The following is a 57,671-nucleotide window of genomic DNA, read 5'->3' on the forward strand; positions in this document are numbered from 1 at the left end:
CGTTCGTAAACGGGGCGGACGCAAGCGGGCAGTCGGGACGCGAACGCCTATGGCAATCCCACAGGGGCCGAACCAGCGATGGTCGCTCGACTTCATGTCGGACGCATTGGAGGACGGTCGCCGGTTCATGCAGCTTTTGGCGCGCTGCGCAGTGCCGCTCTTTAATCTGGGATTTTTTTAGAACCATGGATGACATCTTGGTAGACAGCGCGGTTTCGGCGTCTTTGATATAGCGCTGCAGATGATGGCTCATCCGCGCGCCGATCAGAGACTTGGTATCTTCGACGCTGGGCAGTGATGTCGGATCGCCCAGTTTGGCCTTGACGTCTTTTGCTTTCTGTCCTGACCATCTTGAGACCGGATAGACTTCGCCCTTGTAATCAAGCGCAACAAAACCCCGCCGCCCCTTGGCAAGGTAAAAGCCTTTCTCTTCCAATGCCTTCTGAAACGATATGCGGTTGTCTGAGGACGCCCAGCATTCCTGAAACATTGCCTTCAAGAGCTTGGGTTCTTGTTTTGCCCGCTTGGCTTGCTGCCATTCCGCGCGGCTGAAGGTCGTTTGATCAAGCAAAAACTTATCCTTGAATCCATCCGGCAATTGCCAGCCATGTTCAAGAAACAGATCTTTTGAGATAGCTTTCAGCTTCAGTTTGTAATGCGGAAGATTGATCGCCTTCATGTCCTCGACATCGATGCGCGACCACACAACATGCGCATGGCGGCGGCCTTCTTTCTCATGAAACACAATTGCGCGAGCTTGATCAGACAATCCCAGCTTCTCTTCGACCTTGTCGATGGCTGTTTCGAAATCTGCGATGGAAACAGCTTCGCCAATCGGCGGGCTAACACTGAGTGAGAATAAAATCTGCTGGTAGCGTGTTCCTTTTGAGATCGCCGCGACTTCCTGCAGCGCATTGCTCAGGGAGGTGTCCGAGACGAAGCCGCGCAGTTCGTAGACTTCCACATGTTCATTCTCTTCGGCGTTCAGCAAGTGCCCTGCCAATTGCATTGCGCCGCCGCGTTGAGAGCCTTTTAAGATCATGATGGCCCCTCAGATTGTCGAAACCCAAGTGCACGCATGAGATCGGCGCGCATGTTGCGCACCGACGTGCAGGCCTCGCTCAACTCCTGTTCAAGTTCCGGCGTCACGGGCAGCGCACCCATATGAGCAGCTTTTGCGATCTGGTTGAGATTACTCGACAGGCGCGAGGCCCCAAGTGCGCCGAGGACCTTTCCCAAAGCGGCATGATCCTTGACCGGTGCATTGCCTCTTGTGCGGCGCGGCGTCAGTTCCCCGTCAAACAGCTTTTGACGGATGTATGCTCCCAGCGGCATTTCAGCCGCCGCCCTGTCCAGCGCGGCTCGCTCTTCAAACGTAGAACGGATTGAGAATGGTGGCGGAGTTGTCTTCTGTTACGGAGCATCTTCTTGCGCCGCAACACGCAGATCGTGTCTCAAGCTAAGCGGTTTCTGAAAATCTGATTTTTTGATCTCCTTCATGGCTCCACCTCCGGACCTTCAGAAAGATCAGGTATATCAAGGTGTTTGAGTTGTTCCTGCCAATCTGAGAGCGTTTCAAATATGTCATCAGGCGTGTTCGAGGTATCGCCGTTTTGGCGCACCATTTTGCAGGCAGAGCCTGCCAAGCCACCTAACATATTGAACGGTAACAACGTTCTTGGTTTTCGATAGCCTGTTTTTCGATCATATTCAGCGGTTCTGAAAGTGCCAATCTGAGCCCGATTTTCCTTATCGTCAAACCCAACTCGTCCGACGGGGAGTTTTATCCTCCATCAATACCGAACCATGCACAATCTGACACCAGAATGGTTCCTCGAAGAGGGGTGCGTTCCAGGGGGTTCTTTTAAAGCCATTGATGACATTCTGGCAGAAGGCGCGATTTCAGCGTCTTTGACGTAGCGATGCAGATGATGGCTCATCCGCGCGCCGGTCAGAGACTTGGGATCTTCAACGCTGGAAAGTGAGGATGGGGTGCCTAGCTCGCCGCAGAGCTAGAGCACCGTCCATCGGATTGCTGGTTGAAATTCGGAAATTCTTAAAGCATCTGTGCGACACGACACCGATGTAAGCGAGCGTTTCAAGGTGGCATGTTCAATGGTTGGTAAGAGTTTCCGGCGAGATTGCAATTACTGCGGATCTCGACCCGGCAGAGCCTTCGAAGAAGATATCACCATGGCTTTTCAGCCGATTTTTGATGTCACCACAGGGCTTGTATTCGCTCAGGAGGCCTTGATACGCGGTAAAGATGGACGCAGCGCAGCGCAGATATTCGAGCACGTGAACGACGAAAACCGCTACCAGTTCGACCAACTTTGCCGGACAACCGCGATTGAGGTTGCCACCGCCGCCAAGCTTGATGGCAAGCTGTCCATAAATTTCATGCCGAATGCAGTTTACGAGCCGCGCAACTGCATCCAGCATACCTTGTGGACTGCTGATAAGTGCGATTTTGACATCAAGAACATCATTTTCGAGTTCACGGAAAACGAGTTGATACGCGATGCCGGTCACTTGAAAAACATTGTGGAGACCTATCAGAAATTCGGATTTCAGACAGCCATTGATGATTTTGGCGGGGGGTATTCAGGGCTCAACCTGCTGGTAGACGTGGTCCCCGATTTGATAAAACTGGATCGCCACCTCATCGTTGATATCGACCAAAGCCCGGTGCGGCAGAACGTTGTTAAAAGCATGCAATCGCTCTGTAAGGATCTTGGGGTTCAGTTGATTGTCGAAGGGGTCGAGACGGTCGGCGAGTTGAACCAACTGCGCGACCTTGGTGTCAATCTGATACAAGGGTACTATCTCGCAAAGCCCCAGTTTGAAAGCATTCAAACCGAACCAGACTGTGTACTGCGTTGAAATTCATGTAAAATACTTTGGAGCCGTGAAAAGTCCCCGCGTGCTCATCGTTAAAGACGTATTGACCTTTGGGCGACAAGCCATGCGGGGTCTCGCGGTAGGCTGATGCTGCACCTCATGGCCCCCTTGAAAACCAGACCAGCTAAGCACGCCCCGGTTACGCACCTGGGGATGTGCAGCATTAGAGGGTGCGGCTTGGATTTTATGCCGGGAGTGACATGAACCGTGGCAGTGATGCCTTCCGCAGATTTCGGACCGGCCGAAGATCATCCGCACCTCGGTCCTGACAGATGTCCGGTCACACGGAGTTGCAGACGCGCAGTGTCCCGGCACCGGCGCGGCCCTCCTTCCAAGCCGCCTCGCTCGAGATTAGATTTCGAGCACGATCCGCCCGTCGATGGTCCCCGCACGCATCTGGTCAAATACTGCGTTGATGTTTTCAAGCTTGTCCCATTTGTAGGTGGTCTCAACTTTTCCTTCGGCTGCGATGGACAGGGCCTCCGACAGATCGAGCCGGGTCCCGACGATAGAGCCGCGAATGGTCAGCCGCTTCAGGACAACGTCGAAGATCGGGAGCGGGAAGTCACCCGGGGGCAGCCCCACCAAAGACATCGTGCCGTGCCGACGCAACATGCCTGTGGCCTGCGCAAAAGCCGCGGTGTTGACGGCAGTCACCAATGCACCGTGAACACCTCCCAGATGCTTTGTAACTTCTGCGACCGGATCGACCTTGGTTGCGTTGATTGTCTCATCAGCACCCAGAGAGCGGGCTAAATCCAGCTTGCTGTCGGCCACATCGACAGCCACAACGTTCATCCCCATCGCCTTGGCATACTGCACCGCCATGTGGCCAAGGCCCCCGATCCCGGAAATGGCCACCCACTGGCCTGGCCTCACTTCGGTTTCCTTCAGCGCCTTGTAAACGGTGACCCCCGCGCAGAGCACGGGAGACGATGCCCCGAATTCAAGCGTGTCAGGGATATGGCCAACATAATTTGCATCGGCCCGCACGAATTCGGCATAAGCACCGTCAACGGAATAGCCGGTGTTCTGCTGGCTTTCACACAGGGTTTCCCATCCACCGGAGCAGTGCTCGCATCGACCACAGGCGGTATGCAGCCACGGTACACCAACCCGGTCGCCCTCTTTGAGATGGGTCACGCCCGCGCCGACCGCTGCCACCTCGCCGACGCCTTCATGCCCCGGAATAAAGGGAGCCGTCGGCTTTACCGGCCAATCCCCCTCGGCGGCATGTAGATCTGTGTGGCACACACCCGAGGCGTGGACTCGCACAAGAACCTGGCCGGGCCCGATTTCGGGGACGTTCACCTCCCGGATGTCCAGCGGATCACCCAGTTTCGTGACAACAGCGGCCTTCATTGTTTTTTGCATGTTCTATCGCTCCAAATTCGAATGACGGTTTTGATAGTGCTACACAGGATTGCGGTGGCTTTGGTTGATCAACATCAATTCGGAGTGGTAATCGACCTGTCTTGTGGTGTGAAAATACCTGATCGGTCACCTTCGGTCACCGGTGGTTCCGCACCGGGTCCTTCACGCAAGGTAACAATCCGGTATGGGGTTTGCAGGTCTTGAAGCGTTTCTTCCAAGCGCGCAACTCTGGAAGAAACGCGCAAAGGAATGCTCGGAGTGTGTGACGGGCGTTCGGAAGCGTGATCCTATGCCCCCGGGAGTTTGAGCGATCCAAAGAACTGCGCGCGCGGCGGGATCAGTACAAAGGATTGAGCTAAAAATGCAGCTATTCTTTGGTCACCCGTCAACTTGATATTCTGCGTTCTGAATTGAATGACACAGCAATTTAACCAATGAACCTTATTCATTTTAGCCAGTTATTTGAGAGCGGATGGTTCAAATGGTAAATGATGATGATCTGCCGGTGCATCGGTGTGCGGATCAGACGCGGCATCTTTCGAATGTCTCTGCGTTGCAGCGGTTTCAGATCCTCGACACCGCGCCGGAATCCGCTTTTGATCACATTGTCGAAATCGCGTCACGCATTTTTTCGGTCCCTATCGTTCTCGTCTCGCTGATTGATCTCAATCGGCAGTGGTTCAAGGCGCGCGTTGGCCTTGAAGCCTGCGAAACAAACCTGGATGTTTCCTTTTGTGCCTACGCCGTTAATCAGGATGACGTCATGGTCGTATATGACGCAACAAAAGACGAACGTTTTGCGGACAATGAACTGGTTACGGCGCCGGGGGGCATCCGGTTTTATGCGGGGGCCCCTTTGCGGACATCCGACGGGTTTGTTGTTGGCACGCTTTGCCTTGTAGACACGGTTGTCCACCACGAATTTGTTGCCGAAGACCGGGTGCTGCTCTCGAAAATGGCCTCTCTTGTTGTCGATGTCATGGAAGGTCGCGCGAGCCAGCGGACCAGCGCTGAGGCCAAGAAGAAACTGGAGGATTTCACCTCCGCGGCCCTCGATGTTTTCTGGGAGACCGACACCTCACACCGCTTTACGCACTTCGCTTCGCAAAAACTGACTGGCCTTCACCAAAGCCTTGACCAGGAAAACGATGAAGTTGATGCGGCCATGAAGCGCATGATCGGGCGGACACGCTGGGAAATGCTGGATGCAGATGTCCGTAGTGAGCCTTGGCGTTCTCATATTCAGACTTTGGACGCGCGGCTGCCGTTTCGTGACATGCGGTACTCCACCGAAGTGGGTGGCAAGACGCTTCATTTGTCCACAAGTGGCCGACCGGTCTTTGATGAGCAGGGTGCCTTTGTCGGGTATCGTGGCGCAACACATGATGTCACGCAACAGGAAGAGGCCCGGCTGGAAGCCCTGAAACTGGCGAACTCTGACCCGTTGACGGGGCTGGCCAACCGGCGTTGCTGGAACGCGGCGCTGGAAAGCCGCTTGGCCCCGGAGGTTGTTCCGCCAACCGGTGTTTTGCTGTTCGATGTCGACCGCTTCAAGGACATCAATGACGCGATGGGACATGCCGTCGGAGACAGTCTTCTGGTCGAAATTGCAAAACGCATCGTCAATTGCGCATCACAGGCATGGCTTGCGGCGCGACTTGGCGGAGACGAATTTGCGCTGCTTGTGGACGGGGGCTATCAGGATTCCATTCGCGCCGCCGATTGCATTGTCAAGGCAATGGAACACCCCTTCGAGATTGGCGGCCACAATCTGCATGTCGAGCTTTCAATTGGTATCAGGGTTCTGGGCGCTGAGAAACATGATGGCGAACGTACCATGGTGGATGCGGACCTTGCTCTGCGCCTGGCCAAGAAGCGCGGACGGCATCGCCATGTGACCTATGATCCATCCATGCGGGTCGAAAACGACCACCGCATTGTTCTAATGGGCGAGTTTGAACGCGCGCTGCAAAATGACGAGTTCAAACTCTACTATCAGCCGCAGCTCCGGCTCTCCAACGATGTTGTTGTGGGGATGGAAGGGTTGCTGCGGTGGGACCACCCTGAACGGGGTCTGCTGTCCCCCGAGCATTTCCTCAATGCGCTGGAAACCTCCGCCTTTGACATTTCGGTCGGGCGCCGTGTGATCGATTTGGCCTGTCGGCAAGCCAGCCTGTGGCGCGATCTTGGCACGCCGGTGCGGGTCGGGATCAATGTGTCCGCCAGCCAGCTTTATGGCGACAACCTGCCCAAAGTCCTGAAAGAGGCAATGCAGCGCCATCAAACAACAGCGTCTTTGATCGAGGTCGAGGTGACCGAACGGGTGGCGCTTGGCAATTCCGAAAAGATCCAGGCGGTGCTTGAAGCGATCAACGCCATGGGCGTGACGATCGCCTTTGATGATTTTGGCACCGGGTTTGCGTCGCTCTGCTCCTTGATGCAATTCCCGCTGGACCGGGTCAAGATTGACAGAAGGTTCGTCATGGATCTGGCCGTAAACCCGTCGAATGCGAGGCTGACAAGTGGTCTTGTCCGTCTGTGTCATAGTCTGGGGTTTGAGGTTATTGCCGAAGGCGTGGAGGCGCCTGAACACGAGACCTTCCTGCGCGAGCAGAACTGCGACGAAGTTCAGGGTTTCTTCTACAGCAGACCGCTTTGTGCGTCGGAAGCCACCGATTTCCTCGTGGAACGTGCAAGCCCTTCGGGGCGCAGCAAATTGACAGGCTAGCCTGCGGCCCGCGCCCCTTCCAAGTAGCAGGGTCTAGATGTTTACCAACCGCATGGCCGGTCACATGTATTGCATTGGTTTGCGTTTCTGGAATGTAGCGCGCAGACAAGCTGCGTGCCGGAGGGGGCGCTGAATTGCAGAACGCCGCTGATCCAATTCCTGAAAGAGCCAGGAGATGGAAGCCGTGGCAAAGGGGCTCTGCGGATAAAAGCGACTGTTTCTTGATCCGAGCGCGTTTGACCCTGGGCGCGGTGGCGAGCCGACGATCTGAATTCTTCCGCCAATGCAATCCAGTGAGCCATATCTGTAGGGTTTGATCGTTCCGGACCCGCATTTACTGCATTGAAACGTATGCAAGGAGATGCTTTTGGTCAGGGCTGCATATCTCAAAATGCGCAACTCTCTGACACATATCCGTCTCAATCCAGTGGTTCTATCCGAAGCAAGATCGGTTTCCGTCTCGGCGCCCGACCCTTGTAACGCGTTTGTGAGCAGCCTATCTTAAGTGTATACCATTGAATACAATCGAAAGGCCGAGCCATGTTCGACCTCTACTTGACGGCAGCTTTTGTGCCGTTCACAATCGCGCTTGCCTTGCTGTTTGGCCTGTTGGCGCTGGAAATCATTCTGTCGCTTCTGGGGGCAACTCTCTTGGGGGGGGGCGCAGATGCGGAGGTCGACATTGATTTCGATGCGCCGGATCTTGGTGATCTCGACATCGATTTCGGAACTGCTGATCCCGCAGATTTCGATTTCGCGGATCCTGATCTCGACCTTGAGGTGGCGGGTGGCACGGCTGTAGGGACCGGCGCGGGACCCGTTGCGTGGCTGGGCATTGGCAAGGTGCCGCTACTGATCTGGATCGCGGCTTTTCTGCTTGGCTTTGGGCTGACAGGCGTAATTCTGCAAAACCTCCTGATGACATTTGTGGGAACGCCCTTGGCAGCCGTTATCGCAGTGGTGCCCGCCGGTATCGCTGCCCTGTGGTTCGCGCGGCGTTTTGGTGCTTTTTTTGCGCGGATGCTGCCTAAGACAGAAAGCACTGCCCTCTCCAACCGCCATTTGGGCCGGCGCACGGGAACCGTCACGCAAGGGACCGCGAAACGTGATAGCCCGGCAGAGGTCCGCATCGTTGACCGTCATGGCAACATGCATCACCTGCGCGGGGAGCCCTTGAAAGACAGCGAGACGATCCCCGCTGGCACGCGCGTGATGGTGTTGCGTCACAGGCGCGATCAGGGCTATCGCCTGGTGCCTCTGGGACCCGAAGACGAGCGCCCCGGTATTTTCGAATAGTCAACGTAATAAGGAGACACATATGGACATCGCATCACTCGCCATCATTGTTGGCAGCGTCATTGGATTTTTGCTTTTCGTAGGTTTGGTACTTGGGCGTCTCTATCGGCGCGCCACGCGCGAAGTCAGCCTGGTAAAAACGGGGGCAGGGGGTAAGAAAGTCATCATGGATGGCGGCACGATCGTCGTCCCCTTGCTGCATGAAATCAGCCCGGTGAACATGAAGACCCTGCGCCTTGAGGTGCAGCGCTCGCATGAGGGCGCGCTTATCACCAAGGACCGGATGCGCGTTGACGTCGGTGTGGAGTTCTATGTCTCGGTCAATGCCACCGAAGAGGGGATCAGCAGAGCGGCGCAAACCCTTGGTGATCGTACCTTTTTCGTCGATCAGCTGCGGGAGTTGATCGAGGGCAAGCTGGTGGATGGTCTGCGGGCCGTGGCGGCTCAGATGACGATGGATGAACTGCACGAGAACCGTGCCGAATTCGTGCAAGAGGTTCAGAATGCGGTTTCCGAAGACCTGCTCAAGAACGGTCTGGAACTGGAATCCGTCTCGCTGACAGCCTTAGACCAGACGCCGTTTGAGGCACTTGATGAAAACAACGCCTTTAACGCGGTCGGGATGCGGAAACTGGCAGAAGTCATTGCCGCCTCAAAAAAGGACCGCGCGCAGATCGATGCCGATGCGGATGTGTCCGTGCGCCGGGCCGCGATGGAGGCAGAGCGTCTCAAGCTGAAGATTGAGCAGGACGAGCAGCAGGCCGCCATCGCTCAGCGTCAGGAGATCGCGACACTTGAGGCCGCTCAGGAGGCTGAAATCGCGCGCCGTCAGGAAGATGCCGAGCGCGAGAAGGAACAGGCCCGCATCCTGCGCGAGGAAGCCATTCGGTCGGCTGATATCGCCCGTGAACGTGCGATCCGCGAGGCCGAGATCAATCGCGACCGCGAGCTCGAAGTTGCAGATCAGGAGCGCCAGATCATCATTGCGGTGAAGTCCGAAGAGGAAAGTCGGGCAAGCGCGTCTGCGGACGCGGCACGTGCGGAGGCGACCAAGGCCTCCGAGAGCATCGAAACCGCCCGCTCTGTGGCGATGGCCGAACGGGCCAAACGCATCGCCCTGATCGAAGCGGAACGGGAAGCTGAACGGGAGGCGACACGTATCCGCCTGGCAGCGCAGGCCGAGAAAGATGCAGCCCATGACCGCGCCGAGGCACACCGCGAAGAAGCGCGTGCCGAGGCGGATGCATTGACCATCCGGGCAGATGCGAAAAAAATCGACCTGTTGGCGGAGGCCGAGGGGCGCCGCGCGATCGTCGAAGCCGAAAATGCCATTGCGGCCGATATCGTGAATATGAAAGTTGCATTGGCACGCCTGGAGAAACTGCCCGAAGTGGTGGCGCAAATGGTCAAGCCCGCGGAGAAGATCGACTCGATCAGAATTCACCATGTGGGGGGCATGAACGGCTTGCCGGGGGCGTCTGGCGGCGGCTCTGGTGACAAGGCTCCGGTGAACCAGGCACTTGACTCGATCATGGGTATGGCGGTGCAGTTGCCTGCGCTCAAAAAGCTCGGTCAGGAGCTTGGTGTGTCGATGGAAAACGGTGTGGCCGGTCTGACAGACAGCCTGCTCGAAACAGATGACGCCTCCATCGAGGCTATTGAAAGCGGCAAGACATCCGTTGAGGCTATAGAAGAAGACGGAGATGCGTCTCTCAAGGCCATTCAGGATGATGCGGCGGTCAACATCGAAGCAAGAAGACCGCCTGAGTAACCCCAAGCCACGGTAGAGCGGGGTCGGGGCATCTCTCCGGCCCGCCGCCTGTCCGTTTGAGGGTGAAATCCAGCCGGGTGCAATCGACCCAAAACCATGCACAGGCAACAATACCGACCCTTGAAGGCGCTGCTGCACGGCTGGTATCAGCCTCTGGTTCTACGGTTTGACCAAGCGCCCCATTTTCGGGATGAGCCGGTCAAAGATGCTGTACGGCTATCCTCTTGGGTCAGTTCTTCGCGACGGTCAAACGCGCGTGCGCAACAGCTTCGTCATGACATTGCGCAGCAATCTTGAGACACCGTTGTCGAAGTTGTTCCAGGGCAGGCTGCCGCAGAAGGTAATCGACCCTGTCGCAAAGACCGATCCGCCGCCGGGGTAGTCGATCAGCACCATATCTGCGTGCATTGCCTCTTTGGCGGTGCCGCCGGTCAGGTTGGTCAGATGAGTCAGTTGCTCTTCGGGCACCAGCATGAAGCCATTCTCCCGCGTGACGGACTGCGCGAGCAGCACGGCATTTTCCGGGGTGCCCAGCCGGTGGTCGATGTGGTCCAGTTCAAACCCCGCGGCACCGTTGCCGGAGAAGCCGTAATCCCCGATCAGCTCTTCATCGACACCCTCAAAGACCCAATCGTAGGCGGGATCCATACAGACCCGGCGGTAGGGATCGCCAAAAAACTCGCCCTGTGCGGTGAAACCGATCCCCACCAGATCCTGCGGCGCGCGTCCGTTGCGCCGCCACAGCCCGCCATAGGTGCCGTCAAAGGCGTTGTAATACTCCCCCGGTTCCGCCGCCCAGGCCCGGATACCATCCTCGGCGCGGCGGATCTCCAGCATGTCATCGCTTTCGGGGTGAAGAGCGATGCGCCAGTAAAAACCATTTCCCCCAAGATAAAGTAGATGACCGCCCCCGTCCCGGTAGTCGCGCAGCGTATCCAGCGTTTCGCTTGTGTGGTATTCGGGGTGGCTGCCGGTGGTCAGCGCGGTGTAGCCCGCAATGGCCGCCCGGCCTTGGTTGTGCAACTCGCGGTCGGTCACGATGTCATAGTCGATCCCCATCGCATGGAGCCAGGCAATCAGGTGCATGTCCGCCGGAAAATGGCGCAGCCCGGAACAGTCCGTATCGCCGAAGGTGAAATAGCCGGGCTTGAGGTTGAACAGCGGACGCTTGTGCGAGGCATGACAGATGCCCGACCCGTCCGCATGGTAATTATAGGTCGACAAGCCATATTGCGGATGTTCTGCAGGGTTGTGGGGGTAAGCGTTCCAGTCGCTGGTCCTCTCCTGCCACGATGGGTGATAGTCGGGCCGCGCGTGATTGCCGTAGATCGCATAGGTGAAGGTTGAGACCAGCACGCAAAGCTTCGCGCGGGGCTGACCCGGAGGCGCGCAGACAAAGAAGGGGATCGCGTCCTCAGCGCCGTCGCAGCTGATCCGCATCACATAGACGCCCGATGGCATATCATCCGGGAGTTTAAAGGAAAAACTGCTCTTCCACCCGAAATCGTAGATGTCGTCCTCATGAAAGTGGATGGCGGCGTAATGCGCGGGTCTATGGGTCCAGTTCATCTCGGACCCGTCCCAGGCCGATCCGGTCACAGCGCGGGCGGGATAATTTATCAGCTCAAGATCAGGCCCTTTGGTGGCAGGAACGATAAGGCTGGAGATATCGAGGGCAAAATCCCACTGACACAGCACCTCTGCGTCGGCGGTGATCTCGGGCGCTTCGATCTTGCCATTGAAGTGCTGCGTTGGCCCGTCGGCACCGAGGTGCGCCGCAACGACGGGGCGGCCCCTCAGGGACAGATCGGGGACCGTGACCGGTTTGGCGCTTTCACCAGCGTCCGCTGCGTGCCCGAGAGGGCGGTGGGTCAGAGAAATGGTGTTTTGGGTGACGCGGGCCTCGAGCTGGTACCAGCGCCGCAGCGCAAGGGGCGTGCCGATGTGGATCATGGCCTCGGCAGCCTGTAGGTAGAGGCAGCCCGTCGCGTCGATCCCAAGGTCATATTGCCCGATGCTCATCACGGTTTGTGCCTGCGGGCTGCGGAAGGTGGGATAGATGCGGGCGGACAGGATCACCTCGGAGGTCGCTGTGGCCTTCAAGGCCTCGCGCCCGATCCCGTAAGAGCCCGCCGCAAAGGGCTGCTGCACCGAGGCGACACGGATCGGCGCGAAATAGGTATCCGCGGCCTCTTCGACGATGCCGGGTCCTGCGGGGTTGGGATCGGCACTGATGGAGCGCATCAGCCGCGCCTCAAACGGCTTGGTCGAGACCGAAGACACCATGAAATCCAGCGTGTCGCCGGGCCGGGCCGAGAGCTGGTCCACATATCCGAGAAGCGGTAGGTCTTTGGGTCTTGTGGTCATTCTGGCTGCTCTCTGAATTGCGTGCCGATCCATTGCCCATTCGCTGTACGATGGCAATATGCAAGGCCCTCGCATATCTCTTGAACGTTGACTGCGCCGCCTCAGTCGCGATCATGTGCGAAGATAGAGGAAAACACCATGACCCGGATTGACCGAGACTACCTGACGAGCGCCCATTGGGGGACCTATCATGTCGACGTGAAAGACGGGCGCGTGACCGGGCTGCGGCCTTTTGGTCATGATCATGATCCCTCGCCCATCGGGCAGGGGATCGCGGGCGTTCTGGACGGGCCGACCCGGATCACAGCGCCCATGGTGCGCAAAAGCTGGCTCGAAGGCGGGCCGGGCACCGCGGGGCATCTGCGCGGCAGCGACAGCTTTGTGCAGGTGAGCTGGGCCGAGGCCGAGCGTCTGGTGGCCGCGGAGCTGACCCGGGTCATCCAAGAACATGGCAACCAGGCGATCTATGCGGGCTCCTATGGGTGGGCCAGTGCCGGGCGGTTTCACCATGCGCAAGGGCAGCTCAAGCGGTTTCTCAACTGCATTGGCGGCTACACCAGCTCAAAAAACACCTATAGTTTCGCGGCGGCCGAAGTTGTCGTGCCGCATGTGCTGGGCGATTTTCGCGGACCTCTGGACAGTTCGACCAGCTGGCAGTCGATTGCAAAGCACTGCGAGCTTTTCGTGGCCTTTGGCGGGGTGCCTCTGAAGAACGGTCAGATATCGCAGGGCGGTCTTGGGGCGCATGTCCAGAAGGCAGGTATTGCTGCCGCCGTTGAGGCGGGGGTCGAGTGGGTCAGCATTTCACCTTTGAAAACCGACATGGCCTCCACGGCCAAAGCGCGGTGGATCGCCCCGCGCCCCTCAACCGATGCGGCGCTGATGCTGGGGCTGGCGCATGTCCTGTTGGATCAAGGGCTGCAGGACACGGCGTTTCTGGACAGCTATACGGTCGGGTTTGACCGCTTTGCCGCCTATCTGCGGGGCGATCCCGATGGCATCCCCAAGACGGCGGAATGGGCGGGGCAGATCTGCGCGGTTCCGGCACAGGAGATCAGGGACCTCGCCCGGCGGATGGCGTCAAAGCGCACGATGATTTCGGTGAGCTGGTCTCTGACCCGGCAGGACCATGGCGAACAACCGTTCTGGGCGGCGATTGCGCTGGCCGCGATGCTGGGCCAGATCGGGTTGCCGGGGACCGGGCTGGGGTTCGGCTATTCGGCAATGAACAACGTCGGGCTTCAGCGCCGCCAGATCGACTATGCCGCGCTGCCGCAGGGCACCAACCCTGTGCCCGATTTCATCCCGGTCGCGCGGCTGACGGACATGCTGGAGACCCCCGGCGGCTCCTTCGACTACAACGGGCAGCGTCGGCAGTACCCGGACATCCGGCTGGTCTGGTGGGCCGGGGGCAATCCGTTTCACCACCATCAGGACCTGAACAGAATGCGCAAGGCATGGGCGCGCCCCGAGACCGTGATTGCGACCGATTGGTGCTGGAACGGGCTGGCGCGCCACGCCGACATTGTGCTGCCCTGCACGACCTCGCTGGAGCGGAGTGACATCGCGCTGACCCCGAAAGACCCGTTTCAAGTAGTCATGGACCAGGCGATTGACCCTGTGGGCGAGGCCCGGAGCGACCATGACATCCTGCGCGGTATCGCCGCTGAAATGGGGGTGGAGGCCGCCTTTACCGAAGGGCGCAGCCCGCAGGAGTGGCAGCGCTGGCTTTACGACATTTCGCGTCAGTCCGCCGCGCGCGAGGGGGTGGTGCTGCCCGACTGGGACAGCTTCCAGCGGGACGGCGTGTTCCGCGTGCCAGAGCCCGAACGCGATACCATCATGCTGGAGGACTTCCGCGCCGACCCGGTCGCCCATCCTCTCAAGACCCCCAGCGGCCGGATCGAGATATTCTCGGAGACGATTGCAGGCTTTGACTATGCGGACTGTCCGGGCCATCCGGTCTGGCTGGAGCCGCTGGAATGGCTGGGGGCGGTGCAGGACTATCCCCTGCATATGATCTCAAACCAGCCTAGCCACAAGCTGCATTCGCAACTGGACCACGGAGCTGTCAGCCAGGGGGCACGGATTGACGGGCGTGAACCCTGCCTGATGAATGGGGCGGATGCCGCCGCACGGGGGCTGAAGGCGGGCCAGACTGTGCGGGTTTTCAATGATCGTGGGGCCTGTTTTGCCGGGCTCCGGATCAGTGACGATATCATGCCCGGCGTGATCCAGATGGCGACCGGCGCGTGGTACGACCCGGATGGCAAAGCCTGCCGGAACGGAAACCCGAATGTGCTGACCCCGGACAAGGGCACCTCGCGGCTGGCGCAGGGACCGATTGCGCACACCTGTCTTGTAGAGGTAGAAGCCGCGCCCGAGAATGCGGCGCGGACGCAGATCTATGCGCCTCCGCGCATTGTGACCCGCACAGCGGACAGGGCGTAGTGCCTCTCCATTGGCGGCAGGAAGGGCGTTTGTGGTGATCTGGTACCCTTACGCCAGCGCGCCGTGCCGATGACGGGTAGCAGCGGTCTTTCCACCCTTCGGCAAGGGGCGGGCGCGCCGCTCGTGCTGGTGCATGGCTATTTGGGCGGTGCTGCACAATGGCAGGCCCAAATTAGGCGCTCAGCACCGGGTTCGATGTGCTTGCCCCTGAACTCGCTGGCTATGGCGGCCGCGCGGCAGAGCTGGGACAGGACAGCATCGAAGGATTTGCCGGGCAAGTCCTCGCCTCTCTGACCGAACAGGGGGTGGAGAGGTTTCACCTGCTGGGGCACTCGATGGGCGGCATGATCGTGCAGCAGATGGCGGCCTTGGCGCCGGCGCGCATCGACCGGTTGATTTGCTATGGCACCGGCCCCAGAGGGGTGATGCCGGACCGTTTTGAAACCATCGACCAATCGCGCAGCCGCATCCGGGTCGAAGGGGTGCCGGCAGCAGCCCGGCGCATTGCCGCCACGTGGTTTGTCGCGGGCGAGGCGGCCGCAGGCTATCCTTTATGTGCACAGCTTGGGCAAGCTGTGCGCGAAGAGACCGCGCTGGCCGGGCTCACCGCGATGGAGGCATGGGATGGGCGCGCGACCCTGTCGGAAATCACCCAAAAGACGCTGGTTCTCTGGGGGGACCGCGACCGATCCTACCGCTGGCCGCAGCCTCAGGCGCTTTGGCAGGGGATCAGAAACAGCAGCCTGTGTGTGTTGCCCGGTTGTGCCCATGCGATGCATCTGGAGCAGCCGGAGATGTTCAACCAAATCATCGCCCGCTTTTTGACGGAACCGGAGTGATCCGCTCAGGACGCTTCGGTCAGCGGTTTCGTCTCTGATGCGAACCAGCCTTTGCCCGGCACGGCGGCCAGCAGCTCCGTGGTGTAGCTGTGCTGCGGATTGGCGAAAAGCTCGGCCGTCGGGCCGATCTCGACCACCTCGCCGCGCTGCATCACGGCAATCCTGTCGCAGACCTGTGCGGCCACGCGCAGATCGTGGGTGATAAAGATCATCGACAGGTTCATCCGGTCGCGTATTTCGTCCAGCAACGTGAGGATTTGTGCCTGAATGGAGACATCGAGCGCGGATACCGGTTCATCGGCCACCAGAATCTGCGGCTCCAGTGCCAGAGCCCGTGCGATCCCGATGCGTTGCCGCTGGCCGCCCGAGAACTCATGCGGGAAGCGATCATACGCGCGGTCATCGAGCCCGACGATCTTGAGCAGCTCCAGCGCCTTGTCGCGGGCCTCGGCACTGCTGGCGCCATACATCTCGGGCCCCTGGGCAATGATACGTCCCACCTTGGCCCGCGGGTTGAGCGAGGCGAAAGGGTCCTGAAACACCATCTGGATTTTGGCCCGGTGCGGGCGCATGGCGGCCCGGCCCAGCGGGCGCAGGTCGGTGTCGCCCAGCAGGATTTCCCCGGCCTCCGCATCAGTCAACCGCACAATGCACCGTGCCACGGTGGATTTGCCGGAGCCGGATTCGCCGACAATGCCCAGGGTCTCGCCTCGGGTCAGGTCCAGTGTCACCTGTTTCGCGGCATGCACCACCCGCGCCTTGCCGCCAAGCAGACCGCCGCCGCTGCGATAGGTCTTTGTCAGCGCATTGACCCGCAGCACGCGCTCTTCGGCGCGGGGCCGGGGGGGGCGCGGGATCAGGCTGGGCACCGCCGCCATCAGGGCCTGCGTATAAGGATGGGTCGGTCTGCGCAGAACTTCGTCGGTTGTCCCGGTCTCCACCACCAGACCGTTCTGCATCACGGCCACGCGGTCGGCGATGTCCGCGACCACGCCAAAGTCATGGGTGATAAAAACCACGCCGGTGCCATGGGATTCCTGCATCTGTTTTATCAGCCGCAGGACCTGTGCCTGCGTGGTCACGTCAAGGGCGGTTGTCGGCTCGTCCGCGATCAGGATCTTGGGGTCCAGGGCGAGCGCCATCGCAATCATCGCCCGCTGCCGTTGCCCGCCTGACAATTGATGCGGATAGGCCCCCAGCGCCTGTTCAGGGTCCGGCAATTGCACGTCCTGCAAGAGCTTGAGCGCCCGGCTGCGGCGTTCCTGAGCTGGCATTTTTTCATGGAACCGAAACACCTCGTCAATCTGGTTGCCGATGGTCATCACCGGGTTCAGCGCGGTCATCGGTTCCTGAAAGATCATCGAGATTTCCGAGCCGCGGATATCGCGCAGACGGGCCTCGCTTGCGGCAGCCAGATCTTCGCCCTGAAAGGTCACCGACCCCTTGGCGATATGCACATGCGGTTTTGGCAGCAAGCCCATGATGGCCCGGGCCGTCAGTGATTTGCCGGAGCCGGATTCGCCCACGACGCAGAGGATTTCATTGTCGTTGAGATGCAGGTTCGCCGCTTCGACCGCATATTTGCGTTGCCCCCCGGCGGGCAGGCCCACATGCAGGTCCTTGATGTCCAAAAGGCGTGTCATGATCTGTCCCTCAGGCGGGGGTTGAGCGCGTCGTTCAGGCCCTCACCCACCAGATTTATGGCGAGCACCGTCAGCAGGATGGCGATCCCCGGGAAGGTGCAGACCCACCATGCGGACCGCAGCAAGGTGCGCCCGGCACCGATCTGAAAACCCCAGCTCATAATGTTGGGATCGCCAAGACCCAGAAAGGCCAGCCCGCTTTCGATCAGGATGGCCGTGGCCACCATCAAGGAGCCGATCACGATGATCGGCGACAGGCAATTGGGCAGGATTTCCCCCAGCATGATCCGAACGTCCCCCATGCCCAGCGTATGACAGGCCTGTACGAATTCGCGGTTACGCAGGCTCAGGAACTCGCCCCGGACGAGGCGCGCCACGGCGGGCCAGGAGACGACGGCGATGGCGATCACGATGCTCTCGATCGAGGGTTTCATGATGGCCACCAGCAGGATGGCAAAGAGAAAAGAGGGGATGGTCTGAAACATCTCGGTCGTGCGCATCAGCAGATTGTCGATGACACCCCCGTAGTAACCGGCCAGCGCGCCCATGATGACGCCGACAAAGACAGCGACCAGCGTGGCGAGCAGCCCGATCAGCAACGAGGTCTTGGCCCCGTGGGCGATGCCTGCGGCCACATCGCGCCCCAGCGAGTCGCTGCCCAGAAGGAAACCATTCGCGCCGGGCGGCGACATGGACTGCCCTGCCAGGCTGAAGGGATCGGCAGGAAAAAACAGCGGTGCCGAAATGGCCATCAGGAAGATCGCAATGAGAATGAACATCCCCATGACAGCCGAGCGATTGCGGGAAAAGAGTCTCCAGAATTGCATATCTCAGGCCATCTCGATACGGGGGTCGAGCGTGGAATAGATGATGTCCACGATCAGGTTGACAGCCACGACCAGGATCGCGGACAAGAGAAAAATGCCCAACAGCAGGTTGAGATCCCGCGCAAAGAGCGCCTCGAAAGCGAGCATCCCAAGACCGGGCCAGGCAAAGACCGATTCCACGATCACCGACCCGCCAATGAGCGCGCCGACCTGCACCCCGGCCATGGTCACGACCGGCAGCAGCGCATTGCGCAACACGTGCACAAAGACGATGCGCCGCTCCGTCACACCTTTGGCGCGGGCGGTGGTCACATAGTCCTGTCCGGCCTGTTCCAGCATCGAGGCGCGCATCAAGCGCGTGTAGAGCGCAAGATAGAAGAGCGACAGTGTAATGGTTGGCAAAACCAGGTGGTGGGCGATATCAAGCACCCTGTCCCAGCCTTCGTAGAACATTGCAAAATTCTCCATGCCGGAGGTGGGAAACCAGCCAAGATTAAGCGAAAACACCACGATCAGCATCAGCCCGACCCAAAAGAGCGGGGTTGCATAGGTGATGAGCGCAAAGATCGAGATTACGGTGTCACGCCAGGTGTTCAGCCCGGATGCCGCCACAAGCCCCAGCACGATCCCGAACCCAACCGCCAGCAGGATGGTTGAGGTCATCAGCAAAAGGGTCGGGAAAAAGCGGTCAAAGATCAGTTCGCTGACCGGCATATCATGGCGGAAGGAATAGCCCAGATCGAGCATCACCACGTTTTTGAGGTACACGCCCAGTTGCACCACCAAGGGCTTGTCGAGGCCGAATTTTTCCCGCAGTTCCGCCATGTATTCGGGGGTGGCGGCCCCGGCCTCACCGGCAAGCACGTCGACTGCGTCACCTTCGGCCAGCTGCAGCAAAAAGAAATTCAGAACCACGATGGCAAAGACAATCGGAATGGCCTGAAAGAGACGCTTCAGCACATATCTTGTGCGGCGCTGTGAACTCTCCATGGATTGACCCTTTTAGTACCGGTACCGGCCAGAGACTGACCGGCACTTTTTTTATCTGCGTATTCGGTTGGCAGGGCTACTCGGTGATCGAGGCCTCCGAGAACGACCCGTAAGCCCCCAGTGCGGATGTCGCGTGGTTCACCAGCTTGTCGTTGTAGACGGTCAGGAACTCCATCTCAAAGAGGTTCGCCACGGGCATGTCGTTTGCGAGGATCGTCTGAATCTCGCCGTAGATTTCGCCGCGTTTGATGGGATCGGGTTCTTGCGCGCCAGCCGCCAGCAGCGCGTCAAGCTCCGGGTTGGAATACCGCGACGCGTTCACGAAATGCGTGCCCTGACGGATTTGGTCCGTGCCGTAGTGGCGGTGAACCCCCAGTACCGGATCGGGCAGCTGGTAAAAGAAGTTCACGTTCATTTCAAAGTCATACTCCGCATAAATGCGGTTCAGCCAGGTGGGAACGTCCTCGTAGCGCAGTTCAACCTCGATGCCGAGAGGCTTCATCGCCTGCTTCATGTATTCGCCCGCCCGGCGCCAGTCTTCGCCGTAGGGGATCAGGTCAAGGGTGACATTGGCACGCACACCATTGGCGTCAGGCAGGATGCCGGCGTCATCCAGCTGCTTGATGGCGGCTTCGAGATCGCCGTTGGCCGGATAATTCGGCAGCCCCGCCTTATAGAGACCAACCTTGTCAAAGCTTGACGACAGCGCGGAGGTGGCGGGTTTGCCATAACCAAACCAGATATTGTCGATCAGGAACTGCCGGTCCATGACCAGTGACACGGCCCGGCGCATGGCCGGATTGTCAAACGGCGGCTTGGTGGTGTTGAACTCGATCAGCGCCATCGGGTTAATCATCGAATAGCCGTCGGTGGTGACTGAAAAGCCGTCCTGCTCGCGCAGGCGTACCGCGTCGATGTTCGGGATCGCCCCGTAGGCACCATACATCACCTCGCCATTTTCCAGGGCGGCCGTGCGGGTCGATGCGTCCGGGATAAACCGACCAACGACACGTTCAAGCAGTGGTTCGCCCGGCTTCCAGTAGTTTTCATTTCGATCAAGGCGGACGTATTGGCCCTTTCTCCATTCCACAAAGGTGAAAGGTCCCGTGCCGACCGGATTGGTCGCCAGGTCAGAGGCGCGCAGATCCGTGCCTTCCAGCAGGTGCTTGGGCACCATCGGGCTTTCATAAGAGGACAGCGCGCGCAACATGTAAGGGGCTGGATTCGCCAGATTGAAAACAGCCGTATAGTCATCGGGCGTATCAATCGAGGTAACTTCGCGGAAAGAGTTCGGGCCGCGCGGGTGTACCTGTTTGAGCACCTCCATCACTGTGAATTGTACGTCCGCCGACGTAAACGGCGCGCCATCATGCCACTGGACCCCTTCGCGCAGCGTGAAGGTGATGGTCTTGCCATCATCGCTGACCTCATAGCTCTCCGCCAGCGACGGTACGATCTGCAGATCGTTATCGTATTCGAACAACCCATCGTAGATCTTTGGCGCAACCAGCCCGATCGGTCCCGACGTCGACAGGAAGGACGCCAGCGAAGGGGGTTCCGGCTGAACCAGATAAACCAGGTTTCCGCCCGCGTTCTGAGCCAGTGCTGAAAGGGGTGAGAGAGCAAGCCCGACGGCGCAGGTTGCCCCCATGAGCAGGGTCTTGAAATTCATTCGTCATTCTCCTTGTTGCCGTTCATCCCCGAAACCGGGGCGCCGATGTGGCGTTGCCGCCATCTGGTTTTTATAATTGCCAAACCCCATTGGTCTTTTTCAGGGGGCCAGGGTCAATTGAAAGCTTAACGTTTGACCATTATTGGATCACAGACCCGAAGATTGCTACTTTTTTAGTCAATTTTCTCAAGTCTGTACATGAAAATTCTGGCTTGAGAGAGGCGGATGACCCGGGTTGCACATTACATCGCAAGGGGTTTGCGTCGCGAAAAATCAGGCAAGCAAGGGCCTGGGGCATTTCCGGGCCTCCAGGGCGGAGACCGCTGCTCCGGCAAGTCTTATGCCGGTCGCCCCTGTGCTACACCTTGGATTGGGGGGCAAAGGGGCCATTTTTGCATGCGGCGCAATGAGTTGAGAGAATGTTCAGGCCTTTGCTGATGGTCTGCCCGCTGCGGTGCGGTTTAGGCCGGGCAACGAGGGTTGCACTCCATTCGAGGGAACCAGTGAGGCCGCCCAAACGCACCGACCTCGCGCAAAGCGGGAGCGCGTTTTCCAAAGCCAGGCCCAAACGGCGCGGGACGAATGGGCCAGCATCTGCCAAGGGAAAAGGCGAAGCCCGTATTGCGCAGCCGGTTCACCGTTCGAATATCAAGTTGCGGTTCTTCTCATCTGAGGGTCAACTGGTGTCATCATGGCAACGGCAACCGTCACAATCGAACACGGCAAGAGCGATCCGGTTTTGCGGCTGGGCGGTCATTTTGTGACGGAGGCGCTTGCCGCAATTGAAGATCGCTTCGCTCTTTTTGCGACGGATGCCAAAAAAGTTCAGGTTGATTTGACCGAGGTGCAGACACTCGATACGGGTGGGGCCTGGATGATTGCCAACCTTAAGGCCCGGTTGCAGGCCGAAGGTGTGGTGCTGGAACTCGTCGGCTGTTCCGCTGAACGCCTCGCCCTCATCAACACGGTGGCCGACGCGCTCCCGACGGAGGTGGGCATCGATGCGCCGCCGGGCGGGTTTCTCGCGTGGATAGAAGAGCTTGGCGGCAAGACGGTCGCGCTTTTCAAAGCGGTTTTGTCGTTCCTGAATTTTACCGGCCTGGTCTTGCACCGTCTCTCGCGTACAGCGGTCAAGCCGTGGCGTCTGCGGGGCATCTCACTGGTCAGCCAGATGCAGGAGGTGGGGCTGAATGCGGTGCCGATTATCGCCTTGATGGGCTTTCTGATCGGCATCGTATTGGCTTTTCAGGGGGCCGCACAGCTGCGGCAGTTCGGGGCCGAGGTTTTTGTCGTCGATCTGATCGCTGTCTCGGTCCTGCGAGAGCTGGGGATTTTGCTGACTGCCATAATCGTGGCCGGGCGATCCGGGTCGGCGTTCACAGCGTCCATTGGATCCATGAAAGTGCGCGAAGAGATTGACGCGATGCGCACGCTTGGCCTTGATCCGGTTGAGGTGCTGGTGCTGCCACGGGTCCTGGCGCTGATTGTCATGTTGCCGATCCTCGGTCTGATCGCTAACATCTGCGCTCTGGTGGGCGGCGCATTGATGAGCTGGATAGAGCTGGGGATCAGCCCCGGCATGTTCATGACACGGTTTGTCGACAACACCGACGTCTGGCATCTGGGCGTGGGGATGATCAAAGCCCCGTTTTTTGCCTTCGTCATCAGCATTGTGGGGTGCTGGCAGGCGCTGCAGGTGGGCGGGTCTTCGGAAAGTGTCGGGCAGCGCACAACGCAATCCGTTGTTCAGTCCATTTTTCTGGTGATCGTCTTGGACGCCTGCTTTTCGGTTTTCTTTGCGGAGGTCGGCTTGTGAAAGACACCCCCGATCAGTCACATCCCGCCGATACGGCGCAAACCCGCGAGGCGGTCATCCAGGTGCGGGGTCTGCGCACCGCGTTCGGCCCGCAAGTGGTGCATGAGAACCTCGACCTCGATGTCTGGAGGGGAGAGGTTTTGGGCATTGTGGGAGGGTCGGGCACCGGCAAGTCGGTGCTGCTGCGCAGCATCGTCGGTCTGATCCGTCCCGCCGCAGGGAACATTCGCGTTCTTGGAACAGACGTTGTGAATGGCCCGGAGGCGGACCGGCGAAGGGTTGAAAAGCAATGGGGCGTGGCCTTTCAGGACGGTGCACTCTTTTCCTCGCTGACGGTCTTGCAGAATGTCATGGCCCCGATGAGAGAACATCTCAGGCTGTCTCACGGCTTGATGAAAGGCCTGGGAGAGTTGAAGATCAGCCTTGTCGGGTTGCCGCCGCTAAGCTGTGGCAAGTTTCCGTCCGAGCTGTCGGGGGGCATGCGTAAGCGGGCAGCGCTCGCGCGCGCGCTCGCCCTTGATCCGCAGATTGTGTTTCTGGATGAACCCACCGCGGGGCTCGATCCGATTGGCGCGGCAGCCTACGACGATCTTATCGGCGAATTGCAAAACTCGCTTGGCTTGACGGTGTTTATGGTGACCCATGACCTCGACAGCCTTTACGCGATCTGCAACCGTGTTGCCGTGCTTGCGGAAAAGCGCGTATTGGTGGAAGGGCCGGTGGAAAACATGGTCGAGGTCGATCATCCTTGGGTGCAGGAATACTTTACCGGCCCGCGCGCCCGCGCCGCTAAAGCGACCGATTGAGAGGAAAGACCCGCAATGGAGACCAAGGCCAACTATGTTCTGATAGGCACCTTCACGCTGATTGGAATTCTGGCGGGCTTTGGGTTTTTGCTCTGGCTGGCCAAGGTCGAGGTTGACCGGCAATATGCCTATTACGACGTGCTTTTCAATAATGTGTCCGGCCTGAACGAAGCCGGTGATGTGCGCTACAATGGCCTTCCTGTCGGACAGATCGTCGATCTGGCCCTCGATCCGCAGGACCCCTCAAAGGTAAGAGTGCGCCTCGAGGTCGATGCCGCGACGCCCGTGAAAACGGACACAATCGCAACGTTGCAATCTCTGGGCGTGACGGGTGTGAGCTTTGTGGGGCTGTCCGGCGGGAGCCCTGATGCCGACAATCTGCCGCAGGGTGGGTTGATCCGATCAGAGATCAGCGCTTTTCAGTCTGTTTTGCAGGGCGCGCCAGAGCTTTTGCAGAAGGCCGTTCTGCTGCTTGAAGACATCAATTCCGTCGTCAACGAAGAGAACCGGGACGCGGTGAGTGCCATTCTGACCAATCTCTCCTCGGCCTCGGGCCGGCTGGACCGGACATTGGCGGATTTCGAAACACTTTCGGACGATCTTAGTCTTGCCGCGCGTGAAGTCTCGAATTTCACAGATCAGCTGGGTGATCTGTCGCAGTCCGCCGAGACAACGCTGACGACGGCGACGCAGACGCTGGAGACCGCACAAGGTGCGATTGAACGCACCGATGGCGTGATTGAGACGGCGAACCGGACGCTGTCGACGATGGATGACACTTTTGCGTCGGCAAACACCCTGATCGAAGGCGATCTGGCAGAGTTTGTGCGACAGGGCAGGGCAACCGCGGCCGCGATCGACACCACCTTGACGGCGCTTGATCCGACGCTGGTGGACACGCTGCAAGCCGCCCGCAACACCCTGACCGAAGCGGAAGAGACCTTTGCCTCGGCCAATCGTGTGTTGAATGAGGACATTGACACGATCCTGAGCGATGCAAGCCGCGCGGTGAACAGCTTCCGAACCACCGTTGAAAGCGCGTCGGGAGACATCGCGCTGATCTCAGCGGAGGTGTTGAAAGCGTCGCAATCGGCCTCCAATTTCGCGGGTACCTTGGAAGCGGTTCTGGTCCAAAACCGCCGACAGCTTTCAAATTTCATCAGGGTAGGGCTGCCGGAATTTCTGCGCCTTACGGAAGAAGCCCGGATTCTGGTCAGCGATCTTGATCGATTTGTTGAACGGGCCCAAAGAGACCCGGCGCGGTTTCTTCTTGGCACGCAAGGCTCGGAGTTTCGGAGATGACCGGTTTCCTGTTCCGGCTGATGCCCTTGCTGGTTGTCCTCGGGTCCGTCAGTGGCTGCGCGGGGCTCAGCACATTGACATCGGTCACCGCGCCAACGGATCTTTATACTCTCACCCCAAAAAGCACGTTTGATCCCGCGCTTCCCCGGCTAAGGCAACAAATTGTCGTTCAGGAACCGACCGCGACGGCAGCGGTCAGCAATGACCGTATCGCTGTGCAGCCCTCTCCTCTTCAGGTAGAGTATCTGAGCGGCGCGCGTTGGGTCGACCTTGCCCCCGTCATTATTCAGGCGCTCTTGATCGAGAGCTATGAGAACAGCGGCAAAGTTGACGCTGTGGGCCGATCTGCGGTCAGCTTGCGGGCAGATTACCTGATTGTTACCGATTTGCGCGAATTTCAGGCCCGCGTTCCTCCGGCAGTGGCGGAAAACGACCGTCTTCAAGTGCAGGTCAGACTGAACTTTAAGCTGGTGAATGCCGATGTGGATCGCATCATTGCGTCACGCTCATTTGAAGAAATCGTCGACACTCAGAGTGACGACGCGGGAGATATCGCGTTGGCGTTTGACCAAGCCCTTGGGAGCGTGATGCGCGATGCGGTGGAATGGAGCATACGCGAGATGCATGCGGACGCGCTCGAAAGGCCTGCCGCGTTGGAGGACTGATCGCATCGAGCGAAAGTTTCCGCCTGTCGGAGAACCCCCAAATATGAAATCGTCAAACAAGGGCTTCCGATCCTTGATCCTTTTTGCTCCCGCCTGGATCAGGGGTTGCACGCGGCTGAAACAGGCACCCTCGCATGACTTGAGATGCGGCGGACCATGCAGATATCGGTGAAAGCCCCGTCCCCAGACCTTCGGCAAGCTGAAACAGGCAGAACGGACACTGGGTTGGTCTTTGATGCTTTCGCCATGACGTACATCACCGGCATCCGTTTTTTGCGCGGCGCAACGGGTTTAGAAGTTTGACAGGATGATCGACGCGATATTGGCGCTGGAGGGGGTGCCAAGGGCCTGCGTTGTGCTGGTCAGCAGGTACCGTTGCCGTAGTTCATCCAGCCTGTCAGGGTCGGCATAATCTGTGACCTCGCTTGTCCCGAAAAAGCTTTCTGACCGATCCTTCATGACGCTCAATTGCTGATCGATGTCGATGCTGCCAAAACTCGATGGTAACCCGAAAGCCCCCTCGAACACCTGTCTTAAGGGTGGAGAGGCCATGATGGAAAACCAACTGGCATCATTATTGGTGCCTGCATTTATGACTTGGTTCAACTCCCGCTCCAGTGACAGTGCGATGCGCATGGTCGGATCACTCTCCCCGACCTGAATCTCGAATTGCCGGTCAAGATAGTTTTGCGTGACCTGCTCCACAAATCCTGCGGGGTAAGTCCGTTTCGTGTCGGTTTCCTTGAAGGTGAACAGGTCAAAAAGATCGCGCTGGCGCGAGTCTGAAAGCGAGTTGACCAAAGATGTCGAACTTTGCGGATCTGAATTGAGCACACGCTCCATCAGGCCTCGTGCAGCCACGGTTTGCGAAAATCCAAACAGATCCAAGGTAGCGTCCCGCAGGTCGTCTGCACCCATCACGTCCTCGGGTGTGTCGAGTGGGCCCCGAACCTCAGCGGCTGCGGCGAGCAAGGTCTGCAATTTACCCTGCTGGAGCACGATTTCCCCGGCCTCATCGAGGGCGGGATCACCGTTTTCATCCAACTGCGGGGTATTAAAGTTGAAGGCACCGGCCAAAAGCATAAACCGTTCGTCTTCCAGAGTGTTTGCAAAAGAGGCCTCGTCGTTCAAATCCGATTGCAGAACGTCGGTCAGAAAACTGTCAGGGTAGACGTTGTCGAGGCCGAAAATCTGCATCGCCTGGTCCAGTAGTTCAGGTTCTTCCAACAGATCAGCGGGCGTTTTGATGTCGTCGAACCGGTCGGAAAAACTGTCTGCGATGGCGTCAAGCCTGCTTTTATCCTGCTCTTTCTTGAAGAAATTGAACGTTTCTGCAAATTCGACCAGCCCCTCACCGGGCATCCGGTTGGCGAAGGAGTTCTCATCCGACAGGTCAGATTCAAGCACCTGTTTTAAGAAGTAGGTGTTGGAAATATTGTCTTCCAGACCGAACTTTTCCAAGGATGCCCGAAGCAGCGAGCGATCCGCCAACAGATCATCTGCTGACTGCAGGGCGGCAAGTTGGGTCGACAATTCGTCGGCTGTGCGGGCTTCGGGCAGCTGGGCCCCTCCCTCGCCGGCGAAGTTAAAGGCCTGCGCAAAGGCAAGGTAGCGTTTGTCCGCCAAACGGTTGGCCAGGGATGTGGAATCCTCCAGGTCGGAGTCGAGAATTCTTTGAATGAAAGCGCGGTTGTTCAGGTCTTCATCAAGGCCAAAGGCCCCCAGGGCCACTTTCAGGAGGGTCCTGTCCGCCATCAGTTCTTCTGACGATTGAATGTCTTTTATCCGTTCTGAGAACTGTGTCGTCTCACGGGCAACCAGGGGGTTTTGTTCAAAGAGGTTTTGCTGCGTCTCACGGGTGCGCGTCACAAAAGAATATCCGGCGACGCCGGAGCCGAAAACTGTCGGGACAAAAGTCACAATTCACCTCCAAACCACTGCGCAAAGGCTTGTGGCACACCCCTTCGATAGGTTCATCAATCGGGCATGGCGGTCGGCCTCCGCTATTTCCCGTGGTACAGGGATTTGGTAAAGGAAGTCCTAGCAAATCCGCGCGTGGGGCCATCGCCGCAAGACATGGTAAACGAAGCGTAAGATCGCGGACATAGGCCACCCGAAGGGACAGCGCCGGACTTGTGAGATCCACTGCAGAGGTTTGAAGCCTGACCTAATCCTCAAGCTGGTTGATGGCCCGGTCTGCCGACACGGCTGCAGACGTTCGATTGTCCACCCCCATCTTCTGAAAGATCTGTTCGAGGTGCTTGTTGATCGTTCGGCTGCTGAGCGTCAGGATCTGGGCGATGTCGCGGTTTGTCTTGCCCATCGAAAGCCAATAGAGAACTTCCGCTTCTCTGGGGGTCAGACCGAATGTGCTGGCAAGATGCGTGTAAGGCGATTGCGGGTTGCCCCGGCAAACTTTCAAAAGAATTTCTTCTGACGGGGACATCCCGATATAGGCCAGGGCCAGATCCTCGACCATGAAAGCATTGGTCTGAGACGCCGGCAGTCGGGTGCATGTGGCAAGCCAATCCGCAAACGCTTTGCCGGACAGAATGTTGATGTTGTGCCGGGTCGAGACCGACCCGAGCATTCTGAGCGCTCGGGGGCTGCCCCAGAGGACCAGACCGTCACGGTCCACGGCAATCACGGACCGGCCCGATGTATCCAGCGCTTGCCGCGCGCTTTGCACAGCGCGCGCGTTCAGGATGTGGGTGGTGATGCGGGCCAGCAATTCGTCAATGACGGCAGGCTTGGTGACGTAATCCACACCGCCAACCTGCAGGCCCTTGATGATATGTTCAGAGTCCGTCAGCCCGGTCATGAAGATCACAGGGGCATAGGCAAGCCGCTCGTCCGATTTAAGCAGGCTGCAGGTCTGAAAACCGTCAAGCTGCGGCATGACCGCATCCATCAGGATCACATCCGGCAAAATACGTTCCGCGAGCTTCAGCGCGGCATGACCGTTGTTGGCCACCACGACGCTGATGCCGTTCTCTTCCAGCGCCGTTGTTATCATGCTGAGCGATTCCGGGCTGTCGTCCACGACCAGCGCGATGTTGCGGTCTTCGCGATCAGGGTGTGACATTGCCTGCCTCCTCCAGAACATCTGCGATGCCGGGCAAATCAAAAACCGACGCCATCTTGCTGAGCCTGACCAGCATGGGACCGCGCAGGCTGCCCTGTTCGGCCAGTTCCGAGATCCGGTCCGTCAAAATCCGCGCCATGCCGTTGCGGGCCAGTTCGATCAGCTCCAGCCGTTCCGCCTCTGAAAGCTGCACATGCGGTTTGACCTTTAAGGGACCTGCGTCCTTGAAGACCAGCTCGATCCGCAGGATTTCCGAAATCCGTACCAGCAGGTCATCGAGGTTGTAGGGCTTTGCAATGAAGGCGTCACAGAGCGCCAGTTCAGGGGAGGGGCGTTTGCCGTCCATCGCGTGACCTGAGATCATGATGATCGGGGTGGAGCGATGCGCGCCCCGGCGCAAGCCTTCGGCCAGCTCCCAGCCGTCCTGCCCGGGCAAATCGATGTCGAGGATGAAAAGATCCGGGGTGATGTCGTCGAGCATGGACAGCGCCTGCTCTGCATTTGTGGCCGTGAGCACGGCGAACCCCAGAGGTGACAGGAAACTGTCGACAAGCGCCAGATGATTGAGGTCATCATCCACAACCAGCAGTATCCTGCGCGCCCCAACCACACCGGAGATCGCCCGCGTCCCCGTCTCGCCAGACGACAGCGGCGGGGTCTGTTCGCTCCCCACGGGCAGCGCGGGCAGCATGAAGCGTACCCGGAACAGGCTGCCCTGACCCACGGTGCTTTCCAGCTCTATGTCGCCGCCGAGGATCTCGACCAGCAGCTTGGTGATTGTCAGTCCCAGGCCGGAGCCGGCGGCCTGCACCCTCTGGCCGCGCTCGAAAGGTTCCCAGATTCTATCGCGGTCTGCCTTGGCAATACCAACGCCTGTGTCCCTGATTTCAATGACGGCAACCTCGTTGCGGTACTTGATCCGCAGATCCACCGATCCTTCATCCGTGTAGCGGATCGCATTGGACAGGAGATTGATGAAAATCTGCCGCAATCGCTTTTCGTCGAAGGTCACCCAGAGTGGGAGGTGCTCGCTCGTCTCCATTGAAAAGACGAGGTTTTTCTCGCGCGCGGCTTCCTCAAAAATGGAGCTGACCTGGTGCAGAAAGAGCCTCAGATTGATCCGATCCCGACTGACCTGAAGGTGCCCTGCCTCGATGCGGGAGATATCGAGCAGCCCTTCGATCAACCCCGCCAGATGTTCACTGCTGCGCCGGATCGTGGTGATTGAATTTCGCCGACGCGCGGGAATATCGTCGTCTTTTTCCAGAATCTGCGCAAAGCCGTAGATGGAGTTCAGGGGCGTGCGCAACTCGTGGCTTAGGCCGGTCATGTAGCGGGTCTTGGCGAGGTTCGCGGCCTCGGCCTTTTCCTTGGCCTGTTGCAGTTCCTGATCCGTGCGTTCGTGGGCGCGCACTTCAAAAAGCAGCCGTTCGTTTTGTTTTTTGGCCTCACCGCGGGCCTGATGCTGGCTTTCGGAAATCAGCAGGTACATCCAGACAACGATGCCGATGACGATCAGGATCATCGAGAAGATGACCCAGAGGACCGCGTCGAAGTTCTCGGCAGACCGCAGCCCGCGTACAAAGAGCAGGAGACCGCCGAACGCGGCCCCCAAAAGCGATGTGGCGATGATGAACCGTGACATCCGCGACATGAGCGCCTTGACCATCGGTTCGGGCAGGGCACGTGCCAGCGTGGCTCTGGTCACATTTTCCACGCGCGCATGGGGTTTGCACATATCCCGGCAGGTACTGTCCAGCGTGCAGCACAGCGAACAGATCGGGCCCTCGTGAAACGGGCAGTGCGTCATGTCTTCGGTGTCAAAGCTGTAGGCGCAGACGATGCAGGTATTGTCGCTTGTCTCAAGAGCCGGCACCGGCCTTGCGATGTAGTAGCGCCCAGCCGTGCCCCAGGCGATGATCGGGGCCAGAAAGAAGGAACTGCCCAACGCGATGAATGAGGAGAGCGCCTTGGGCAGCTCCCCAAAGAGGCCGCCATAGGCCGACAGCGACAGCAGGCAGGCCGAGGCCATCGCGCCAATGCCGACGGGGTTGAAGTCATAAAGATGCGCGCGGCGGAACTCGATCCCCCGGGGGCTGAAGCCCAGTGGCTTGTTGACCACCAGATCAGCCACCAGTGCCCCGATCCACGCAAGCGCCACATGGGAATAGAGCGCCAAGGTCGCTTCCAGCGCGCCGAAGACGCCAAGCTCCATCAGCATGACTGCGATCCCGACATTGAAGACCAGCCAGACCACCCGGCCCGGATGGGCATGGGTGAGCCGGGAAAAGAAGTTGGACCAGGCAATGGAGCCTGCATAGGCATTGGTGACGTTAATCTTCAGCTGGCTCAAAATAACGAAGGTGCTGGTCAGGACCAGCACGGCAAGGGGTGAGTTGATGGTCATGCTGAAGGCGGTCTCATACATCCTTGTCGGATCGCTGGCATGGGCTGTGGGCACGCCGCTGGCGATGGCCAGCATGGCAAGATAGGAGCCTGCGAGCATTTTTATCATACCCAAAACCGACCAGCCGGGGCCGGCCGCGATCAGTGCGGCCCACCACCGGCGCTTTTCACTGGCGTTTTTTGGTGTGGGCAGAAAGCGCAGATAATCCACCTGCTCGCCAACCTGCGCGATCAGCGAAAAAATCACGCCCGAGGCGGCCCCCAGCATGATGAGCTTGCCTGCGTTGCTGCCATCATGCTGCACGTTTCCTTCGAAACTGGACCACCCTTCGATGTCATACCCGACAAAGGCGAGGATCACGAAAGGCGTGATGTGCAACAACACCCAGAGCGGCTGGGTCCAGGCCTGGAAGGCTGAGATCTTTGAGAAGCCGTTGATGACCAGCGGGATCACCACGACCGCGCTGACCAGGTAGCCCAAGACCAGCGGCACCCCAAAGAAGTACTCCATGGCGAGCGCCAGAATGGCCGCTTCGAGGGCAAAGAAGATGAAGGTAAAAGTTGCGTAGATCAGCGAGGTGATCGTCGAGCCGATGTAGCCGAACCCGGCCCCGCGCGTCAGCAGATCGATATCGACGCTGTAGCGCGCGGCATAATAACTGATTGGAAAGGCGGTCAGAAACAAAAAGGCCCCCACCAGCATGATCGCGGTAATGGCGATGTCAAAGCCGTAGGTCAGCGTGATCGCTCCACCGATGGCTTCGAGCGCCAGAAAGGAGATCGATCCGATGGCGGTATTGGCAACCCGTGCACAAGACCAGCGCCGGGCACGATGGGCGGTGAACCGCAGCGCAAAGTCTTCCATGGTCTCATTGGCCACCCAGCGGTTATAGCGCCGTTTCTCTTTCGTTGCGCGGTACAGCGTGGCCATGGAAATCCCCGATCGACGTCTTTTCTCCAAAAGGAAAATGCCCGCCGTTTGATCGGCGAGAGGGCTCACCCACCCTGTTTTCCACTCATTCTGATCCCCAGCGTACAGAGTAGTTATGCGCAGAGGCATACGTCAATCGACGTATACGGCTCTGCGCGGGCTTGCTGGATAGTTCAATCAAGGCACGAAGATTCTGCCCATTGATTAATCCATTCCCCAACAGGAGCTATCATGACTGACAAGAAAATCCCGAACGCCTTGGCCGGACCAAGCAGACGCGCCTTTATGGCTGGCGGCGCTGCTTTGACGGCTTCACTCTTTGCACCCAAAGGGCTGCGTGCCCAGGAGTTTCCAACCGCTGAGGTCAACACCACCGGGCTCGCGGTGACCGACGACGCGGTCACCATTGGCATTCTGCACTCTGTCACCGGGACCATGGCGATCTCGGAAACCGGGTCAGTTCAGGCCGAGAAGCTCGCGATTTCACAGATCAACGCGCAGGGCGGTATTCTGGGCCGCAAGATCGAATACATTCAGGAGGACGGCGCCTCCGACTGGCCAACCTTTGCGGAGAAAGCCCGCAAACTGCTGGTCAATGACAAGGTCGCCTCCGTCATGGGCTGCTGGACCTCCGCGAGCCGCAAAGCGGTGCTGCCGGTCTTTGAGCAGCACAACGGGTTCCTCTACTACCCCACGTTCTACGAAGGGTTGGAGCAATCCCCCAACGTGATCTACACCGGGCAGGAAGCCACGCAGCAGATCATCGCGGGCCTCGATTGGGTGACGCGTGAAAAGGGGGCCAAGACCTTCTACCTGCTGGGGTCCGACTACATCTGGCCGCGCACCTCGAACAAGATCGCGCGCAAGCACATCGAGAACTTCATGGAAGGCACCAGCGTTGTGGGCGAGGAATACTATCCGCTCGGCCATACGCAGTTCAACTCAGTCATCAACAAGATCCGTTTGCGCAAGCCGGATGTGATCTACGCCATCGTCGTGGGCGGGTCGAACGTGGCCTTCTACAAGCAACTCAAGGCGGCGGGCATCGACCCCGCAGAGGAAAGCCCGATGGTGCTCACCATCTCCGTGACCGAGGACGAGATCCGCGGCATCGGCGGCGAGAACATCGAAGGGTCTTACGCCTGCATGAAGTATTTCCAGAGCCTCGAAAACGAGAACAACCTGGCTTTCGTCAAGGCTTTCAAGGAAATGTGGGGGGAGGACATGGTGATCGGTGACGTAACGCAGGCTGCCTATCTGGGCCCATGGCTGTGGAAGGCTGCGGTCGAGAAAGCAGGCTCGTTCGATGTGGACAAGGTGCGCGCGGCAAGCCCCGGCATCGAGATGACAACCGCGCCCGAGGGCTATGTGAAGATCCACGAAAACCATCACCTCTGGTCCAAGACCCGTGTGGGTCGCGCGCAGGCGGATGGCCAGTACGAGGTGGTGTTCGAGACGGCAGATCTGGTGGAGCCGGATCCCTTCCCCGAAGGCTACCAGTAAGTTCCTCTGGGGGGGGCGCTTATCCTAGGGGCGCCCTTTCCCCGCTTTTGTGTCCCACCCCTGTTTTCCGCCCATCACGCGTAGAGGCTGCCGATGTTTTCCGACTATTCCATGACCGAGCTTGGCGCGATTTTCGCCATGCAGGGCTTTGCCGGGCTGATCCTGTTTTCGGTCTTTGTGCTGATGGCGCTGGGGCTGGCGATCATCTTTGGCCAGATGGGCGTCATCAACATGGCCCATGGGGAGTTCATGATCCTCGGGGCCTATGTCACCTATCTGACATCGACTGCCTTTGCGGTCTATGTGCCGGGGCTCTTTGGTATCTATTTCTTCGTCGCGATGATCCTTGCTTTCATCGCTTCGGGCCTTTTGGGGCTCTTTGTTGAATGGGCGATGATCCGGCATCTTTACAAGCGACCGCTCGACACGCTTCTGGCCACCTGGGGGCTGAGCCTCATTCTCCAGCAGGTTTACCGCAGCGTCTTTGGCGCCCGCGAGGTTGGTGTCAGTATCCCCGACTGGATGATGGGCTCCTTGCCGCTGACCGACCTGATCGAAATTCCGATCAACGGCATATTCGTGATGGTGCTGGCCACGGGTATTGCGCTGGGCGTCTACTATCTGATGTTCCGGTCGGCTTGGGGATTGCAGGTGCGCGCCATCAGCCAGAACCGTGTGATGGCGGATGCGGTGGGCATCAACACCGCCTGGACCGACCGGCTGACCTTTGCCATCGGCTGCGGCGTGGCGGGCGTGGCCGGGTCGGCTTTCACGATGATCGGGTCCACCGGGCCCACGGCAGGTCAGCTCTATATCGTCGACACCTTCCTTGTCGTTGTCTTTGGCGGCACCGGCAGCCTGCTCGGCACCATCGCCAGCGCCTTCTCCATCAGTCAGGCCCAGTCAATCATGGAGTTCTTCCTGTCGGGGTCCATGGCCAAGGTTCTGACGCTGCTTGTGGTCGTCGGCATCCTGATGATCCGCCCGCAGGGGCTCTTCTCTCTCAAGCTGCGCAAGTAAGGAACGTCTCACATGAGTGCTTCGTCTCACCGTCTGTTCTCCCGGCAGGACATCATTGGGTTCGCCATCCTTGCCGCCGTTATCTTCATCGTGTTGCCGCTCGCGTTGGACAGCTTTCGCCTCAACCTCTTTGGCAAGTACCTGACCTATGCCTTTGTCGCGGTGGGGTTGGTGCTGTGCTGGGGCGCGGGGGGCATCCTGAGCCTGGGGCAGGGGGTGTTCTTTGGACTGGGGGGCTATTGCATGGCGATGTTCCTCAAGCTTGAGGCCTCGACCCCCGAGAACACCGCCATCCAATCGACGCCCGGCATCCCCGATTTCATGGACTGGAACCAGATCACCGCGCTGCCGTGGTGGTGGGAACCCTTCAACAGCCTGCTGTTTTCGCTGATTGCGGTGGTCATGGTGCCGGTCATGTTTGCCTTTATCATCGGCGTGGCGATGTTTCGTCGGCGCGTCGGGGGCGTCTATTTTGCCATTATCACACAAGCCTTCGCGGCGATCCTGACGATCCTCATCATCGGCCAGCAAGGCTACACCGGGGGTGTGAACGGCATCACCGACCTGCGCACGCTGCAGGGCTGGGACATCCGCACCGACGCGGCCAAGGAAACCCTCTATTACGTGAATGGCGTGCTGCTCTTTGCCTGCCTGCTGATTGCGCAGTTCGTGCGGAAATCCAAGCTCGGGCGGCTGCTGATTGCGATGCGGGATCAGGAAGACCGGGTGCGGTTTTCCGGCTACGATGTGGCCAGCTTCAAGATCTTCATCTTTTGTCTTGGCGCGGGCTTTGCCGGGATCGGCGGGGCGATGTTCACCCTGCAGGTCGGTTTCATGTCACCCACGCTGGTGGGCATCGTGCCCTCCATCGAGATGGTGATCTTTTGTGCGGTGGGCGGGCGCCTGTCGATCATCGGCGCGGTCTATGGCGCGCTGCTGGTGAACTGGGCCAAGACGTCCTTGTCCGAAAGCTTCCCCGAGCTTTGGTTGCTGGGGCTGGGCGGGCTGTTCATCGCCGTTGTCATGGCCTTTCCCAACGGTCTGGCAGGCATCTACGCCGAACATATCGCCCCGCGTCTGGCAGCCCTCTTTGCCAAGCGCCAGACCCCCGCCGCGGTCCCAAAACCCAAACCCGCAGAGTAGGATGTCAGATGCTCGACAATAACCCCAACTTCCTGCTGATGGTCGAAGGGCTGACCGTTTCCTTTGACGGGTTCAAAGCGGTGGATGACCTGAGCTTTTACGTGGAGCCCAACGAATGCCGCGTTATCATCGGCCCCAATGGGGCGGGGAAAACCACTGTGCTGGATCTGATCTGCGGGCGTACCAAGGCCACCAGCGGGTCCGTGAACTTCAAGGGGCAGGAGCTTCTGAACAAACGCGAAGACCAGATCGTGCTGGCCGGTGTCGGTCGCAAATTCCAGACCCCGTCGGTCTACGAAGACCTGACCGTCTTTGAGAATCTCGAGTTGTCCTATCCCCGTGGCCACAGTGTCTTTGGCGCACTTGCGTTTCGCCGGGACGCGATCGTCAAAGCCCGGATCGCAGAGATCGCCGCGACGATCTTTCTGGAGGCGCTGCTGGACGAAAAGGCGGCCTTTCTCAGCCACGGGCAAAAACAATGGCTGGAGATCGGCATGCTGCTCATTCAGGACCCGGAGCTTTTGATGCTGGATGAGCCCGTGGCCGGCATGTCGGTGGCGGAGCGTAAAAAGACCGCCGAGTTGCTCAACAAGATCATCAAGGACCGCTCGGTGATCGTGATCGAACATGACATGGGCTTTGTCGAAGATATCGCCACGCGGGTGACCGTGCTGCACCAGGGCAAGACCCTGTCCGAGGGCTCGATGGAGCGGGTGCAGAACGATCCGAAAGTCATCGAAGTCTATCTCGGCCATTGAAGGAGCCTGCACATGCTGTCTGTTGAAAACCTCCGCGCGACCTATGGCGAATCCGAAGTGCTGCACGGGATCAACCTCGATGTGAAACCGGCCGAGATCGTCGCGATCATGGGGCGCAACGGCATGGGCAAGACCACGCTGATGAAAACGCTCATGGGGATTGTGCCGGAACGGGGCGGGGATGCGCGGGTGGGCGATGTCTCGATTGTCGGCAAGAAACCCCATCAGCGCGTGGCCTCCGGTATCGCTTACGTGCCGCAGGGGCGGATGATCTTTTCGTCGATGACCGTGCGCGAAAACATCGAAACCGGGCTGACCACCACAGGCACCAAGGAGGTGCCCGAGGACATCTACGAGCTTTTTCCGGTGCTGCTGGAGATGAAATCGCGGCGCGGCGGCAACCTGTCGGGCGGGCAACAGCAGCAATTGGCGATTGCCCGCGCGTTGGCCAGTGACCCCAAGGTGTTGTTGCTGGATGAGCCGACCGAGGGCATCCAGCCCTCGATCATCCGCGAGATGGCGCGGACCCTGCGCAAGATCCGCGACCAGAAGGGGCTGACCATCGTGGTCTCCGAGCAGGTGCTGAGCTTTGCGCTCGATGTGGCCGACCGGGTGATCGTGATCGAGAACGGCACCTTCGTGCACGACAGCCCGCGCGATGGCATCGACGAGGCGCGGGTCTCCAAATTCCTATCCGTTTGACCAAGACCAAGAACCAAGAGAGAGGACAACACCATGGCTGACACATTGATCTCGGTAGATCTGGCTGAGAGCCCGCACACCAATGAGAATGTGCACAACCGCTGGCACCCCGACATCCCGATCAATGTCTGGGTCGAGCCGGGCGATGATTTCAAGATCGAGACCTATGACTGGACCGGCGGTCAGATCAAGAATGACGATGACGCCTCGGACGTGCGCGATGTGGAGTTGGAACAGGTGCACTATCTGTCGGGGCCCATCGGCGTAAAGGGCGCGGAACCCGGCGACCTGTTGGTCGTCGATATCCTCGATATCGGTGCGGTCGAGGAGATGAACTGGGGCTTCAACGGGTTTTTCTCCAAGAATAACGGCGGTGGCTTTCTGACGGACCATTTTCCGTCCGCGCAGAAATCGATCTGGGATTTCGACGGCATGTTCACCAAATCGCGCCATGTGCCCGGCGTGAAATACGCGGGGCTCATCCACCCCGGCCTGATCGGCTGCCTGCCCGACCGCAAAATGCTGGACATGTGGAACAGCCGCGAGACCAAGCTTTTCAACACCGACCCCGAGCGGGTGCCGCCGCTGGCGGCCCTGCCCAACACGCAGAGCGCGCATATGGGGGCGATGAAGGGCGACGCGCGCGACAAGGCAGCAACTGAGGCCGCGCGCACCGTGCCGCCGCGTGAACATGGCGGCAACTGCGACATCAAGGATCTCAGCCGCGGCTGCAAGATCTACTTCCCGGTCTATGTGGATGGCGCGGGTCTTTCGATGGGGGATCTGCACTTCAGCCAGGGCGATGGCGAGATCACCTTCTGCGGGGCCATCGAAATGGCAGGCTGGCTGCACCTCAAGGTGTCGCTCATCAAGGATGGCATGGCCAAATACGGGATCAAGAACCCGATCTTCAAACCCTCGCCGATCAAGCCGGTCTATGATGATTATCTGATCTTCGAGGGCATCAGCGTCGATGAGAGTGGCGAGCAGCACTATCTGGATGTGCACATCGCCTACCGTCAGGCCTGTCTCAACGCCATCGAGTACCTCAAGAAATTCGGCTATACGGGTGCGCAGGCCTATTCGATCCTCGGCACCGCCCCGGTGCAGGGGCATATCTCGGGCGTGGTGGATATTCCCAACGCCTGTGCCACGCTCTGGCTGCCCAACGAGATCTTTGAGTGGGATATGATGCCCAATGCGCAAGGCCCGACGACATACCTCGACGGGTCTGTCGACATGCCTATCGCGCCTGATCTGTAATTCTGCTCTGCGGCCCCTGTGGGGGCTGCACATTCACCTGGGATGGGGAAAACATGCCACTTTATGACTACCTTTGTGAGGACTGCGGCCCTTTCAGCGCGTTTGCATCGCTGCAGAACTATGCCGACCCCTGTGGATGTCCGTCCTGTGCTCGGACGGCGGATCGGGTTCTCATGAACGCGCCGCGCCTGGCTGTCATGTCGGGCAGCAAACGGCGCGCGCATGAGACCAACGAACGCAGTGCCGACAGCCCCAAGCGGTCCAGCCATGGACCGGGATGTGCGTGTTGTTCCTCTTCTGCGGCGCGCCCGTCAAAAACACTGCATCACTCGGATGGATCGAAGTCATTTCCGAGCAAGCGACCATGGATGATTTCACACTGATCTGGGGTCTGCGGGCTGAGGGCGCGCGCTCAGCCCGCATGATATCCCGGACGCGGGCGATCATGCTGCGAACCCCATATATTGCCGGAGGGCCGAAAACGAGAAACAACAAGCTGAGCGTGGGGCCATGACGATGACCAGCCCGGTCAAGGTCAGAAGGTCCCGCACAAAACGGCCACAATCGTGGAAATGACGTCACGCGCCCCTGTTGCGGCTTGACTGACGCGCATCCGCAAATCTGAAGAGCTGCTGTCGAAGAAAAATGACATGCTATTTTTGCAATACGCGGGTAGAGCCTGCGCTGCAAAGAGGCGGCCACGTTGTTGCCGGTTCTACTCAGGCAGACAACCTGAACGTAGGCTGCCAGACCTCGGATCGTGAAAACCGTGGCGACGCCTGCAAGCCACCGCAAGGGCCAGGCTCCTGCCGTCAGCGCTCGTGAGGGTCTTCCAATCTGCTGAAATTCAGGGGTTTTGTCAGTTGCCGCCTGAATACTTTGAGGATGCCGGAGGCCGCTCCGCGCCGATCGCTAAATCCGCTGAAATTGCTCAACCAGTCGCCAATCATTCTGAAAGCCATTTTTGCGCGCCCGACCACAGGTTCATGATCAAGCGACAGACCGGCGAAAGCCAGAGGAACGGTGCGGCCGCTCAGGCCCAGGCTTGATTTCAGCACAGCCTCTTCGTCCACCGGTGTTTTACCCTGGGAGGCAATCGAGGCTTTCAAAGCGCTGCCAACGGGACGGGTATGATGCATCTGAACGGTATCGATGATGGCCACGCGAAACGGCCCTGTTTCCGCCCACCGGCACCACACGTAGTCGAGGCCAAAGCCGCTCATGGATTTTTCAAAAAAAGGCAGCGCCCGTTTCAGGGTTGGCTGATCGAGGCAGGGCGCCATGATTTCGATGTAGTTGGTGTAGCGCAGCAGAAAGCTGCCGCAGGCGTTGAAAAAGAAATGCGAGTAATAGCTGTCCCGCGTCAGGGCGGGCTGACTTATGGCGAGCTTGAATTGCGCGTTGCAGGCAAAGATTTCGTTTATCTTTGCCGGGGGCAGGTCAATGTCATCATCGGGCAGCCAGTAATACCGGTATGCCTCAAGGTCCATCGGGCTGAGTGTTTTGAACAGGCCATCCCACTTGCCACCCTCATGCAGAACCGCTTCGACGCCGGGTGCCTCGATATGTGCTTCAAAGGCGCTCTTGGAGTAATAGCTCACCAGCACATCAAAAGTCCGCTCCGCATAAGGCAGCTCGAGCCAGCGGTGATGCAACGAGTTTGCGCCAGCGCGAACAACGACAAGGTTGTCTCGTTTCATTTCCTTGCTGCCAGCTCTTGTTGCAGTTTGGAAAGAACCGGATACCGCTCAACGCCGCAGGGATGGCGCATCCTATTGATCTGCATGGCTGCCGTGTAGCGGAAGTTCTTCCAGAACCGGACAAGCAGCGATTTCGACTTCTCCCGATTTCGGGCAGAATCGATGCTGCTTTGCTGTCCCAAAGGCCCTTCGCGGACCAATTGCGGTGTGATGAACAAAACCGGGACATTGTGTTCCCAGTAGTGCTTGATCTCACTGTCAATCGGGCGTCCAATCGACTGAAAGGAACGCAAAAGCGATTGCGCCGCCTGACGCCCGAGCACATAGCCGGTTGTTCTGGGGGCGATGCGCGAGGACACGCAGAAATCGTGGCCCGCCACCCGACCCAGGACCGTCCCCTGATCTGAGTACCCGTCGATTTTTATCATCAACTGCTCTGCGATGGAGGATGAAAGAGTACCTAACCCATCCAGGAATTCTTGCGGCGATGCGCAGAAATCAAAGTCATCTTCAAGAACAAGCCCAAGCGGGGCATCTCCTGTGGCGATCTTTTGCCATATCTTGCGGTGTCCCATCAGGCAGGCAATTTCGTTTTTTGTCAGTGCCCGTTTGGCGGTCTTGCCGTTCTTTGTGCTGTTATAGTGTTTTAAGAAAACATCATTGGGTAGGTTTTTGCCGTTCGGGGCGCTCTCAAATGAAAAAGGGATACCGAGTTCCGAAAACGTGTTCGATACGTTCTCGCGCCTTTTCACCGCAGTTTCTAAACTCAAAACGTAGATGTTCAAACAGTCTTGCGCCTCCCAGCGCGGCTTCAAATGCATACACGATTTTTTTACACCTAGTACATTTTCGCTTGTTGACGCAATGTGGATTTATCGTGAGGGCAGGGGTGTGCTGCTCTGTGTGAAAGCCACCTAATCAACTGAAAAATTTAAACTATTATACCCAAAGAGCTACAGCTCTACCATGGGTCGGCCTTTCTCAGCGGACATCTGCGACCCAAAAGGCAATTGTACGCCGAGCCAAAGAAGTATTTTTCGACGCCGTTGAAGCGCTCCCCTTGAACAGCCTCCACGTGCAGAAATCATTCAGCCCCGCCCAGAAGGGTCTCCCCAAGAGGCAAGTTCAGAATGGGTTTTCTTGCCCTTGTGCGGCCAGAACGCCCCCCACGGGCAAGACAACCTGTTGAGATGGGCACCATATGCTGCCCGCCAACCCTTCGGCAGTACTGCGGCAATCCGGGAGGTGATCTGTGATGATTTAGACGGCCTCATGCTCTGCGCTGAACCGGAACGCATCGACGGGGGACTTACAATGCCGGACAAGCAAAGTGCCGAAGGTATCAATCGACCGGTAGCTGTGGGCCGAGACGGCAGGATCCAATCTGAGACCTGCCGCACTATCGCTTTGGCAACGCGCGGAGGGATTGCGCAGCGCTGCTCTTTTTGGGTCAGGCGAAGCGCGCAGGACGCCACCGGCGCGCAATATAGCCACCGGAAAACTGTCGCAATGGCTCTGGTCTGAAGAATTCTTCACGCGGTCTTGGGCGTTGTCATCGCCACCGGCTTCAGACCAAGTTCCGCGCAAGAAAAAATCCGCGTTTTGTTTGCCGGCGCGCGGCGGTAGAAAGGCTTGACCGACCTTGATGCCGGAAAAGAAACCGTGCTGACGAGACAAGAAAGCAGGACTTGATGAGTGGACAGAGAATAGTGTGCGTTGGGGCGGGGTTTTCCGGTGCGGTGATCGCGCGGAAGTTTGCCGAGGCCGGGTATGCCGTTCTGGTCATCGACGAACGATCGCATATCGCCGGGAACTGTCACACGGAGGTGGATGCGGCCACCAACATCATGGTGCACAAATACGGTCCGCACATCTTTCACACCGACGACAAGGAGGTCTGGGACTACGTAAACGGCTTTACGGAATTCAAGCCTTTCGTAAACCGTGTCAAAGCGGTGGTTGGGGACAGCGTCTACCTGCTGCCGATAAACCTGCACACGATCAACCAGCTCTTTGGCAGGCAGATGTCTCCGGCAGAGGCCAAGGCCTTTGTCGCGGAACAATCGCGGCAGGACATTGACGATCCGCAGTCGTTCGAGGATCAGGCTCTGAAATTCGTTGGCGAGAAAATCTACAAGACGTTCTTTCATGGATATACTCGCAAACAATGGGGCGTGGAGCCTCAGGCGCTGCCTGCATCGATCCTCAAGCGTCTGCCTGTGCGGTTTACCTATGACGACAATTACTTCAACCACATGTATCAGGGCATTCCGGCGCGTGGGTATACGCATCTCGTTCAGCACATACTGGATCATCCCAAAATCGAAACCCGGCTTGAGACCCGCTTTGAAAGCCTGGATGAGGACGCGCGGCATGTATTCTACAGCGGGCCCATTGACCGGTTCTTTGGCTACAGCCTTGGCCGCCTCGCCTACCGGACCTTGGATTTCGAAGAGATCAGGGTCGAGGATGATGCGGGCATCGGGACGGCTGTTCTGAATTATTGCGACGCTGAAGTGCCCTGGACCCGTATCACGGACCACAAATATTTCGCGCCCTGGTCGCTGGACGAGACAAAAGGGTCCTTGCAGTTCAAGGAGTATTCACGGGCCTGCGAGGCGCAGGACATCCCCTACTATCCGATCCGGCTGGTCTCGGACAAAGCGCGTCTGGGAGAATACGCGGAACTGGCAAAAGGCGTGAGCGGCACGACATTCGTGGGCCGGTTGGGCACCTACAGATACCTCGATATGGATGTGACCATCCGCGAGGCGCTTGATACCGCCCAAGCGGCGCTCGACGCTCTGGGCCGGGGGGAGGTGCCCAAGCCTCTGTTTGCCCGCATCCTGTAAAGGCAGGTCAATTCACCAAGATCTGTCAGGGAGTCGCGCGCGGCCAAGGTCGACAGGCGCGAAGCGGCGTGCCTGCGGGTGCGCCGAATTCTCCAATGCATTAATTCTCTCGCCTCCGCTCAATTCCTGAGTGTAGGGTGACCTGAGGGCATTGCGGCAGCAGGTGTGGGAGCCGGGCGTCTCTTTGCTTTTGTAAGGACGAGGCGAGCCAAAAGACAAAAAACGATCAAAACAGGCACGACGTATCAACTGGGAGGAACGATATGAACCTAAGACCTGATCCGACATTTCATGCATCCCCGAAACTGGCGATGCAGGCACCGGTGGAAAACTATGCCTTTACAGTCATGCTCAGCCCGGACGGCACGCAGTCCGATGGCATTGCGGTGATCGATCTGAAACCGGACTCTGACACCTACGGGCAAATCGTTCATCAGGTGATCGTGCCGAACAAAGGCGACGAGTTTCACCATTTTGGCTGGAATGCCTGTTCTTCATCCCTGTCGCCCTTGTCGGGCCATGCCTTTCTGGAACGGCGCTATCTGATCGTACCGGGCATCCGGTCTTCGCGCATTTACGTCATCGATGTGAAAGACCCGCTGAAGGCGCATATCCACAAGACCATTGAGCCTGAGGAAGTTTTTGAAAAGACGGGCTATTCGCGTCCCCATACAATTCACTGCGGCCCCGAGGGGATCTATGTCTCGACCCTGGGCGGCGGCGGGCCAGATGGCACAGAGGGCCCCCCCGGTATTTTCATCATGGATTGCGAGACATTTGATATTATCGGTCGCTACGAGATGGATCGCGGCAAGCAGGACAAGCACTACGATTTCTGGTGGAACCTGCCGCAGGACTATATGGTCAGCTCCGAATGGGGCCTGCCACCGCAGTTTGAAAACGGCGTTGTGCCCGAAGATCTACTCTCCAACAAGTACGGCCATTCCATCCATTTCTGGAACCTGCGCGCCCGCAAGAATATCCAGACCATGGATTTTGGCGAGAATTACCAGATGGCGCTGGAAATCCGCCCCGCGCATGACCCGACCAAGTCTTATGGATTCTGCGGCGTGGTGGTCGATACGACCAATCTGCAAGGGGCCATCTTTACCTGGTGGCGTGATGACGATGGTGTCTGGCAATCGAAAAAGACCATCACAATTGACCCGCGTCCCGAGAAGCCCGAAAATCTGCCACCGCTGTTGCAGGGGTTCGAGGCCGTGCCGCCGCTGGTCACCGACATCGACCTGAGCCTGGATGATAGATACCTTTATGTTGCCTGCTGGGGCCTTGGGGAAATGCATCAGTATGATGTCTCGGATCCGATGAACCCGGTGCTCGCGGGCAAGGTTGAGCTGGGCGGAATTGCCCGCGGAACAAAGCATCCCAACGGCAAGGAATTCGTCTTTGGCCCGCAAATGGTCGAGGTCAGCCGGGACGGCAAACGGGTCTATTGGACCAATTCGCTCTATTCCACCTGGGACGATCAGTTCTATCCCGGCGAAGAGGGCGGGCAGATGGTGATGGCCCGTGTGGGTGAAACCGGCGGTTTTGAGCTGGACAAGGACTTCTATGTAGAATTTCCGAAGGGCCTGCGCGCGCATCAGATACGGCTTGAAGGCGGAGATTGTTCGACAGACAGTTTCTGTTACCCCTCCGTCTGAACGATGCCTGAGACTGTCTCCCTGACGGCCCTTTGGTGGGCCGTCATTTTTTCGGGATTCTATCATGGTGTAAACCCAGGGATGGGGTGGCCTCTGGCTGTGTCCGCCGCTTTGATGGAGCGCAAGCGACGCGCCATGCCCAAGGCGCTCGGCCTGCTGGCGGTGGGGCATTTTCTGGCGATGATCGTTATCCTGCTGCCCTTCACGCTGATGTTCTTTCTGGTGGACTGGGAAGTCGAAATCCGGATCGGCGCCGGCATTCTGGTGATGGCGATGGGGGGCTATCTGCTCATCAACCGGCGGCATCCAAGGCTGCTGGCGCGGGTGCATCCGGCGCGCCTGACGCTTTGGTCGTTTCTGGCCGCGACGGCCCATGGGGCGGGCCTCATGCTGGTACCCATCTATCTGGGGATTTGTGCGATTGGGGCAGATGAAACCGGCCACCTGGCCGCGCAGGCCCTGATGGGCAGCAACATCATGACCGCCTTCGGTGTTGCGGCCATTCATACCATGACGATGACCGTATCGGGCGGTGCCCTCGCGGCTGTGATCTACTTTTGGCTGGGTCTCAGGTTTCTCTCCAAAACCTGGCTGAACCTTGATCTTGTCTGGGCTTTGAGCCTTGTCCTTGTGGGCGGCTTCGGGATTCTATCCGTATATCTGGGGCATTGAGCCCGATGCTTAGGGGCAAGGTGACCGGGATGGGATTGAACTGGCCCGGAAAGCCGCAGACCCGGCCACGCCGCTCTCCGCCTCAGCTTTCCAGAGCGCTGACCTCGTAGGCTGATTTGGCCAGCCAGTCGGGATGTACCTCGACCCCCCAGCCGGGTGCGTCGGTCACGGTGGCCCGCCCGTCGATAATCTCAAAAGGATCGGTGACGAAAAGCCTGTCCTGCCAAGGATAGTAATCCAGCCCCTCGATTGAGAACTCCAGATACTTCCCGGCGTTCGGAATGGCACGCAAAAGATGCATGGTGAAGAGCGTAACCATCGACAGATTGGCACAATGCGGCGTGACGGGGAGCCCTGCCTCCGCCGCCATCCGTGCCACGCGCTGAGTGCGGCTGATCCCGCCGAGATAGCAGATATCGGGCTGGACGATATCGACGACCCTGCCGTCGATCATTCCCTTCCAATTGGCCATCATGCAGTCCTGCTCACCGCCGGTGACGTCGATATCAAGGGCGTCGGTGACTTCCTTGGTCTGGGCGAACTCCCAGTAAGGACAGGGTTCCTCAAAATGCGAAATGCCGTTGTCCTGCAGCTGCTTGCCGATCTCGATCGCGCGTTTGGGTGAAAAGCACGAATTCGCGTCCACCAGAAGCGCCACGTCGTCACCGAGGGCCTTGCGGATCGTTGGAATGATCTCTTCTGTCCGGCCCGGCCATTCATCGGTGTCCCACCCGACCTCTGCGCCGATGCGGAATTTGAACGCATCAAAACCATAGGCGTCCCGAAGATGTTTGAAACGGTCTGCCTCGTCTTTCGGGGTGATGTCACGCTTCATCGACGAAGCATAGGCGCGAAAGCTGCCCGGGGTGCCGCCGATCAAGGCACAGACCGGCTGGCCTTCGATCTTGCCGCGCAAATCCCACAAGGCGGTGTCCAGCCCGCCCATCGCGCGCCGCAGATAGGAGCCGGGAAATTTATGCTCTCGGTCCCGGACCAGATTTAGAAGGGCGTCAATGTCGAAGCTGTCCCTGCCCAAAGCATGCGTCGCCACCTGTCGGTGCAGCACTTTGGCGGTGATATCCGCAAAATAGGGGGCCACCTGGCCCCAGCCCTGCGCACCGTCCTCGGCTGTCACGCGCACAAAGCAGATGAATGCGTCGCAGAAGGTTTCAATCGATTGTATTTTCATGGAAAGGCGACCAGCACAAAGGAAGAGTTATCCTGGAGAGTGAAACAGTGTATTGGTCTTGGTTGAATATCCATTATCCTGAAATGGAAAGACCAATTCCGGAGGGTCGGGATGAAAAGAGAGGCGGGTGCCCTGCTGTCCTCGATCCAGTTGGACAGGACATCGCGTAAATCCATCAGCGTACAGCTCTATATGGGGCTGCGCGATATTCTGCTGTCAGGCTGGCTGAAGCCCGGAGATCGCCTGCCCGCGAGCCGGACAATGGCGCGCGAGGCCGGCGTATCGCGCACCACAGTGATCGATGCCGTCGACCGGCTGATTTCAGAGGGCATGCTGACCGCCCGTGTGGGGGCAGGGACCTATGTCAGTAAAAATCTGGTGTTGCAGAAACCCCAATCCACGCCCGTCTCAGCCACAGCCGAGGCGGCCTCCCAGCCCCGATTATCCTATACCGTCAGCCATGCGTCGGGGGCCTATGCGCCGCGTGCGCGCTTGCCGCATAACTCGCAGGCCTTCATCAGTGCGCTGCCGGCGCTCGACGCATTTCCGCTGGCACAATGGGCGCGAATCTCCGCACGCCACCTGCGCGGGGATCGCGAGGATGTCATGGGCTATGGTCCCCCCGAGGGCCATCCGGCGCTGCGCCATGCCATTGCCACGCATCTGGCCACCGCCCGCGGGATCACCTGCAAGCCCGAACAGGTCTTTGTCACCTCTGGGGCGCAGCAGGCGTTCTCGCTGATCGGGCAGCTTTTTCTGGATGCGGGGGACCGGGTCTGGTTCGAGAACCCCGGTGCCAAGGGGGCCCGCAACGCCTTTGTCGCAACCGGTGCCGAGTTGATCCCGATCCCGGTTGACGAAGAGGGGATGCGTGTCGTTGATGCCGTTGAAAAGGCACCGCATTTTCGTCTTGCCTTTGTGACGCCCTCGCATCAGCAACCGCTGGGCCATGTGATGTCGTTGGCGCGCCGATTCGAGTTGCTGGAGGCCGCCGCAGAGGCGCGGGCGTTGATCGTTGAGGATGACTATGACGGCGAATTCTACTTTGGGACACGGCCACAGCCGGCGCTGAAAAGCATCGATACCCATGGCCGCGTGCTTTATGTCGGAACCTTTTCAAAATCCCTGTTCCCCTCCCTGCGGCTGGGCTTTGTCATGGTGCCCGAGCGGATGATCGATACCTTCGAGCGAGTGTTTTCATCCTGGATCAGCGGCCCGCCGACGGCAACGCAGGCCACCGTGTCGGACTTCATGGATGAAGGGCATTTCTCCACCCATATCCGCATGATGCGGCGGCTTTACAAAGCCAGATACGATGCCTTGATGAGCGCGGCCGGAACCCTGCCGGAGACCATTCGCCTGCAGGAAACGAGCAGCGGTTTTCACACGCCTGCCTATCTGGACGACAGGGTGGACGAACAGGCACTGGTCGAGCAGGCGCGCGCCAAGAATGTGACGGTGGCACCGCTCAGCCAGTATTGTCTGGCCCCGATTGCCAGAAAGGGACTGGTCATTGGTTTTGGCAGCACGATGCCGGACGATATCAAAAAGGGCATTGATGTGATCGGCTCGCTACCGGCGCTGAAAGTTTAATTGGTATGCCTAAAAAAATACAATGGATATAAGGATCAGACCAATGGGTCCATAGGATTATAGGCTGTTGGGGGCGCGTGGCCGGTCTGACAGGCACGCAAACGGAGAGTGGATCGCATGGGCAAGGGGCTTTTGTCGGGTTTCAGTCAGCAGCCCTATTGGCATGAGCACCTGGATCCCCCTCTCGCGCTGGTCGAACGCCCGACGGAGGCCGCAGATGTGGTGATCGTCGGCTCCGGATACACCGGGCTGAACGCGGCGATTGAGACAGCGCGCGCAGGTCGCAGCACCCTTGTTCTGGAGGCAGGCACCCCCGGATTTGGCTGCAGCACCCGCAATGGCGGGCAGATCAGCACCAGCATCAAGCCATCGCTTGAAAAGCTGACCCGGAGATTTGGGGCGGAGAAAGCGCGGGCCATTCGTCACGAAGGCGAAAACGCGCTGGCCTGGATCGAAGAGCGGATCAAAGATGAAAACATTGATTGCGATTTCCAGCGTTCGGGCCGGTATCATGCCGCACATACCCCGCAGCATTACGAAGCGCTGGCGCGCATGGCTGACAAGCTGACACGGGAGGAAAACATCGAAGCCTTCCCGGTGTCGCGCGCAAAGCAGCGGACCGAACTGGGCACGGACAGCTATCACGGCGGTTTGGTGTTTCCGCGCCATGCCAGTCTGCACCCGGCAAAATATCATCGCGGGCTGCTGCAACGGGCCATTGATGCTGGCGTGGAGGTTTGCGGGCACTGTGCTGTGACGCAGATCGACCCCACCGCAGACGGGTTTCGCGTCGTCTCTGAGAAGGGCACGGTCAAGGCGCGGGACGTGATTGTTGCGACCAATGGCTACACAACCGGTTTGACGCCCTGGCTGCACCGCCGTGTGATCCCGATCGGCAGTAACATGATCGCGACAGAACCACTGCCCCAGACGCTGGTCGACCGATTGTTTCCAACCCACCGGATCGCCAGCGACACCTGCAAGGTGGTGTATTATTACCGCGCCTCGCCGGACCGGCGGCGCATCCTCTTTGGGGGCCGTGTGTCCGCCCGCGAAATCGGACCGGCGGCAAGCGGGCCAAAGCTTTATGACAGCATGTGCCGGATCTTCCCGGAATTGCGCGATTATGGCGTGACCCATACCTGGAGCGGGACGGTCGCCTATACTTTTGACGAACTGGCCCATACAGGCATGCATGACGGTGTGCATTACGCGATGGGGTACTGCGGCTCCGGGGTGTCCATGGCGAGCTATCTCGGCATGCGGCTCGGACAGAAGGTGCTGGGGCTGCGCCAGGGGCAAACCGCATTCGACGGTCTGCGGTTTCCGACACGCCCGCTTTACACGGGCAAGCCGTGGTTTCTGCCGGCGGCTGTGGCCTGGTACCGCTGGAACGACCGCCGCGAATACACCAAGGCGGCGCGCGTGGCCTGATCTGGCCTCACAGGCTGAGGGGTGCGGAGCCAATTCATCCGCCAGAGATACCGATACCAAGCCACCACGCATAGGTGGCGTCAAAACCGAAAGGGAGAATACCAAATGAAAAGACTTACAATCCTGACTGTCGCCGCCGGACTGCTGGCCACAACTGCGCTCGCGCAGGAAAAGCGGGTCACCATCGCCTCCTGGGGGGGCTCGTATCAGGAGGCACAGAGCAAAGCGCTGTTTCAGCCTGCGGCGGCGAACACCGGCATTGAAGTCAAAGAAGAAAGCTACGGCGGCATGTCTGACGTCCGCCTGCAAGTGTCCTCGGGGCAGGTCACCCTCGACATCGTGGCCAGCGGGTCGGGGAGTGCCGCGCGCGCCGCGGCCGAAGGGCTGCTGGAAGAGCTGGATTATTCTATTATCGATGTGTCGGATTTTTATCCCGGCCTTTACACCGACCATTGTGTGGGGGGCGATGTCTTCTCGACCGTCTATGCCTGGAACACCGAAACCTATGGCGCGGATGGCCCGCAGAGCTGGGCGGATTTCTGGGATGTGGAGAAATTCCCCGGCAGCCGGGCCTATCGCGGCACGGTCGCCGGCGCGCTGGAGCCTGCGCTGATGGCGGATGGGGTGGCGCCCGAAGATGTCTATGACGTTCTGGGCTCGGAGGAAGGCATCGAACGGGCGCTCAACAAGATCCGCGAGTTGCGCCCTCATATCGCGGTTTTCTGGACCTCGGGTGCGCAGCACGCACAGTTGATGAAAGACGGTGAGGTGGATATGACCACCGGCTGGAACGGCCGTTTTGACAATGCGGCCAAGGATGGGGCGCAGGTTGCCTACAGCTTCAATCAGGCCTTGCTGGATTATGACTGTTTTGCCATCCCGAAGGGCGCACCCAACAAGGATACCGCGATGGCGTTCCTGGCCGAGATTTCCAAACCTGAATATCAGGACGACCTGCCAACCTACATCACTTATGGTCCGACCAACAAAGCCGCCTATGAGACAGGTGTGATTGATGCTGAGGTGGCGGCGGGGCTACCGTCCTCGCCCGAAAACGCGGCGTTGCAGCTTCCGGTGTCGCTGGCCTGGTATGCCGAATGGGAGACCACGGCTGCGGAAATGTACCAGGAAATGCTGACAGAGTAAGATCTGAGGACTAGAGAGCGTGTGGCAGGCCGCCGGGCCTGCCACCGGCAAAGAAAAGGATCGGGTCTTGAGTACGGCGAACACGCAGGCGCTTCCCATTTCTGTCTCCCATGTGACCAAAACCTACGGCGCGGTCCATGCGCTGGATGATGTGTCGCTTGAAATCGAGAGCGGTGAGTTCCTGACCCTTCTGGGGCCGTCGGGATCGGGTAAGACGACCTTGCTGATGGTTCTGGCCGGGTTTACCCGCCCGGACCACGGCAGTCTGAAGTTTGGCGACCGCGAGGTCATCAGAACGCCACCGCATCTGCGTGATGTCGGCATGACTTTCCAGAGCTATGCGCTGTTTCCGCATATGAGTGTCGCGGGCAACGTGGGCTACCCGCTGCGGCTGCGCAACGTCCCCAAGGCCGAGATTGCCGAACGTGTTGCCGGTGCGCTGGAGACCGTGCAACTGGGCGGTTTCGGGGAGCGCCGGATCGATCAGCTTTCAGGCGGGCAACGCCAGCGGGTCGCGGTGGCGCGTGCGATTGTCTTTGAGCCGCGCATTCTGCTGATGGATGAACCGCTCTCGGCGCTCGACAAGAAACTGCGCGACCAGATGCAGATCGAATTGCGCAGCCTGCATGAGAAGCTGGGCATGACGACGGTCTATGTGACCCACGACCAGCGCGAGGCGCTGACCATGTCGGATCGCATCGCCGTGGTGAACCATGGCCGGATCATGCAGCTTGCCACCCCTCGCGATCTCTATGAGAAACCCGCCAACCGGTTTGTGGCTGATTTCATTGGTGATTCGACGTTTTTGCCGGTCACGCGGCGCGGGCAACAGATCGTCTTTGAGGATCAGCCCCTGAACCACGCAGCCCCAGCGCCGGAGGCTCCGAGCTTGCTGCTGATGGCCCGGCCCGAGCGTATTCACCTTTTGACGGGCACCCCGCAGGAGCGCATGAATACCTTTGAGGCCGTGGCCCAACAGGTCATCTATCAGGGCGACAGCTATCTGCTGAATGCCCAGCTGCACAACGGAGAGATCATGAGCCTGCGCGGCGCCGTCCGCCAGGGCACCGTGGATGGGTTGCCCTCCGAGGGGGATCGGATCCGGTTGGGGCTCGCCCCCGAAGACACCGTGATCATTGATGGGCGGGAGAGCTAGGATGCAGGCCGCAGACACCCCGCAGCGCAGCTATGAGACACCCGTGCCGTCCGGGATGAATGCCGCCGGTCTGCGCCGGGATGCACGGCTGGAACGGTTGAAGCTCTTTGGCCTCAGTTCGCCCGCACTGCTGTTGGTGCTGGTGATCCTCGTCATTCCGGTGGGGTGGCTTTTCTATGTCTCCTTCATCGGGGCCAACGGCCAGTTTTCGCTTGAAAACTATGAGCGGATGATCACCCGGAAATCCTATGCCCGCATTTTCGTGACCACTTTTCAGGTCAGCCTGCTGACCACGGGCCTGTGCATCCTGATCGGCTATCCGCTGGCCTATTTCCTGTCGCAACTGCCCAGCAGGCTTGCCAGCCTGTGCCTCATCACGGTGCTGCTGCCGTTCTGGACCTCGCTGCTGGTACGGACCTATGCTTGGCTGGTGCTGTTGCAAAAGCGCGGGCTGGTCAACGACTGGGGCATCTCGCTGGGCCTTTGGGAAGAGCCCATCAAGATGGTGCACAACATGACCGGCACGCTGATCGGCATGGTGCATATCATGCTGCCCTTCCTGATCCTGCCGCTCTACAGCACGATGAAATCGATCAACCGCGATTATATGAATGCCGCCGCCAATCTGGGCGCGAGCCCCCGGCGGGCGTTCTGGAACGTGTTCTTTCCGCTCTCGACCCCGGGGCTTTTTGCCGGATCGCTGATGGTTTTCATCCTGTGTCTGGGTTTTTTCGTGACGCCTGCGGTGCTGGGCGGCGGTCGGGTCATCATGGTGTCGATGCAGATCGTCTCCAACATCGAGCTCTTCGTGAACTGGGGGGCGGCCAGCGCCCTGGGGGTGGTTCTGCTGGTGCTGACCATGGCCATTCTCTGGATCGCCTCGCGGTTCTTGCGGCTCGACCAGATCGCCGGCGGGGGGCATTGAGCATGCGCTGGCTGACATCGCCCGCCACCGAGACGCAGGTGACCCATGGCCAGCGGCTTTGGCTTTATGTGCTGTCGGTTGTGATCATGATCCTGCTGGTGGTGCCGACGCTGATCGTGATCCCGATGTCCTTTTCAGACAGCCAGTATCTGGAGTTCCCGCCCGAGACCTGGTCTACCCGCTGGTATCAGAACTATTTCGGTTCGGCAGAGTGGATGCTGGCCACGCGCACCTCGCTCAAGGTGGCTTTTCTGACCATGCTGGTGGCCACCCCGATCGGCGTGCTGGCCGCCTATGGCTTGCACGCCTCACAGGTCGCCTTTGTCCGCATCGCCTTCGTGCTGCTGATCACCCCCATGATGGTGCCGATCGTGCTGATCGCGGTTGGCGCGTTTTACGCCTATGTCAAGTTGCAGATCCTTTACACGGTCACCGGGCTGGTGCTGGCCCATACGGTGCTGGCCCTGCCGCTGGTGGTGATCGTGACCGGGGCGGCGCTCAAGGGCTATGACATGAGCCAGGAGCAGGCCGCCCGTAGTCTGGGCGCGCCGCGCTGGAGGGCCTTTTTGACCGTGACGCTGCCGCAGATCAAATTCGCGGTGGTGACCAGTGCGCTTTTGTCTTTCCTGACCTCCTTCGACGAGGTGATCGTTGCCATGTTCATATCGGGCGGGGATAATCCCACTCTGACCCGCAACATGTTCAATGCGCTGCGCGACCAGATCGATCCGACCATCGCGTCGATCTCGACCATCATGGTGCTGGTGACAACCGGCGCGATGGTGCTGGCGCAGGTCTTCGGGCAGCAGAGGAAGTGACGCACCGACTGGCCCTGCGTACCCTGCTGGACGCCGCAGCAGAAAAGCTGCAGTCCTCCGGGAACGACATGGCAGAGGCCGTGGCGGATGCGCTTGTGCAGACCACGCTGCCTGCCGATGGGCCACCGCCTGCCACCGTCAGGCCGTGCGAGGCCTTGACCGCAGCGGTGGCGCACTCAAACGACCCGCTGTTCGGACGCGCGGTGGAGGCCCTGTTGTCGCTCCCCTGGCGTGCCCCCGGCTTTGGCAGATTACCTGCCAGGCTGGCCGACCGGATGGCCGTTGTCGAACTCCTGGGTCCCACGGGATATATCCGCCATAAGGCCGTTCGCGTTGGGTTTCTGTTTCAGGACGCGCAGCTTGGCTACCCTCCCCACAGCCACGCCGCCGAAGAGATCTATCTGCTGTTGCAAGGTCAGGCGGACTGGCAGATCGACGGGCGCCCCATCGGTCTGTGCAGGGCGGGAAAGCTCGTCCACCATCTGCCCTGGCAGCCCCACGCGATGCAGACGGCGAAAGAGCCGTTGCTGGCCCTCTGGGCTTGGCGCGGAGAGATCGGCGCAGATCACTACCGCCTGGAGGCCCCTGCGTCATGCGGGGCCGGTGGCCCCCCCGGCTCTGCTGAGCCCTGAAATGAGGATACCCATGATTGACCCGCAAAGCTTTGGCGATTTGTCCAGCCTTGATGTGGGCGGTTTCGCCCCCAAACCCACAACCCTGACACCGGGACAGCAGGAGGCGGCCCGAAAGCTCTGGAGTTCCGAGGATGGGCTGACCTCCATCGGGGTCTGGGAATGCACGCCAGGTCATTTTACCGCGGACCGGACCGGCGGCGGTGAATACTGCCACATCCTGTCGGGGCGCGCCACGGTGTGCAACAGCGACGGCTCGGCGTCCCGCGACATCGGGCCGGGGGATCTGCTGATCCTGCCGCAGGGCTGGACGGGAGAGTGGATCATCCACGCGCAGATGCGCAAGCTCTACATCATCAGCGCGGCCGCTTCCGGCTGAGCGGGATCAGCGAATGCGTTGTCACAGCGAAGAGAGACATAAGAGGTCGAAGCCGAGGCATGTCTGAATTTGATTTCATCGTCGTCGGTGCGGGATCGGCAGGCTGTGTGCTGGCCAACCGTTTGACCGAGAACGGTAAACACTCGGTTTTACTGCTCGAGGCCGGAGGCAGTGACCTCAATCTCTGGATCTGGATGCCGATCGGATACGGCAAGACCTTTTACAAACGCAGCGTCAACTGGATGTATCAGACCGAGCCGAACGCCGCGCTGGACAACCGGGTCTCCTACTGGCCGCGGGGCAAGTTGATGGGGGGGTCGAGCGCAATCAATGCGATGGTCTACATCCGCGGCCAGCCGGAAGATTTTGACGACTGGCACCGGATGGGCAATCCCGGCTGGGGCTGGGACGATGTGCTGCCCTATTTCCGCAAATCCGAGACCAACGACCGGGGCGCAGACGATTTTCGCGGCGGTGACGGGCCCTTGCATGTGGCGTCGATGGAACGTGATCTGCACGCGCTCTGCCAGAGCTTTATCGCGGCAGGCCGGCAGCTTCAGATCCGGCACAACACCGATTTCAACGGGGCCTTTCAAGAAGGGCTCGGCACCTATCAGAACACCGCCAAGGGAGGCATGCGCATGTCCGCCGCGCGCGCCTATATCGGGCCTGCAAAGCGCCGCCGCAATCTGACAATTGCCAAAGGCGCGCTGGCAACGAAAATTCTGTTTGAGGATAAACGGGCCACAGGCGTCTGTTACCGTCAGAACGGCAGGCTGAAACGCGTTACTGCCCGGCGCGAAGTGATCCTGTCCGCAGGCGCGATCAACTCGCCGCAGCTTTTGCAACTTTCGGGGGTTGGTCCGGGGGCCTTGCTGCGCGACCGGGGGATCGAGGTCGTGCACGCGCTGAATGGAGTGGGGCGGCATTTGCAGGACCATCTGGCGATTGACTTCCTCTATCGCGCAAAAGTGCCCACGCTCAACACGCAGCTGCAGGGCTGGCACCGAAAACTGTTCCAGGGGATGCGGTATGCGCTGACGCGGCGCGGCCCGCTGTCCGTGGGCGTCAATCAGGCGGGTGGGTTTGTGTACTCACGACCGGGGCTGGCGCGCCCCAACATGCAGGTGTTTTTCTCGCCTGTCAGCTACACCAAGGCGCCGCCGGGCAAGCGGCCGTTGATGAACCCCGATCCGTTTCCGGGTTTCCTGATGGGGGCGCAACCCACCCGCCCGACGAGCCGGGGTCATATTGAAATCCGCTCGGCCGATCCCCTCGCGCCGCCTGCGATCTATCCCAACTACCTCGCCACGGAGCTGGATATACAGGAGATGATCGAGGCCTCGAAACTGATGCGGCACCTGGCGTCGGCTCCCGCGCTTGCAGAGATCATCGAGACGGAATTGGCACCGGGACCCCAGGTTCAAACAGATAAGGATTTTCTGGCCGATTGCCGTGCCCGCGCAGGTACCGTCTTTCACCCGGTCAGCACGTGCCGCATGGGGCCAGACCCGGCAAGCGATGTGGTGAATGCGCATCTTCGGGTGCACGGGCTGGAGGGTTTGCGCGTTGTGGACGCGTCTGTTTTTCCGACGATTGTCTCCGGCAACACCAATGCCGCTGCCATCATGGTGGGGGAAAAGGCTTCCGATCTCATTCTGCGGGAGGTCGCGATGTAACCGGGCCGTCGTCCCCAAAGCCCGCCGGGCATCGGGTCCGTTCAGGGGATATGTTAATTCCTGTTGACTTGTATGGTAGTAGGCAAGTATCGTGCCTGGGGGAGGAACAAATGGCATTGGCGTTGGTCGATATCGATGCTTGGCAACTGGATCATGGCAAAGCCGTGAGCCCGCAGCTTCGCATCGTTCTGCGCAGCCGGATCATCCGGAACGACCTGAAACCCATGTGTCGCCTGTCAGAGCCCGAGCTTGCCAAGGAATACGGCGTCAGCCGCCAACCCGTCCGCGAGGCTTTCATCACGCTGGTGGACGAGGGCTTGCTCGAGATCCGCCCCCAACGTGGCACTTTCGTCAAACGTATCGATTTTGAGGCCGTGCTGAATGGTCGCTTCGTACGCGAAGCGGTCGAAGCCGATATCGTCGGAAAACTCGCGGAACGCGCTGATCCGGCGCTGATCCGCCACCTGCGAGAACAATTGACCGAACAGTCCCGCGTGGCAGACAGATCACCCGAACAGTTCATAGAACTGGACGAGACGTTCCATATCTCCCTTGCGTCGGCTGCGGGGTTGAAAGGGGTTTGGGACTATCTCGAACCGGTCAAGTCGCAGATGGACCGGGTACGTTTCATCACCTTCGAGGAGTTGCCGATCGCCAGGCTGATCCGGCAACATACCGAAATTGTCGATCAGATAGAGCGGCAGGACGTCGCGGCAGCAAAAGCGGCCACGCGCCAGCATCTGCGCGAGATATTGAATTCATTACCTGAAATTCAGGAGCTTTACCCTGATTATTTCGAAAATTCACGGGCGCTGACCGGCGAATAAAAAGCAAACGAGACGGAGGAGACAACATGACATTTATTTCAGGGATCAAGAAACTGGCCGTGGCAGGGTGCCTGGCCGCTATAGCCAGTACGGCAGCGTATAGTCAGGAGATGACGCTGAAACTCGGGCACTTGGCCAACGAGCAGAATTCCTGGCACCTGGCGGCGGTGAAATTCGGGGAAGAGCTGAGTGCGCTGACCGACGGTCGGATTGCTGTCGAAGTGTTCCCGAACGAGTCCCTCGGCAAGGAGATTGATCTTATCAACGGGATGCAGCTTGGCACGGTGGATATGACGATTACCGGCGAAAGCCTGCAGAACTGGGCCCCGATGGCGGCCTTGCTGGCGGTGCCTTACGCCTATCGCTCGCTGGAGCATATGGACGAGGTTGCGGGCGGTGAGATTGGCGAGGCCGTCAAGGCACAGATCATCGAAAAGGCCCAGGTCCGTCCCATTGCCTATTTTGCGCGCGGTCCCCGCAATCTGACGTCACAACGTCCCATCATGTCACCTGCTGATCTGGACGGGATGAAGATGCGGGTCCCGAACGTACCGCTGTTTGTCGATGTGTGGAAGTCGCTTGGGGCCGCACCCACCCCGATGGCCTTTTCCGAAGTGTTCACCTCGCTGCAGAGCGGTGTCATTGACGGGCAGGAAAACCCGCTGGCCCTGATCCGGTCCGCGAACTTCAACGAGGTTCAGGGCTATGTGAACCAGACCGAACATGTCCGGTCCTGGATTTATCTG

At 59.2% G+C, this 57,671-nt stretch carries 44 protein-coding genes and 2 pseudogenes (1 of these 46 running past the window's edge); 32 read left to right on the forward strand and 14 right to left on the reverse strand.

The window, feature by feature from the left end; translation table 11 throughout:
• Positions 1 to 136, forward strand: a pseudogene (locus tag H7847_RS05790) (IS3 family transposase); the annotation flags it as partial.
• Positions 137 to 661: 525 nt separating this feature from the next.
• Here the strand turns inward: H7847_RS05790 and H7847_RS27110 are convergent.
• Together H7847_RS27110 and H7847_RS05800 are read right to left on the reverse strand one after the other, a co-directional pair.
• A pseudogene (locus H7847_RS27110) lies at positions 662 to 1,042 on the reverse strand (relaxase/mobilization nuclease domain-containing protein); the annotation flags it as partial.
• Positions 1,039 to 1,335, reverse strand: coding sequence for a hypothetical protein (locus H7847_RS05800; RefSeq protein ID WP_227268445.1), 297 nt, complete (start codon positions 1,333 to 1,335; stop codon positions 1,039 to 1,041). The pseudogene H7847_RS27110 and the gene H7847_RS05800, both read right to left, overlap by 4 nt.
• A gap of 858 nt (positions 1,336 to 2,193) precedes the next feature.
• On the opposite strand from H7847_RS05800, the gene H7847_RS05805 reads away from it, so the two are divergent.
• A complete protein-coding gene (locus H7847_RS05805) occupies positions 2,194 to 2,883 on the forward strand; it encodes an EAL domain-containing protein (RefSeq protein ID WP_227268446.1) in 690 nt (229 codons plus the stop codon).
• Between the two features lie 369 nt (positions 2,884 to 3,252).
• On the opposite strand, the gene adhP is transcribed toward H7847_RS05805, so the two are convergent.
• Positions 3,253 to 4,275, reverse strand: a complete 1,023-nt coding sequence (gene adhP / locus H7847_RS05810; RefSeq protein WP_227268447.1) for an alcohol dehydrogenase AdhP — start codon at positions 4,273 to 4,275, stop codon at positions 3,253 to 3,255.
• Positions 4,276 to 4,756: 481 nt separating this feature from the next.
• On the opposite strand from adhP, the gene H7847_RS05815 reads away from it, so the two are divergent.
• The 3 genes from H7847_RS05815 to H7847_RS05825 all read left to right on the forward strand — a co-directional run bounded on the left by H7847_RS05815 (position 4,757) and on the right by H7847_RS05825 (position 10,070).
• Positions 4,757 to 7,003, forward strand: a complete 2,247-nt coding sequence (locus tag H7847_RS05815) for a sensor domain-containing phosphodiesterase (RefSeq protein ID WP_227268448.1) — start codon at positions 4,757 to 4,759, stop codon at positions 7,001 to 7,003.
• A gap of 540 nt (positions 7,004 to 7,543) precedes the next feature.
• Complete coding sequence (locus H7847_RS05820; RefSeq protein ID WP_227268449.1) at positions 7,544 to 8,299, forward strand: OB-fold-containig protein; 756 nt, start codon at positions 7,544 to 7,546, stop codon at positions 8,297 to 8,299.
• A 22-nt stretch (positions 8,300 to 8,321) separates the two neighbouring features.
• The gene (locus tag H7847_RS05825) at positions 8,322 to 10,070 is read left to right on the forward strand and encodes a flotillin family protein (RefSeq protein ID WP_227268450.1); all 1,749 of its coding nucleotides are present in this window, start codon (positions 8,322 to 8,324) and stop codon (positions 10,068 to 10,070) included.
• Positions 10,071 to 10,316: 246 nt separating this feature from the next.
• On the opposite strand, the gene H7847_RS05830 is transcribed toward H7847_RS05825, so the two are convergent.
• Positions 10,317 to 12,437, reverse strand: coding sequence for a N,N-dimethylformamidase beta subunit family domain-containing protein (locus H7847_RS05830; RefSeq protein ID WP_227268451.1), 2,121 nt, complete (start codon positions 12,435 to 12,437; stop codon positions 10,317 to 10,319).
• 138 nt (positions 12,438 to 12,575) lie between these two features.
• On the opposite strand from H7847_RS05830, the gene H7847_RS05835 reads away from it, so the two are divergent.
• Positions 12,576 to 14,888, forward strand: a complete 2,313-nt coding sequence (locus H7847_RS05835) for a molybdopterin guanine dinucleotide-containing S/N-oxide reductase (RefSeq protein WP_227268452.1) — start codon at positions 12,576 to 12,578, stop codon at positions 14,886 to 14,888.
• Positions 14,889 to 15,085: 197 nt separating this feature from the next.
• Positions 15,086 to 15,727 (forward strand): alpha/beta fold hydrolase, encoded by a 642-nt coding sequence (locus H7847_RS05840; RefSeq protein WP_319799752.1) that lies wholly within the window; start codon positions 15,086 to 15,088, stop codon positions 15,725 to 15,727.
• 5 nt (positions 15,728 to 15,732) lie between these two features.
• On the opposite strand, the gene H7847_RS05845 is transcribed toward H7847_RS05840, so the two are convergent.
• The 4 genes from H7847_RS05845 to H7847_RS05860 all read right to left on the reverse strand — a co-directional run bounded on the left by H7847_RS05845 (position 15,733) and on the right by H7847_RS05860 (position 20,859).
• Complete coding sequence (locus H7847_RS05845; protein WP_227268453.1) at positions 15,733 to 17,370, reverse strand: ABC transporter ATP-binding protein; 1,638 nt, start codon at positions 17,368 to 17,370, stop codon at positions 15,733 to 15,735.
• Entirely contained in the window at positions 17,367 to 18,197 is an 831-nt protein-coding gene (locus tag H7847_RS05850; protein ID WP_227268454.1) for an ABC transporter permease, read from the reverse strand. The genes H7847_RS05845 and H7847_RS05850 overlap by 4 nt, the downstream gene beginning before the upstream one ends.
• Positions 18,198 to 18,200: 3 nt before the next feature.
• Positions 18,201 to 19,187, reverse strand: coding sequence for an ABC transporter permease (locus H7847_RS05855; protein ID WP_227268455.1), 987 nt, complete (start codon positions 19,185 to 19,187; stop codon positions 18,201 to 18,203).
• A 76-nt stretch (positions 19,188 to 19,263) separates the two neighbouring features.
• Complete coding sequence (locus tag H7847_RS05860; protein ID WP_227268456.1) at positions 19,264 to 20,859, reverse strand: ABC transporter substrate-binding protein; 1,596 nt, start codon at positions 20,857 to 20,859, stop codon at positions 19,264 to 19,266.
• 691 nt (positions 20,860 to 21,550) lie between these two features.
• Between H7847_RS05860 and H7847_RS05865 the strand changes: the two genes are divergently transcribed.
• Genes H7847_RS05865 through H7847_RS05880 form a run of 4 tightly spaced genes read left to right on the forward strand, consistent with a single transcriptional unit; the run spans position 21,551 to position 25,448 of the window.
• Positions 21,551 to 22,675: an MlaE family ABC transporter permease gene (locus tag H7847_RS05865; RefSeq protein ID WP_227268457.1), complete on the forward strand. Its 1,125-nt coding sequence runs from the start codon at positions 21,551 to 21,553 to the stop codon at positions 22,673 to 22,675.
• On the forward strand, positions 22,672 to 23,481 hold the full coding sequence (locus H7847_RS05870; RefSeq protein WP_227268458.1) for an ABC transporter ATP-binding protein: 810 nt from the start codon (positions 22,672 to 22,674) through the stop codon (positions 23,479 to 23,481). The genes H7847_RS05865 and H7847_RS05870 overlap by 4 nt, the downstream gene beginning before the upstream one ends.
• A 15-nt stretch (positions 23,482 to 23,496) precedes the next feature.
• Positions 23,497 to 24,783, forward strand: coding sequence for an MlaD family protein (locus H7847_RS05875; protein ID WP_227268459.1), 1,287 nt, complete (start codon positions 23,497 to 23,499; stop codon positions 24,781 to 24,783).
• Positions 24,780 to 25,448 (forward strand): ABC-type transport auxiliary lipoprotein family protein, encoded by a 669-nt coding sequence (locus tag H7847_RS05880; RefSeq protein ID WP_227268460.1) that lies wholly within the window; start codon positions 24,780 to 24,782, stop codon positions 25,446 to 25,448. The genes H7847_RS05875 and H7847_RS05880 overlap by 4 nt, the downstream gene beginning before the upstream one ends.
• A gap of 291 nt (positions 25,449 to 25,739) precedes the next feature.
• Here the strand turns inward: H7847_RS05880 and H7847_RS05885 are convergent, their stop codons facing one another.
• The 3 genes from H7847_RS05885 to H7847_RS05895 all read right to left on the reverse strand — a co-directional run bounded on the left by H7847_RS05885 (position 25,740) and on the right by H7847_RS05895 (position 31,870).
• Positions 25,740 to 27,368, reverse strand: coding sequence for a DUF1217 domain-containing protein (locus H7847_RS05885; RefSeq protein ID WP_227268461.1), 1,629 nt, complete (start codon positions 27,366 to 27,368; stop codon positions 25,740 to 25,742).
• 247 nt (positions 27,369 to 27,615) lie between these two features.
• Entirely contained in the window at positions 27,616 to 28,533 is a 918-nt protein-coding gene (locus tag H7847_RS05890) for a response regulator transcription factor (RefSeq protein ID WP_227268462.1), read from the reverse strand.
• Positions 28,520 to 31,870 (reverse strand): hybrid sensor histidine kinase/response regulator, encoded by a 3,351-nt coding sequence (locus H7847_RS05895; protein WP_227268463.1) that lies wholly within the window; start codon positions 31,868 to 31,870, stop codon positions 28,520 to 28,522. Before H7847_RS05895 ends, H7847_RS05890 begins: the two co-directional genes overlap by 14 nt.
• A 231-nt stretch (positions 31,871 to 32,101) precedes the next feature.
• On the opposite strand from H7847_RS05895, the gene urtA reads away from it, so the two are divergent.
• The 7 genes from urtA to H7847_RS05930 all read left to right on the forward strand — a co-directional run bounded on the left by urtA (position 32,102) and on the right by H7847_RS05930 (position 38,642).
• On the forward strand, positions 32,102 to 33,373 hold the full coding sequence (gene urtA / locus H7847_RS05900; RefSeq protein ID WP_227268464.1) for an urea ABC transporter substrate-binding protein: 1,272 nt from the start codon (positions 32,102 to 32,104) through the stop codon (positions 33,371 to 33,373).
• A 93-nt stretch (positions 33,374 to 33,466) separates the two neighbouring features.
• The gene (urtB, locus tag H7847_RS05905) at positions 33,467 to 34,393 is read left to right on the forward strand and encodes an urea ABC transporter permease subunit UrtB (protein ID WP_227268465.1); all 927 of its coding nucleotides are present in this window, start codon (positions 33,467 to 33,469) and stop codon (positions 34,391 to 34,393) included.
• Between the two features lie 12 nt (positions 34,394 to 34,405).
• Positions 34,406 to 35,536 (forward strand): urea ABC transporter permease subunit UrtC, encoded by a 1,131-nt coding sequence (gene urtC / locus H7847_RS05910; RefSeq protein ID WP_227268466.1) that lies wholly within the window; start codon positions 34,406 to 34,408, stop codon positions 35,534 to 35,536.
• 8 nt (positions 35,537 to 35,544) lie between these two features.
• On the forward strand, positions 35,545 to 36,294 hold the full coding sequence (gene urtD / locus H7847_RS05915; RefSeq protein WP_227268467.1) for an urea ABC transporter ATP-binding protein UrtD: 750 nt from the start codon (positions 35,545 to 35,547) through the stop codon (positions 36,292 to 36,294).
• Positions 36,295 to 36,306: 12 nt separating this feature from the next.
• Positions 36,307 to 36,996, forward strand: a complete 690-nt coding sequence (urtE, locus tag H7847_RS05920; protein ID WP_227268468.1) for an urea ABC transporter ATP-binding subunit UrtE — start codon at positions 36,307 to 36,309, stop codon at positions 36,994 to 36,996.
• A 33-nt stretch (positions 36,997 to 37,029) separates the two neighbouring features.
• Positions 37,030 to 38,259 (forward strand): formamidase, encoded by a 1,230-nt coding sequence (gene fmdA, locus H7847_RS05925; protein ID WP_227268469.1) that lies wholly within the window; start codon positions 37,030 to 37,032, stop codon positions 38,257 to 38,259.
• Between the two features lie 53 nt (positions 38,260 to 38,312).
• Entirely contained in the window at positions 38,313 to 38,642 is a 330-nt protein-coding gene (locus H7847_RS05930) for an FmdB family zinc ribbon protein (protein ID WP_227268470.1), read from the forward strand.
• A 429-nt stretch (positions 38,643 to 39,071) separates the two neighbouring features.
• Here the strand turns inward: H7847_RS05930 and H7847_RS05935 are convergent, their stop codons facing one another.
• Both H7847_RS05935 and H7847_RS05940 read right to left on the reverse strand, forming a co-directional pair.
• Positions 39,072 to 39,959, reverse strand: coding sequence for a hypothetical protein (locus H7847_RS05935; protein WP_227268471.1), 888 nt, complete (start codon positions 39,957 to 39,959; stop codon positions 39,072 to 39,074).
• A complete protein-coding gene (locus H7847_RS05940; RefSeq protein ID WP_227268472.1) occupies positions 39,956 to 40,744 on the reverse strand; it encodes a glycosyltransferase family 25 protein in 789 nt (262 codons plus the stop codon). Before H7847_RS05940 ends, H7847_RS05935 begins: the two co-directional genes overlap by 4 nt.
• A gap of 906 nt (positions 40,745 to 41,650) precedes the next feature.
• Here H7847_RS05940 and glf point away from each other — a divergent pair.
• The 3 genes from glf to H7847_RS05955 all read left to right on the forward strand — a co-directional run bounded on the left by glf (position 41,651) and on the right by H7847_RS05955 (position 45,147).
• Entirely contained in the window at positions 41,651 to 42,811 is a 1,161-nt protein-coding gene (glf, locus tag H7847_RS05945) for a UDP-galactopyranose mutase (RefSeq protein WP_227268473.1), read from the forward strand.
• A gap of 263 nt (positions 42,812 to 43,074) precedes the next feature.
• Positions 43,075 to 44,475 carry a selenium-binding family protein gene (locus H7847_RS05950; protein WP_227268474.1) on the forward strand — a complete coding sequence of 467 codons (1,401 nt, stop codon included), beginning with the start codon at positions 43,075 to 43,077 and terminating at the stop codon, positions 44,473 to 44,475.
• 3 nt (positions 44,476 to 44,478) lie between these two features.
• Positions 44,479 to 45,147 carry a hypothetical protein gene (locus H7847_RS05955; RefSeq protein WP_227268475.1) on the forward strand — a complete coding sequence of 223 codons (669 nt, stop codon included), beginning with the start codon at positions 44,479 to 44,481 and terminating at the stop codon, positions 45,145 to 45,147.
• Positions 45,148 to 45,229: 82 nt separating this feature from the next.
• Here H7847_RS05955 and H7847_RS05960 read toward each other — a convergent pair whose 3' ends face one another.
• Entirely contained in the window at positions 45,230 to 46,336 is a 1,107-nt protein-coding gene (locus H7847_RS05960; protein ID WP_227268476.1) for a mandelate racemase/muconate lactonizing enzyme family protein, read from the reverse strand.
• A gap of 111 nt (positions 46,337 to 46,447) precedes the next feature.
• Here H7847_RS05960 and pdxR point away from each other — a divergent pair, with 111 nt between their 5' ends.
• The 11 genes from pdxR to H7847_RS06015 form a co-directional block, all read left to right on the forward strand.
• On the forward strand, positions 46,448 to 47,929 hold the full coding sequence (gene pdxR, locus H7847_RS05965; RefSeq protein WP_227268477.1) for a MocR-like pyridoxine biosynthesis transcription factor PdxR: 1,482 nt from the start codon (positions 46,448 to 46,450) through the stop codon (positions 47,927 to 47,929).
• Between the two features lie 117 nt (positions 47,930 to 48,046).
• Positions 48,047 to 49,363, forward strand: a complete 1,317-nt coding sequence (locus H7847_RS05970) for an NAD(P)/FAD-dependent oxidoreductase (RefSeq protein ID WP_227268478.1) — start codon at positions 48,047 to 48,049, stop codon at positions 49,361 to 49,363.
• Positions 49,364 to 49,468: 105 nt separating this feature from the next.
• Positions 49,469 to 50,509 carry a polyamine ABC transporter substrate-binding protein gene (locus H7847_RS05975; protein ID WP_227268479.1) on the forward strand — a complete coding sequence of 347 codons (1,041 nt, stop codon included), beginning with the start codon at positions 49,469 to 49,471 and terminating at the stop codon, positions 50,507 to 50,509.
• Positions 50,510 to 50,576: 67 nt separating this feature from the next.
• On the forward strand, positions 50,577 to 51,665 hold the full coding sequence (locus H7847_RS05980) for an ABC transporter ATP-binding protein (protein WP_227268480.1): 1,089 nt from the start codon (positions 50,577 to 50,579) through the stop codon (positions 51,663 to 51,665).
• A 55-nt stretch (positions 51,666 to 51,720) separates the two neighbouring features.
• Complete coding sequence (locus H7847_RS05985) at positions 51,721 to 52,590, forward strand: ABC transporter permease (RefSeq protein ID WP_227268710.1); 870 nt, start codon at positions 51,721 to 51,723, stop codon at positions 52,588 to 52,590.
• Positions 52,591 to 52,592: 2 nt separating this feature from the next.
• The gene (locus tag H7847_RS05990; protein WP_227268481.1) at positions 52,593 to 53,408 is read left to right on the forward strand and encodes an ABC transporter permease; all 816 of its coding nucleotides are present in this window, start codon (positions 52,593 to 52,595) and stop codon (positions 53,406 to 53,408) included.
• Positions 53,405 to 54,040: a dimethylsulfonioproprionate lyase family protein gene (locus tag H7847_RS05995; RefSeq protein WP_227268482.1), complete on the forward strand. Its 636-nt coding sequence runs from the start codon at positions 53,405 to 53,407 to the stop codon at positions 54,038 to 54,040. Before H7847_RS05990 ends, H7847_RS05995 begins: the two co-directional genes overlap by 4 nt.
• Positions 54,041 to 54,053: 13 nt before the next feature.
• The gene (locus tag H7847_RS06000) at positions 54,054 to 54,419 is read left to right on the forward strand and encodes a cupin domain-containing protein (RefSeq protein WP_227268483.1); all 366 of its coding nucleotides are present in this window, start codon (positions 54,054 to 54,056) and stop codon (positions 54,417 to 54,419) included.
• A gap of 59 nt (positions 54,420 to 54,478) precedes the next feature.
• On the forward strand, positions 54,479 to 56,098 hold the full coding sequence (locus H7847_RS06005; protein ID WP_227268484.1) for a GMC family oxidoreductase: 1,620 nt from the start codon (positions 54,479 to 54,481) through the stop codon (positions 56,096 to 56,098).
• Between the two features lie 110 nt (positions 56,099 to 56,208).
• A complete protein-coding gene (locus H7847_RS06010) occupies positions 56,209 to 56,925 on the forward strand; it encodes a GntR family transcriptional regulator (RefSeq protein WP_227268485.1) in 717 nt (238 codons plus the stop codon).
• A 26-nt stretch (positions 56,926 to 56,951) separates the two neighbouring features.
• Positions 56,952 to 57,671, forward strand: partial view of a TRAP transporter substrate-binding protein gene (locus tag H7847_RS06015; protein WP_227268486.1) — the 5' portion only. 258 nt of this gene lie beyond the right edge of the window; only the first 720 of its 978 coding nucleotides appear in the window; its start codon is at positions 56,952 to 56,954; its stop codon lies beyond the right edge, outside the window.

This window comes from Roseobacter weihaiensis, from assembly GCF_020622345.1.
GTDB classification, from domain to species: Bacteria; Pseudomonadota; Alphaproteobacteria; order Rhodobacterales; family Rhodobacteraceae; genus Roseobacter; species Roseobacter weihaiensis.

Excerpts from the sequence above, each read along its gene's own strand:
- H7847_RS05935 (WP_227268471.1), bottom strand. The coding sequence starts at position 39,959 with ATGAAACGAGACAACCTTGTCGTTGTTCGCGCTGGCGCAAACTCGTTG.
- H7847_RS05835 (WP_227268452.1), top strand. The coding sequence starts at position 12,576 with ATGACCCGGATTGACCGAGACTACCTGACGAGCGCCCATTGGGGGACC.
- adhP (WP_227268447.1), bottom strand. The coding sequence starts at position 4,275 with ATGCAAAAAACAATGAAGGCCGCTGTTGTCACGAAACTGGGTGATCCG.
- H7847_RS05855 (WP_227268455.1), bottom strand. The coding sequence starts at position 19,187 with ATGGAGAGTTCACAGCGCCGCACAAGATATGTGCTGAAGCGTCTCTTT.
- H7847_RS06000 (WP_227268483.1), top strand. The coding sequence starts at position 54,054 with ATGATTGACCCGCAAAGCTTTGGCGATTTGTCCAGCCTTGATGTGGGC.
- H7847_RS05895 (WP_227268463.1), bottom strand. The coding sequence starts at position 31,870 with ATGGCCACGCTGTACCGCGCAACGAAAGAGAAACGGCGCTATAACCGC.
- H7847_RS05880 (WP_227268460.1), top strand. The coding sequence starts at position 24,780 with ATGACCGGTTTCCTGTTCCGGCTGATGCCCTTGCTGGTTGTCCTCGGG.
- H7847_RS05800 (WP_227268445.1), bottom strand. The coding sequence starts at position 1,335 with ATGCCGCTGGGAGCATACATCCGTCAAAAGCTGTTTGACGGGGAACTG.
- H7847_RS05970 (WP_227268478.1), top strand. The coding sequence starts at position 48,047 with ATGGGCAAGGGGCTTTTGTCGGGTTTCAGTCAGCAGCCCTATTGGCAT.
- H7847_RS05955 (WP_227268475.1), top strand. The coding sequence starts at position 44,479 with ATGCCTGAGACTGTCTCCCTGACGGCCCTTTGGTGGGCCGTCATTTTT.
- H7847_RS05990 (WP_227268481.1), top strand. The coding sequence starts at position 52,593 with ATGCGCTGGCTGACATCGCCCGCCACCGAGACGCAGGTGACCCATGGC.
- fmdA (WP_227268469.1), top strand. The coding sequence starts at position 37,030 with ATGGCTGACACATTGATCTCGGTAGATCTGGCTGAGAGCCCGCACACC.
- H7847_RS05875 (WP_227268459.1), top strand. The coding sequence starts at position 23,497 with ATGGAGACCAAGGCCAACTATGTTCTGATAGGCACCTTCACGCTGATT.
- pdxR (WP_227268477.1), top strand. The coding sequence starts at position 46,448 with ATGAAAAGAGAGGCGGGTGCCCTGCTGTCCTCGATCCAGTTGGACAGG.
- H7847_RS05820 (WP_227268449.1), top strand. The coding sequence starts at position 7,544 with ATGTTCGACCTCTACTTGACGGCAGCTTTTGTGCCGTTCACAATCGCG.
- H7847_RS05815 (WP_227268448.1), top strand. The coding sequence starts at position 4,757 with ATGGTAAATGATGATGATCTGCCGGTGCATCGGTGTGCGGATCAGACG.
- urtC (WP_227268466.1), top strand. The coding sequence starts at position 34,406 with ATGAGTGCTTCGTCTCACCGTCTGTTCTCCCGGCAGGACATCATTGGG.
- H7847_RS05930 (WP_227268470.1), top strand. The coding sequence starts at position 38,313 with ATGCCACTTTATGACTACCTTTGTGAGGACTGCGGCCCTTTCAGCGCG.
- urtD (WP_227268467.1), top strand. The coding sequence starts at position 35,545 with ATGCTCGACAATAACCCCAACTTCCTGCTGATGGTCGAAGGGCTGACC.
- H7847_RS06005 (WP_227268484.1), top strand. The coding sequence starts at position 54,479 with ATGTCTGAATTTGATTTCATCGTCGTCGGTGCGGGATCGGCAGGCTGT.
- H7847_RS05860 (WP_227268456.1), bottom strand. The coding sequence starts at position 20,859 with ATGAATTTCAAGACCCTGCTCATGGGGGCAACCTGCGCCGTCGGGCTT.
- urtA (WP_227268464.1), top strand. The coding sequence starts at position 32,102 with ATGACTGACAAGAAAATCCCGAACGCCTTGGCCGGACCAAGCAGACGC.
- H7847_RS05950 (WP_227268474.1), top strand. The coding sequence starts at position 43,075 with ATGAACCTAAGACCTGATCCGACATTTCATGCATCCCCGAAACTGGCG.
- H7847_RS05845 (WP_227268453.1), bottom strand. The coding sequence starts at position 17,370 with ATGACACGCCTTTTGGACATCAAGGACCTGCATGTGGGCCTGCCCGCC.
- H7847_RS05865 (WP_227268457.1), top strand. The coding sequence starts at position 21,551 with ATGGCAACGGCAACCGTCACAATCGAACACGGCAAGAGCGATCCGGTT.
- H7847_RS05985 (WP_227268710.1), top strand. The coding sequence starts at position 51,721 with ATGAATGCCGCCGGTCTGCGCCGGGATGCACGGCTGGAACGGTTGAAG.
- H7847_RS05830 (WP_227268451.1), bottom strand. The coding sequence starts at position 12,437 with ATGACCACAAGACCCAAAGACCTACCGCTTCTCGGATATGTGGACCAG.
- H7847_RS06010 (WP_227268485.1), top strand. The coding sequence starts at position 56,209 with ATGGCATTGGCGTTGGTCGATATCGATGCTTGGCAACTGGATCATGGC.
- urtB (WP_227268465.1), top strand. The coding sequence starts at position 33,467 with ATGTTTTCCGACTATTCCATGACCGAGCTTGGCGCGATTTTCGCCATG.
- H7847_RS05850 (WP_227268454.1), bottom strand. The coding sequence starts at position 18,197 with ATGCAATTCTGGAGACTCTTTTCCCGCAATCGCTCGGCTGTCATGGGG.
- H7847_RS05975 (WP_227268479.1), top strand. The coding sequence starts at position 49,469 with ATGAAAAGACTTACAATCCTGACTGTCGCCGCCGGACTGCTGGCCACA.
- H7847_RS05960 (WP_227268476.1), bottom strand. The coding sequence starts at position 46,336 with ATGAAAATACAATCGATTGAAACCTTCTGCGACGCATTCATCTGCTTT.
- H7847_RS05890 (WP_227268462.1), bottom strand. The coding sequence starts at position 28,533 with ATGTCACACCCTGATCGCGAAGACCGCAACATCGCGCTGGTCGTGGAC.
- glf (WP_227268473.1), top strand. The coding sequence starts at position 41,651 with ATGAGTGGACAGAGAATAGTGTGCGTTGGGGCGGGGTTTTCCGGTGCG.
- urtE (WP_227268468.1), top strand. The coding sequence starts at position 36,307 with ATGCTGTCTGTTGAAAACCTCCGCGCGACCTATGGCGAATCCGAAGTG.
- H7847_RS05825 (WP_227268450.1), top strand. The coding sequence starts at position 8,322 with ATGGACATCGCATCACTCGCCATCATTGTTGGCAGCGTCATTGGATTT.
- H7847_RS05805 (WP_227268446.1), top strand. The coding sequence starts at position 2,194 with ATGGCTTTTCAGCCGATTTTTGATGTCACCACAGGGCTTGTATTCGCT.